This is a genomic window from Bernardetia aquimarina (genome assembly GCF_042180575.1).
In the GTDB taxonomy this organism is placed as follows: Bacteria; Bacteroidota; Bacteroidia; order Cytophagales; family Bernardetiaceae; genus Bernardetia.
In genome coordinates this window covers 3,316,029-3,373,699 of sequence record NZ_CP170094.1, presented here as the reverse complement: position 1 = coordinate 3,373,699, position 57,671 = coordinate 3,316,029, and the positions used below count along the sequence as shown (strand labels likewise).

General features: G+C 31.2%; 36 protein-coding genes (2 of these 36 cut by a window edge). 13 read left to right on the top strand and 23 right to left on the bottom strand.

Annotation, left to right across the window (positions count from 1 at the left end):
• Together ACE193_RS14340 and ACE193_RS14335 are read right to left on the bottom strand one after the other, a co-directional pair.
• Positions 1-821 carry the 5' portion of a two-component regulator propeller domain-containing protein gene (locus tag ACE193_RS14340; protein WP_375558908.1) on the bottom strand. The gene continues 3,169 nt to the left of window position 1, outside the view, so the window shows 821 of its 3,990 coding nt (coding positions 1-821); it begins with the start codon at positions 819-821; its stop codon lies off the left edge, out of view.
• 276 nt (positions 822-1,097) lie between these two features.
• On the bottom strand, positions 1,098-5,546 hold the full coding sequence (locus ACE193_RS14335; protein ID WP_375558907.1) for an Ig-like domain-containing protein: 4,449 nt from the start codon (positions 5,544-5,546) through the stop codon (positions 1,098-1,100).
• Between the two features lie 390 nt (positions 5,547-5,936).
• Between ACE193_RS14335 and ACE193_RS14330 the strand changes: the two genes are divergently transcribed.
• On the top strand, positions 5,937-6,392 hold the full coding sequence (locus tag ACE193_RS14330) for a hypothetical protein (RefSeq protein ID WP_375558906.1): 456 nt from the start codon (positions 5,937-5,939) through the stop codon (positions 6,390-6,392).
• A 173-nt stretch (positions 6,393-6,565) separates the two neighbouring features.
• Here the strand turns inward: ACE193_RS14330 and ACE193_RS14325 are convergent, their stop codons facing one another.
• The gene (locus ACE193_RS14325; protein ID WP_375558905.1) at positions 6,566-7,738 is read right to left on the bottom strand and encodes a hypothetical protein; all 1,173 of its coding nucleotides are present in this window, start codon (positions 7,736-7,738) and stop codon (positions 6,566-6,568) included.
• A gap of 446 nt (positions 7,739-8,184) precedes the next feature.
• Positions 8,185-11,736, bottom strand: coding sequence for a CHAT domain-containing protein (locus ACE193_RS14320; protein ID WP_375558904.1), 3,552 nt, complete (start codon positions 11,734-11,736; stop codon positions 8,185-8,187).
• 453 nt (positions 11,737-12,189) lie between these two features.
• Here ACE193_RS14320 and hutU point away from each other — a divergent pair, with 453 nt between their 5' ends.
• Entirely contained in the window at positions 12,190-13,860 is a 1,671-nt protein-coding gene (gene hutU, locus ACE193_RS14315; RefSeq protein ID WP_375558903.1) for a urocanate hydratase, read from the top strand.
• A gap of 208 nt (positions 13,861-14,068) precedes the next feature.
• Positions 14,069-17,296, top strand: a complete 3,228-nt coding sequence (locus tag ACE193_RS14310; protein WP_375558902.1) for an RNA-binding domain-containing protein — start codon at positions 14,069-14,071, stop codon at positions 17,294-17,296.
• 140 nt (positions 17,297-17,436) lie between these two features.
• On the opposite strand, the gene ACE193_RS14305 is transcribed toward ACE193_RS14310, so the two are convergent.
• The 3 genes from ACE193_RS14305 to ACE193_RS14295 form a co-directional block, all read right to left on the bottom strand.
• A complete protein-coding gene (locus ACE193_RS14305; RefSeq protein WP_375558901.1) occupies positions 17,437-18,663 on the bottom strand; it encodes a BamA/TamA family outer membrane protein in 1,227 nt (408 codons plus the stop codon).
• A gap of 165 nt (positions 18,664-18,828) precedes the next feature.
• Positions 18,829-20,349 carry a S41 family peptidase gene (locus ACE193_RS14300; RefSeq protein WP_375558900.1) on the bottom strand — a complete coding sequence of 507 codons (1,521 nt, stop codon included), beginning with the start codon at positions 20,347-20,349 and terminating at the stop codon, positions 18,829-18,831.
• A gap of 83 nt (positions 20,350-20,432) precedes the next feature.
• Positions 20,433-21,218 (bottom strand): AraC family transcriptional regulator, encoded by a 786-nt coding sequence (locus ACE193_RS14295; RefSeq protein WP_375558899.1) that lies wholly within the window; start codon positions 21,216-21,218, stop codon positions 20,433-20,435.
• A gap of 188 nt (positions 21,219-21,406) precedes the next feature.
• On the opposite strand from ACE193_RS14295, the gene ACE193_RS14290 reads away from it, so the two are divergent.
• From ACE193_RS14290 to ACE193_RS14280, 3 genes are all read left to right on the top strand, one after another.
• Positions 21,407-22,129, top strand: a complete 723-nt coding sequence (locus tag ACE193_RS14290) for a restriction endonuclease (protein WP_375558898.1) — start codon at positions 21,407-21,409, stop codon at positions 22,127-22,129.
• A gap of 109 nt (positions 22,130-22,238) precedes the next feature.
• Positions 22,239-23,144 carry an IS982 family transposase gene (locus ACE193_RS14285; protein ID WP_375558897.1) on the top strand — a complete coding sequence of 302 codons (906 nt, stop codon included), beginning with the start codon at positions 22,239-22,241 and terminating at the stop codon, positions 23,142-23,144.
• A gap of 75 nt (positions 23,145-23,219) precedes the next feature.
• Entirely contained in the window at positions 23,220-23,738 is a 519-nt protein-coding gene (locus ACE193_RS14280) for a hypothetical protein (RefSeq protein ID WP_375558896.1), read from the top strand.
• Positions 23,739-23,804: 66 nt separating this feature from the next.
• Here the strand turns inward: ACE193_RS14280 and ileS are convergent, their stop codons facing one another.
• Entirely contained in the window at positions 23,805-27,185 is a 3,381-nt protein-coding gene (gene ileS / locus ACE193_RS14275) for an isoleucine--tRNA ligase (RefSeq protein WP_375558895.1), read from the bottom strand.
• 207 nt (positions 27,186-27,392) lie between these two features.
• Entirely contained in the window at positions 27,393-28,421 is a 1,029-nt protein-coding gene (locus ACE193_RS14270) for a M28 family peptidase (protein ID WP_375558894.1), read from the bottom strand.
• Between the two features lie 501 nt (positions 28,422-28,922).
• Between ACE193_RS14270 and ACE193_RS14265 the strand changes: the two genes are divergently transcribed.
• From ACE193_RS14265 to ACE193_RS14250, 4 genes are all read left to right on the top strand, one after another.
• On the top strand, positions 28,923-33,716 hold the full coding sequence (locus ACE193_RS14265) for a PKD domain-containing protein (protein ID WP_375558893.1): 4,794 nt from the start codon (positions 28,923-28,925) through the stop codon (positions 33,714-33,716).
• Between the two features lie 192 nt (positions 33,717-33,908).
• Complete coding sequence (locus tag ACE193_RS14260; protein ID WP_375558892.1) at positions 33,909-34,748, top strand: head GIN domain-containing protein; 840 nt, start codon at positions 33,909-33,911, stop codon at positions 34,746-34,748.
• A gap of 130 nt (positions 34,749-34,878) precedes the next feature.
• A complete protein-coding gene (locus ACE193_RS14255; RefSeq protein WP_375558891.1) occupies positions 34,879-36,255 on the top strand; it encodes a hypothetical protein in 1,377 nt (458 codons plus the stop codon).
• Between the two features lie 113 nt (positions 36,256-36,368).
• A complete protein-coding gene (locus tag ACE193_RS14250) occupies positions 36,369-38,786 on the top strand; it encodes a 7TM diverse intracellular signaling domain-containing protein (protein ID WP_375558890.1) in 2,418 nt (805 codons plus the stop codon).
• A gap of 49 nt (positions 38,787-38,835) precedes the next feature.
• On the opposite strand, the gene ACE193_RS14245 is transcribed toward ACE193_RS14250, so the two are convergent.
• The 5 genes from ACE193_RS14245 to ACE193_RS14225 all read right to left on the bottom strand — a co-directional run bounded on the left by ACE193_RS14245 (position 38,836) and on the right by ACE193_RS14225 (position 43,437).
• Complete coding sequence (locus tag ACE193_RS14245) at positions 38,836-39,849, bottom strand: carboxypeptidase-like regulatory domain-containing protein (protein ID WP_375558889.1); 1,014 nt, start codon at positions 39,847-39,849, stop codon at positions 38,836-38,838.
• 45 nt (positions 39,850-39,894) lie between these two features.
• Positions 39,895-40,854, bottom strand: a complete 960-nt coding sequence (locus tag ACE193_RS14240; RefSeq protein ID WP_375558888.1) for a carboxypeptidase-like regulatory domain-containing protein — start codon at positions 40,852-40,854, stop codon at positions 39,895-39,897.
• Positions 40,855-41,053: 199 nt separating this feature from the next.
• The gene (locus ACE193_RS14235) at positions 41,054-41,761 is read right to left on the bottom strand and encodes a hypothetical protein (protein ID WP_375558887.1); all 708 of its coding nucleotides are present in this window, start codon (positions 41,759-41,761) and stop codon (positions 41,054-41,056) included.
• 83 nt (positions 41,762-41,844) lie between these two features.
• The gene (locus ACE193_RS14230; protein WP_375558886.1) at positions 41,845-42,384 is read right to left on the bottom strand and encodes a YcxB family protein; all 540 of its coding nucleotides are present in this window, start codon (positions 42,382-42,384) and stop codon (positions 41,845-41,847) included.
• Positions 42,385-42,387: 3 nt separating this feature from the next.
• Positions 42,388-43,437: an acyltransferase family protein gene (locus ACE193_RS14225; RefSeq protein WP_375558885.1), complete on the bottom strand. Its 1,050-nt coding sequence runs from the start codon at positions 43,435-43,437 to the stop codon at positions 42,388-42,390.
• A 151-nt stretch (positions 43,438-43,588) separates the two neighbouring features.
• Between ACE193_RS14225 and ACE193_RS14220 the strand changes: the two genes are divergently transcribed.
• The 3 genes from ACE193_RS14220 to ACE193_RS14210 all read left to right on the top strand — a co-directional run bounded on the left by ACE193_RS14220 (position 43,589) and on the right by ACE193_RS14210 (position 47,902).
• Positions 43,589-44,566: a polyprenyl synthetase family protein gene (locus ACE193_RS14220; RefSeq protein WP_375558884.1), complete on the top strand. Its 978-nt coding sequence runs from the start codon at positions 43,589-43,591 to the stop codon at positions 44,564-44,566.
• A 274-nt stretch (positions 44,567-44,840) separates the two neighbouring features.
• Positions 44,841-45,599, top strand: coding sequence for an RluA family pseudouridine synthase (locus tag ACE193_RS14215; protein WP_375558883.1), 759 nt, complete (start codon positions 44,841-44,843; stop codon positions 45,597-45,599).
• Between the two features lie 212 nt (positions 45,600-45,811).
• Positions 45,812-47,902 (top strand): M13 family metallopeptidase, encoded by a 2,091-nt coding sequence (locus ACE193_RS14210; protein WP_375558882.1) that lies wholly within the window; start codon positions 45,812-45,814, stop codon positions 47,900-47,902.
• Positions 47,903-48,182: 280 nt separating this feature from the next.
• Here ACE193_RS14210 and rffA read toward each other — a convergent pair whose 3' ends face one another.
• The 9 genes in view from rffA to ACE193_RS14165 are tightly spaced (at most 49 nt apart) and all read right to left on the bottom strand, a layout consistent with a single transcriptional unit that may run on beyond the window.
• Positions 48,183-49,313: a dTDP-4-amino-4,6-dideoxygalactose transaminase gene (gene rffA, locus ACE193_RS14205; protein ID WP_375558881.1), complete on the bottom strand. Its 1,131-nt coding sequence runs from the start codon at positions 49,311-49,313 to the stop codon at positions 48,183-48,185.
• A gap of 49 nt (positions 49,314-49,362) precedes the next feature.
• The gene (locus tag ACE193_RS14200; protein WP_375558880.1) at positions 49,363-50,541 is read right to left on the bottom strand and encodes an acyltransferase family protein; all 1,179 of its coding nucleotides are present in this window, start codon (positions 50,539-50,541) and stop codon (positions 49,363-49,365) included.
• Positions 50,542-50,566: 25 nt separating this feature from the next.
• The gene (locus ACE193_RS14195; RefSeq protein ID WP_375558879.1) at positions 50,567-51,202 is read right to left on the bottom strand and encodes an acetyltransferase; all 636 of its coding nucleotides are present in this window, start codon (positions 51,200-51,202) and stop codon (positions 50,567-50,569) included.
• The gene (locus ACE193_RS14190) at positions 51,199-52,140 is read right to left on the bottom strand and encodes a glycosyltransferase family 2 protein (RefSeq protein ID WP_375558878.1); all 942 of its coding nucleotides are present in this window, start codon (positions 52,138-52,140) and stop codon (positions 51,199-51,201) included. The genes ACE193_RS14195 and ACE193_RS14190 overlap by 4 nt, the downstream gene beginning before the upstream one ends.
• A 15-nt stretch (positions 52,141-52,155) precedes the next feature.
• Positions 52,156-52,800, bottom strand: coding sequence for an HAD family hydrolase (locus ACE193_RS14185; protein WP_375558877.1), 645 nt, complete (start codon positions 52,798-52,800; stop codon positions 52,156-52,158).
• 3 nt (positions 52,801-52,803) lie between these two features.
• The gene (locus ACE193_RS14180; protein WP_375558876.1) at positions 52,804-53,796 is read right to left on the bottom strand and encodes an ATP-grasp domain-containing protein; all 993 of its coding nucleotides are present in this window, start codon (positions 53,794-53,796) and stop codon (positions 52,804-52,806) included.
• On the bottom strand, positions 53,780-54,622 hold the full coding sequence (locus ACE193_RS14175) for an NAD-dependent epimerase/dehydratase family protein (protein WP_375558875.1): 843 nt from the start codon (positions 54,620-54,622) through the stop codon (positions 53,780-53,782). Before ACE193_RS14175 ends, ACE193_RS14180 begins: the two co-directional genes overlap by 17 nt.
• A 14-nt stretch (positions 54,623-54,636) precedes the next feature.
• Positions 54,637-56,433 carry an HTTM domain-containing protein gene (locus ACE193_RS14170; protein WP_375558874.1) on the bottom strand — a complete coding sequence of 599 codons (1,797 nt, stop codon included), beginning with the start codon at positions 56,431-56,433 and terminating at the stop codon, positions 54,637-54,639.
• 19 nt (positions 56,434-56,452) lie between these two features.
• Positions 56,453-57,671, bottom strand: the 3' portion of a protein-coding gene (locus tag ACE193_RS14165; protein ID WP_375558873.1) for an HTTM domain-containing protein. Its footprint extends 305 nt past the window's final position; 1,219 of the gene's 1,524 nt are visible here — the last part of the coding sequence; its start codon lies beyond the right edge, outside the window; it ends in the stop codon at positions 56,453-56,455.

Sequence of the window (57,671 nt, the reverse complement as noted above, 5' to 3'; positions counted from 1 at the left end):
ATAGGAAAAGGGGATGCTTTATATTCTGAAATATTATCTCCTAATCTATTGTACCTACCAATTCCATCTTTTGTACCTATCCAAAGAGCCTTAAAACGGTCTTCAAAAAAACAGGTAACTTGTCCATTAGGTAAAGTAGAAAAAGTAGAATCAGCTAAAAATACTCTAAAATTATTTGTTTTGGGTTGATAACGAGCTACTCCATTTTCAGTCCCTATCCAAACATTTCCCTTTTTATCAGTGTGAAGTGCTGTAATGGCATTATGTGGAATAGAATTAGGTTTTCCGTCAGCATAAAATCGTTCAAATGTTTTGTTTTTTCTATCAAATTTATTGAGTCCATTTTGAGTTCCTACCCAAATAATTCCCGTTGTGTCTTCTGTAATTGCGTTTACATCATCATGAGAAAGACTTTTATTATTCTTAGCTTGATAGGCATAATTTGTAAAATTATCAAAATCAAGATTGTACTTTGAAACCCCTGCTTCTGTTCCTACCCAAATTGTTCCATCTTTAGATTGAAAAAGCGTTTGTATATTGTTATTAGGAAGAGAGGTAGTATCTCCTCGTTGTAATTTGAATACTTTAAATTTATAGGCATCGTATCTATTTAATCCGTCTTGCGTTCCAAACCACATAAAACCTTTTTGGTCTTGTAAAATAGAAAGCACCGTCGACTGGGACAATCCTTGATCGATACTTAGATGCTCTGCCTCTAAAGGCGTATTTCCAAAATCGGTAAATTGTGCAAAAGAAAAATTAGAATAGGCAGAAAAGCTATATATAATTAGAATACAGAAAAGTAGGCGAATGTACCTCATGTATTTCACTGGGGCTAAAATTTTAATAGAATCAATTAAATTTATTTATTATTATGGAAAAATACGCAAAAATTGATGCAAAATGAAACAAAATGACTTTTTAAATACTCTCTTTCGGTAAAATTGTTTTTTTATTAGGTAGAAAAATATTGTAAAACTTTACAACTACACCTTTTCAAAATAAAAAAGGCTATATATTTCTAATTAATTAGAAATATATAGCCTTTACTTTTATACAAAATCAATGCTGAATTTATTGATTTTGTTTAGAAAGAATTATTCACGAATAATCTTACGAGTAACTACTTTATCATCAGAAGCAATGGTAAGCATATAGTTACCATTTGCCACATTAGAAAGGTCAATCGTTGCAGCTTCAGTAGCTTTTACTTTCACTACTTGAATAGTACGACCAATTGCATCAGTAAGTGTAAGAGTAATCTCTCCTTTGAAAGCATCTCCAAATGTTAAGTTTACTTTACTTGCAGTTGGGTTAGGGAAAAGCATAAAGCCAAGAGCTTCTACATCTTCTTCACCTACTACTACTGGTGGCTCTGGTGGTTTGATATAACTAACACCTGAAGCAACTACTTGACAACCTGTTTCATACGTAACTGTTGCTACATAAAGACCAGATTCGGTTGGTGCAAATGCTTGTGTAGTTGCAGCAAATGCAACACTATCTTTCGTCCAAGAAACACTAGAAATAGCTACATTTCCAACATAAACGACTTTGATGCTATCTCCATATACTCTAACACTTGCAGCAGGAGCAGCATTACGAGTAACTGTAACTGGGTCAGAAGTTCTTGAACAATTTCCATTTAATATCACACGAACTCTATATTCTGCACCTACATTTACTTGTAGAGAAGGAGTAGAAGTAGTACGGATTCTACGTCCATTTCTCAACCATTCATAAGTAGCACCACTCACAGAGTTTACAGATAGTTCTACACCTTCTGTACCTTCACAGAAATCAAGAGCAGAAGACTGTAAATCTAGTTGAGGTACTGTAATAACTGTTACATTTACAGGAGTAGAAGTAAGCACACAACCTAAGATACTTGTTACTGTTACAGTATAAGTTCCAGATTCTGTTACCTCTAAAGTACTTCCCGTTCCTACAACAGCATTATTACGTTGCCATTCATAAGAAGCTGAATCTGTTTGTATAGCTTCAAGTGTTCCTACTTCACAGAACTCACGATTAGCAAAACCTCTAATTTCAGCAGGAGATACTCTGTTTACACGCACACGAATTGTATTAGAACGAGCTACACAACCGTCTTTATTTACAAGAACTGAATATACTCCATCACGATTAGTAGTGTACATAGGAGTAGAAGTAGTAGCTACTGGAGAATTAGCAGAGTACCACGTATAAGTTGCACCCTCAACAGCTTCAGCCATAATAGTAAGACTATCTGTACAAGATTCTTGCAAATCAGCTCCTAACATAGTAGCAGTTGGTAATGGTCTTGTAATTACATTTACAGCTACACGAGGTGTACTTTCATAACGACTACCCACAGCAGAAATATAATACGTGGTAGAGTCTGCAAAAGTAGGAGTAGTTATTACACCTGTCGAATCGCCTGTTGCTACGGCAGTTCCACCTGTTGCAGCAGAATATACAGTATATAATCCTGTGCTTCCACGAACTGTAAATTGTGCTCCAGTTCCTATACACGCATTTTGGAAACTTGCTACCGTAGGAGCAGAAGGATAGGTAAAGTCAGATACTCTATTGGAGTTTTCAAACAATGAACCTCTTGTTGCTTGTACATAATAATAATATTGAGTATTTGGCATTAGCATAGAATCCAAATAAGTTGCAACAGCAGAACCTACTTGCCCTAAACGAGTAAAATTATTTCCAAAAGAAGACGTAGAACGATAAATAGTATAACTTTCAGCATCTCCACCTGTCCAATTTAAACGCAATGAAGTTGAGTTTACACTTGTAATGCTCAAAGAAGGAGCAGTAACAGTAGTGTTTCCACCACCTCCACCGCCTCCAGAAGAAGCAATAGTTATATCAAAATCGTCTGTTTTGACACAGCCTGTACCTGCATCAGTTACTGTAAGTGTGTAAGTAGCAGGTGTAGTAAATCCTGTAAGAACAGGGTTTAGTATCGTTGGATCGCTCAAACCAGTAGTAGGAGTCCAAGCATACGTTAAAGCACCTGTTGCACCTGTTACAGTACCAGCAAAAGTAACATCTGTACCAAAAGTAATACTTTGATCTGTTCCTGCACTTACTACTAAAGCATCACAAGAACTTGTCAGAATAATATTATCTGTTGCTTCACAACCATTTGGATTGGTTACCTTAACTGTATAAGTAGTCGTTGTAGTAAGATTGGCAATAGTTGGATTGGCAATAGTTGCATTACTAAGACCTGTTGTAGGTATCCAAGAATACGTTGCGCCAGCAACTGCCCCAGTAGCAACTGCGTTTAAATTTATCGTTGTATTTGGATTAGCCGTTTGGTCTGCACCTGCATTAATAGTAAGCGAAGAACAATTTACTGTATTAAAGTTCCAAGTTGTGTTATCTGTAATTCCTACTACATTGAGGTTATTACAAGACTGAAATGTTCCAGTAGGAAACTGTACTGCAATAGAAGTATTACTTGGTAGGTTAATAGTAGGGTTGATTGTTACCTGTCCACCACTAAAAGTTACTCGTGCATCTCCTACTGGGATAGTTTCCAAAACTACACTTGTTGAAGCATTACGAACAGTAATATCACCTGTTCCTGCACTTACAGGATAAGGAAAATCAATTACTAAGTTTGAGTTAGGTGCTACGTTTGTTGCATTGTCAGCAGGAGAGAAGGTAAAGGTTGCATTGACATCTACTGAAGGTGGAACATACAATAACTTCCAGTTATTTAAAGTTCCATCATCTCCACCAGCATCATCAACTATTGTCAAAGTCCAATCACTATCTAAAGTTAATCCATTAAATGTACTTAAAGGCTCTTCTGGTCTTACACTTCCTGTAAAAGGAGCAGTACCTCCAACTACAGAAGTTACTGCAGCATCATCAAAGGTAGTAAGCATATTATCACCTAAACCTCCATTATCTGTAGAAAGATCTATAGTAGTTCCTGATGCAACATGAGTAAGGGTCATATCTATATCTCCCATAAAAGTATGTGTGATATCCACAAATACCCTAAGGCTATTAGTAGCTATTGTATTAGTCGCAGTAATAGTTTGTGTACTTACTGGGTCAGAAGCATCATTTATGAGCAATGGAGTAGTGATATTAGCATCATATTCTATTGGGGTTATAGGTATTCCAGTAGGATCATTAGTAGTAAAAGACCAAGCTGTAGCAGAAGTAATTCCAGTAAAACCTACACCATTCACAGAAGTAGCAGGCATAGTTATATAGTATTCAGTATTACAATCTAATACACTCGTTGGATTAATAGTTACTGTATTTCCAGCAATAGACAAACGTGGAGAAGGTAAGACAAAACTTTCTACTAATACTGCTCCTGTTGTTTTTCTTAGCTCAATAGTTCCTGTACCATTCGTTGGAGTTCCAAATAAAAATGTCATTGCAGGACTAGCATCAGTTGCTACACCAGTCGTATTATCAGCAGGTGCAAGTGTGAAACAAGCATTTGTAGTAGTAAATGACCAGTCTGTCATCGTGGTAATACCTGTAAAGCCAGTTACACCAGTAATAGCAGAAGCAGGAACATTTACATAGTATTCAGTATTACAATCTAAAACAGTATTTGGATTAATAGTTACTGTTTGTCCTGTAACTGTAACTTGAGCAGAAGGTAAAGTAATGGTTTCAACCACACTATTATCACTTGCTTTCTTTATTTCTATATTTCCTGTTCCGATAGCAGGGATACCACTAGAAAAGACAATATCTAAATTGGCATCTAGATCTATTCCAGTAGTATTATCAGAAGGAGTAAGACCAAATAATGCTGGTGTCCAACGATAGATTTGCCCGTTTGCTGGCTTTGTATTAATGTTAGCTGTTTCAGTTACAGTACTTGTTGTCGGAGCAGCACTAGCATCACTTAAAGATATAAAGCCTACTGTTGTTCCTGTATGAACTGATGTTAAACCAATAGAAGCACTAGCACTACTTACAGCAGCAGCTTCTTGATTATATACATATTCTATAACTCCAGTAGATTCGTATAATTTTACTTGAAAGGAGATGACAGGATTAGACGCAAGCCAACTCCATTGCCAATTAAGCCACTCCATTGTAAGCACTCTATTTGGAGCAGTACCAGTTAAAACATAAGCTGCTTTAGCTCCAGCTGCATCACCACCATCCAAATCATCCCAAAGAGGAGCAAGGACAGGATACATACTATTTGTGCTAAAACTGCCATCATCTAAATCATTAGTTGTTCCTGAAGAAGTAGTCGCAACTCCAAAAGTAATAAATCCATTTGAAGATGCCTTGAACTCTGTATATGGTATTCCATCATAAGTAAAAGTAAAGCCAATAGGAAGAACACCTGATAGACCTGTATCAACCTCTATACTGTTTACATCAGTTCCTCCAGTAATAGGCGTAAAAGTTCCACTAACAGGAGTCATATTATATTGAGGCTGCGCCCAGACACTAAGCGAAATGCCTAGCCATAACGCAATAAATAAAATAGCAGACCACCCTACCTTTAGAGCATTCTGTATCCGAGTTTTCGGATTTTGTAAAGTTAAATACATATTAATTGTTAAAGATTAAGAATAAATTGAATAGATTAAATTGAAAGTTATTATATGTAACAGAGTTTTGATTAGTTTAAATGTGTCAAAACTTCTGTGTAGTAGTGAGCATTATCTGAACTAGACATTAAATTGTAGATTTTTTTTTAGAATTCCAATATTTTATCAAAACATTTTTAAATAAAAATATCCTTAAAAACCCCTTTTTCAAATTATAATTCTATAAAAAACATTTTTTTCAAAACAAACTACTAATTATTAAAGAAAAAGTGCAATTAAGCAAACTAACCATTCTTCCAAAAACTGAATTGTAAAAACTCTAAAAAAAGTGTATATTTAATTTATCAAATAACCATACTAAAATTAACACCAAATTAAGCTATCATTATTATGCAAACACTTAAATATCAACTTGGAAAAATAATTGGAATGACCTTTATAGTATTAGGAAGCATCTTTTTTGTTGTTATGTTAGGTAACATAAATAATGGAAGAAATGAACTAATTGATGGCTTATTAGGTGGATTTGCATTAGGTGGAATTCCAGCTCTAGCAGGTTTTTTTCTATGGAGAGCTTCACGTATAGGACAACGTAAGTTTTTGATGAATAAATACGAACGCCAAATCCTAGAAGCAGCCTCTCAAAATGGAGGACATCTCACACCTACCGAACTTGCCATGAAAACAGACCTTAGTCTTAAAGAATCCAAAAAGATACTAGAAACCATGCAAATAGAAGGCTATTCAGAACTCAAAATTTCTGCTAATGGAGCAATCGTTTTTTATTTTAGAGAACTAGATAAAGGAGATAATTATACTGAAACTGAAAGCGAACTTTTAAACTAAAAAACTCATTTATTTTCTTGAGAAAATAAATGAGTTTCAAAATTATTTGGTTGTTGGTGTCGCTTCGCTAAAACACTAACAGTGGCATTGTGGGTCGTTTTTAGTTACATAATTTTGCTATTCTAAAACGCTTTAAAAAAATCATACTTTGTGTAACACCACCCATAATTCTTTTAATAATTATTATAAAATCTTTTAATATTTCCTGTCAGTTGGTCATAAATAGGTTTAAATAATTCTACAAACAAATCCTGTGGAGGAGGTGGAGAAACAGGACGAACTTTAGTTGCTTTTTCTTGGTCATTATCTAATGCACGTTTGTCGCCTTGATAAGTTCCCCATTCATTTCTCCAAACAAACTCCCCTGGATATTTGTCTTGCATCAAAATTCGGTTTGTTTTAGCATCAATTACTCGTACATCTAAAAGTCCATTCGAAACTACATACTGTTCATGATGTGTATAATCAGCTTTTACAGCATCTGTAATTGTTTTTGAAGAACCATCATCCAAACGAATAGTACGTCTGACACTATCTATTGCAGTTGTTGTTTTTTCTTTCAAAAAGACTTGTCCGACCGTAAATTCATCAAAACTCATCATCAAAAGCTGGTCAGCACAACAATAATTAGGGTTTTCCCAAGACAAATAGAATACTACAAATTCATTCATTCTACGATTTGTATTCAGATATTCCATGACTTGACTTTGTACAAAATCTCTTCCCAAACTAAACGAATTTGGTACTTGAATTGGCTGAACTAATACTTTCAAGGTAGCTGCTTCTTTAGCATTTGGTATTTTAGTAGCGACATCTTTATAGCCTTTCACCCACTCATCAGCTTTTACAAAATGATAATAGGCTTTTTTTGCATCTTCTCTAGTATTCAATGCCATGGCTTTTACTCCTTCATTATAGCGAGCTTCGGCAGCTTTATCTTTTGCTTTGATTTCTTCAGACAAATAACTTGTCGGATTTTTTACAATTTGTAAAGCAGCAGGGCTACGACGAATTTCGTTACCCATTTCATTAATCCTTCCATAACTTTGAGCTATTTTTTCCCAGTTGAGAGGATTTACCTTTGTATCTAATGTACGTGTTGTTCTTAAATTTTCTTCTACGGCTCTATAATAGGCTTCTCCAAGTGTATGACGTGCCTTTTTATTGGTTGGACTTTGGCGCAATCTATCGACAGCCTTTAATGTTGCTTCATAATAATTACCTTTTTGTAAGGCTTTTTTACCAGAAGAACAAGCAGAAACGATAAGCAATAAAACAACAAAAATGGATAAAGAAGAGCGATAAAATAAATAATTTATGGTAGATTTAGGTAGATGAAGTTTCATAATTTTGAATAGATTAAGTGATAGTTAAATTTAGTGATTATAATGAATATTCTACAGCACAAAACATAAGAAGCAATTATGACCTGCCAAAGCAGCGAAGCTAATTAAAAATTACGAATGTAAATATCTAAATTATCAGTTATTTAATACTGCGTAACATAAGTTTTGCAATGTTTTTTTTATATTAAAAATAACGGTGCTTGTAGGTTAAAGGCTTGCCTTTGACTATATTTTAGTGCGTTTGAACCGTCATTGAGGAAAAAAACAAAATGTAAAGTAATTTACGTTACACGGTATTTAAAGACATGTATTTTCGAAAATCATTTTTAATTGAGTATAATAAATTTCTTTTCCTAAGATTAAACATTTGCAAAACCTAGTCAAAAATCTATGCCAAAATGTACTTTTAAATGACTTAAAAAATATTTTTAACAAAAAAATCTTTTTTATTCTCCAATTAGTAAAATTCCTGACCAATAAAAAGGATTTTTAAAAGTATCTGATTTAGATAATCTTTGTTTGGCTAATTGTAAAGATTCTGAATAGGTTTTGTCCTCAGCTACAAAGCCATAGAAGAGTGTTATAAGTTCTTTTGTAGCCAAATCATCTATCTGCCAAAGCGAAAAAATAATATTTTTTGTTCCTGTATTTAGAAACGAACGAGTAAGCGTAATTACACCTTCTCCTTCCACCATTTGTCCTACTCCAGAACGACAACTACTCAAAACAACCAACTCATTAGGAAACGACATTCCATATAAATCGCTTGCATAGATTTGCTGCACAGTTTCTTTAGCATGTTGAGTAGAATCTTTACCAAATAACCAAATATGAGAATTAAAGGGTGTTTTTGTAAAGGTCTGACTATGTGTAGCTAGATGCAATCTTCGTGTTTTGGTTGCATAGCTTTTCAGATTTTCTTGATTTGCTTGAAAATGTGTAAATGCCAATGCCTTTTTGCCTTGATTGATAAATACATTTGCTACTTCTTCTACCTCTTGTTTGCTGTACGGAAGAGGACTCAAATTACCTCTATTACTTGCTAAAAGAGATTCATTTTCAAGATTTTTAAAAACAGGAGCAAATCCTATAAATTCATATTCATAATTTACATCTTTCTTTTGCCTTGTCAAAACCCAAAGCGAGGACGAATAATGAAAGGAAATTTGATAATTTAATAATGGATAATTAATATTTTGATACGATAAATTACTCTCTTGCTTGGGGGTACTGACCAAAGTAGAAAAAGGAATTTGTTGTAAAATTGCATCAGGAATAATAATGAGCTTTTTACTTACCTTGATATGCGATTCGATAGGTTGAATAAGAATTTTATAAAGCGCATTACTTTGAGTTACAAATTTTTCTGCATTACAATCTTTTGCTAAACAATTCCGATATTCTTTTAACGTATTTTCAAAATTAATTGGCTTTATTCTATAAAACAACTGCTTATTTTTACTAATTATCTGAACAAACAAATAAGGCTCAAACCATTGATAAACAATCATTTGCTCATCTTCTTTCAAGTTTTTTTTGATGGTTTGTGTAGTAACTAACTCCGTAGATTTTTGAAGATTTTGATAACTCTTAAATTTCTCTGAGAGTTCTTTTTTGAGTACTTGATGTTTGTTCCTAGTTTCCAAAATTTGCTGATTGTAATAAGCTAATTTCGTCATTTGACTTTCTGTTTTATCTTGACTTTCCAGTTCTAAAACTTCACGTTGATAATAATCTAATAAAGAACTATAATTTATATCTAATTTTCGCAGATTTTCAGGCACTTGAGCCAAAACAAGCGATTCTTGTGTCTGTTTTCGGAGTAAAGAAGCACGATTTTTTTCTGCAAAATAAAAAGCATCTTCATAAATTTGTTCTTCTACATTTTTTGTTTTGGTTGCTTCAAAACAAGTAGAAAGAGCTTTTCCATAAATTTCGGCTGTCAGTTTGCTGATAATTAACTGGTCAGTATCAGTATGTAATTGCGCTCGCATTTTATCAATTACCTCATCTGCTTTTCTATAATAATTTAGTCGTTCGGAAAAAGTAAAACTACTCAAATCAGCCAAACCTTTGTGAGACTCTAAAGCTACTTCCAAATCTGCAAAATCTTTTCCTAATATATTTATCTCAAGTGATTTTTGATAATTATACTCTGCTTTTTTGAAATCTGAAATGGCTGCAAAACAGTTTCCTAAATTATTCAATACATTTGCACTATTCCAATTTTGCTTACTATTTTCTTTTTCTAGTAATGCTTTATTATAATAAATAATAGCAGAATCATAATTTTGCTGCATTTCGAAGGCGTAACCCAAATTATTATAGATTCTTCCAATACTTACTTTATTTCTATTTTTTTCTGGTAATGAGTTTTCAGCAGCTAAAGACAAATGATAATACTGATAAGCAGAATCATAGTTATCAAGATTTCTATACACCATTCCCAAGCTACTATAAGTTTGAGCAAGAACATAAAACCTATTCTTTAAAAATAATTCTTCAAGTATTTTTTTTGCTTCTAGGGTATGAAAAAGAGCTTTTTCATTTTCTCCTAATTTGAGATAAGCTGTTGAGATAACTTGATGAGAACGAGAAATAGATGTCGGAAAACTCTCTTCTTTTTGAGCTTCATATATTTCGATAGAACGTTTTGCGTATTCTACTGACTGCTGCAAATTTCCTTGTTCCCTATAAATACTAGCCAACAAAGAATAGACATTTGCTACTTGTACATGATTTTCGCCTAATGCTTTTTTTGTTAATTTTAAATATTTTTCTGCATAATAAAATGATTTATCATAATTATTTAATTTTGAATATGCAATAGCATTAATTTTATAAATATCTATCTTTAAATTGACAGAAGCAACAGGATTGTCTAGTATTTTAGCTGAATAATCAAGCGATTTTTGATATAGATTTTGATAAAAATAAAGTAGCGATTTATGAGCATACAGTTGAGCTACTTGAAGCGATTTTTCAGAGTATAAATTTGTAAAAATTTCTATATTTTTGTCTAACCACTCTTCCGATTCGTCCCACTTACGAGCTTGCAAAAGCAAAACACTTCTCATTTTGATATGGTCGTAAACGATAGCATTTGTAACTGGAAAATTCTGACAGATTGCCCACACCGAATCACTTTCTATCAAACTATTTTTTGTCTTTCGTTCGATAAAAGACTTACTCATCGAAAGCCAAAACCAACGCAATTCTAACTCTGTTTGAGTTGCATATTTAGTTACTGTTTCTTCAATTTTATCTAAAAAAATTTGACTTTCTTTTATTTGAAACAAATCTAATAACAAAATATCTACATACTGAATTTGAGCATTTATTTTTTCAATTTTATTGGCAGTTGAGGGAAGATAATCAATCGTTTTTTGAGCATAAGAAAGAGCTTCATTAGGCATTCCGTACAACGTAAAAAGCTGGCTAAGAATTTCGGTTTGTTCAGATGCCGTTTCAAAATTTGAATCTTCAAATTTTTCTATCTTCAAAAAATCTAAATTTATATCTGCTACACTAGCATAACGATTGGCTAAATGATAGCTTTTGAGTTCTTTGTAATTAGGAATTTCTTCGAATAAATCTACTGCTTTTTGATAAAACCCTTTCCAATACTCATATTTTGCCCCTTGAAAGATAACTTGATGTATTAAATCAGCTTCTTTTTTTTGATTTAATTTTAGTTCTTTTAATTCTTGAATTGACTTTTCAATGACTTCTGTATCTCCAACTAAATATCCTATTTTAAGTCTTTGTACTTGAACACGAATATACTTTTCTGTATCTTTTTTTTGATTTAATTCTGCTAAATATTCATTGTAAGCTACTAAAGTGCTATCTGTTTGATTATTCTGCCAAAAAGAATTTATTTTATTCTGATAAAAAATATCATTTTCATTCTTATTTTGAGCATTCGATAAAAATGTACAAGCGAAAAAAAAGAATACGGATAAAAAAAATAAAATATAATTAATTTTAATTTTCATAGTAAAGTAGTTGTTTTGTTGGAATATTTCTCAAAATCTGAATAAAACAAATCTAATAAAATTTGTAGTAAAATAGAATGCAAATTTATCTCTACCTTGCTATTTTCAACAACTGTCACTAAGATTTCTCCATCCACAAAGCTTTATTGAAAAGTAAATAACTGTATTAACTTCAATTTCTTTCCATTATTTTGTAAATTTAGAGTTTTAGATAAATAGCAAACACACCAAATAGATTTAGATAGAAAAAGGTAAGTCATTAATTATAAATTCATTTTATTCCTCTGTGTTCTTTGTGAACTTTGGATTTAAACTGTACTTTACTTTGTATGGAATAAAAATTAAATAAATTACTATTTTCGAATTTGTAATTAATTGATAATTAGTAATTTACATTCGTAATTAATCCTATTTACTTCATACTTCTAAAATCTGATTTCTAATTTTATTTATATGACCATTACCAATGCAACCGAAAAAGGCGCAACGCCAACAGGAACAAAACTAAACACACACGGCTGGCAACAAGAAGCCGTTTTGAGAATGCTCTACAATAATCTTGACCCAGATGTAGCCGAAAGACCAGAAGACTTAGTTGTTTATGGTGGAATTGGAAAAGCTGCTAGAAATTGGGAATCCTTTGATTTGATTGTAAAAGCTCTCAAAAATATGTCTGATGAACAAACACTTTTGATTCAGTCTGGAAAACCGATTGCCATTTTGCCCACTCACAAAGACGCTCCTCGTGTCTTGATTTCGAATTCTATGCTTGTTCCTCGTTGGGCAACTTGGGATCACTTCAACGAGTTAGACAAAAAAGGACTTATGATGTACGGACAAATGACAGCAGGTTCGTGGATTTATATCGGAACACAAGGAATCGTACAAGGAACGTATGAAACCTACGCCGAACTAGCAAGACAACATTACAACGGAACACTAAAAGGAACATTGAACGTAACAGCAGGACTTGGTGGAATGGGTGGAGCGCAGCCACTCGCAATCACAATGAATGAAGGCGTTTGTTTGGCTGCTGAAATGGAAGAATGGAGAATCGACAAACGCTTAGAAACTCGTTATTTAGATGAAAAATATTTTGATATTGATAAGGCTATTGATGCAGCATTAGAATATAAAAAAGAAGGCAAAAACAAATCTATCGGTGTAGTTTGTAATATCATTGATTTACTTCAAAGATTGATTGATAGAAATATTACGCCTGATACTTTGACTGACCAAACTTCTGCTCACGATGCTTTAAATGGTTATTTTCCTGAAAATATGAGTGTAGAAGAAGCAAATACACTTAGAGAAGCCAATCCGAAAGATTATACTGAACGCTCACTAGATACAATGGCGCACCACGTAAAACAAATGTTAGAACTTCAAAAACGAGGTGCAATTACGTTTGATTATGGAAATAACCTAAGAGGACAAGCATTAGACCAACGAGATGTAAAAAATGCCTTTGATTTCCCTGGATTTGTTCCTGCTTATATTCGTCCTTTGTTTTGTGAAGGAAAAGGTCCTTTTCGTTTTGTGGCACTTTCGGGCGATGAGCAAGATATTTTTGAGTGTGATAAAGTTTTGTTAGAATTATTCCCTGAAAATGAATCGCTGCACCGTTGGATAAAAATGGCGCAAGAACGCATTGCTTTTCAAGGTTTGCCTGCTCGTATTTGTTGGTTGAGTTTGGGAGAAAGACAAAAAGCAGCTTTAGCATTTAATGAACTTGTCAAAAATGGAACTTTGAAAGCCCCTATCGTAATTGGAAGAGACCATTTGGATAGTGGTTCGGTGGCTTCTCCAAACCGAGAAACCGAAGCGATGCTAGACGGTTCGGATGCTGTGGCAGACTGGCCTGTTTTGAATGCACTTATCAATACGGCTGGTGGTGCGACGTGGGTTTCGATACATCACGGAGGAGGCGTAGGAATGGGTTATTCTATCCACGCAGGAATGGTAATTTTGGCAGACGGAACAAAAGAAGCACACGAAAAACTCAAACGAGTGTTGCACAACGACCCTGCTATGGGCGTACTTCGTCATGCCGATGCAGGTTATCAAAAAGCCTTAGACTGGGCAGAAGAATTTAATCTGAATTTGAAGAAGAATTTGGGGTAAGGGATTTTAGAATAAAATTTTCAAGAAAAAGCAGCTATCAAAAAGTAGCTGCTTTTTTTATATTAAGAAATTATTTTTTACTACAAACTGTAAAGTTATCAATATTACTTAATTTAGTACAATTAAATCAATACGAAAATTGCAAATATTCATTTTACTTTGTATTATTGTAATGATACAAATATTATAACACTATATCTATAAAGCCATGAATAGAAAAAAATACGAACTAAATAAAATTTATAAATTTGATATAAAAGGGTTTGGTAGTTTTACAGATAAGAGAGGTAACTTAATAGACTCAATAATATTAGATATAGATAATAATTCTATACAAGTAAGAGCATTACCTTGGCAAAACAATGAGTTATGGAATTATAACAATATATATTGTGAAATTATAGGTTACACAAAAAATGGATATTTTAAGTTAAGAACAAAAGATGATAGACATCCCCTATATGAAAAAGGTGAAATATATGATTTTAAATTTCAAAGAGTCGTTAATAAAATTAACAACAAAACAGGTGGAAAACTTTTGGTAATTAAAATGTTAGACTCATTAGGTTACGAATATGATGTTACAGCTTTGCCTAATCAAGAGAACACTTTACAAAAAGACGACATTATAAAATGTCGAGTAATAGATATTAATACTAAACTAAACTTAAGTCAAGAAAAATCTAAAGATCCTTACTTCTATTCTTTTGAAGAAATAATAAGAGATAAAAAAATGCGAAATAATTATTTCTTATGTTATTTAGATAACATCATTGAAGTAGACTACCCTGATTTATATGCTCAGTATAAATCTAAGAGTGCTTTTTGGGTTTTTACTTATTGTAATATTTTTTTACCAAAATATTTCTATAACTCCATAAAAGAAAATAGATATAAAGAGGCTTTAGAAATTGCAATGCTTTGGTTAGAAATTGAAGAGTGGATTATCAATAGTCCAATTTTAAATGCTTTTAACAATGATGATAGAAAATTAGATACAGAAATCAAGATAAAAGATGTAATAGAAAAATTATCAATAAGGATAGATATACTAAATTTTCTAATAAAAAATGATAATGATTATTTATTAACATTTACAGAGGTAGATACTTTAAAATTATTAGAGTATATATCTTTATGTAATTTTGAAAACACTAATGAGTTACTTTTTATAGAGAAGATACTGAGTTTATCTGAAATCGATGAAATTCAAAAATATCATCTTAATAAAATAGGAAATATAATTGAATCTAATAAAAAAACTTATGTTTTTGAAAATCTTAATGAGGACTATTTTATAGAGTCTACAGAATTATCCCAAGAAAAAGAGAGTAAGATAAGTGTATTTCTAAACTGGTCATATTGTCAATATTTAATATATTCTCTTACTGGTGAAATTTTACAAAGCAACCTTATAGCTGCACAAATAATGCGCTTTTTTTCTCAAAAAGTTCAGCAAATACAAAAAAAAGAAATTTTACTATATTACGCTTTTTATATTCTTTCAAATAAGAATACAAAATATTTACTACCTATTTCCTTTGAAAATAATAGAGTTAGTTTAAATGATGAGAGTTTACAAAAAAATCCAAATTTACACTATACATCAGATTATTGGCAGGATATAAAGCAAAAAAAGGAAAGAATACATAAAGTAAATATTGTAGAAAAATATTATAAAGGATATAAAGTTGAAATCAAAAATACTAAAGGATTTTTATTAGATCAAAATATATATGACCTAGATTTAAAAAGATATCCAAGCGAAAATATTGAATGGGAAACCAATGTTTTAATTCATTTATACAGTGAAGAATTTAATTTTTTCATAGCCAAACAATTAAACTTAGATGATCCAAATTTTTACTCTCAAAATTTAATACGATTGTTAGAAGTAGGTGAGGTGGTACATGCTTCAGTAATTTCTATAGTAGAATATGGAGTTTTTGTCTCAACACCTTATGGAGATGGTTTGCTACATAGGAGTAATTTAGCTGATGGGCATTGGGATAAATATCATTTAGAAAAGTTTTTTAAAATCGGAGAAAAAATTTATGTAATTAATCTAAAAACTGAAGAATATAAAAGAAGATATGAGTTTGGATTTGAACAATTGATAGATACACCTTATAAAGAGTACTATCAAAAATTCATGTCCCATGATAGAACATATTACCATAGAATAGACGAAGAAAACTTATATGATAGAAGAGAAGACATAAATAAGACTATAGAGATAGAAAAAGGACGAATTTTAGAGCAATTTGCGATGACACAAGAGAATTTTGAAAATAAAATAAACTCTATAAAAATAGCTAAACACTTCTATGCTAATATAAATAATGCTCGTTCTTATCTTCATAACATATACATACAATATTTTACAGCATTAAATGACTTAGATATTTTAATAGAGAATTATTCTTTTGAAGGTTATGATATTTTTAGAGAGACTATTAAAGCAATTAATATACAGGAACAGACACTTGAGGTATTTTCAGAGGGAGAAAAACTTATTTTCTTTGTGAAGGTATTGAGTTTATTTAATAGTGATGATGAAGATCAAAATTATAGTTTAATGGATTACGCTAAAAAGCATTCCAATGCTGGAAAATCACATGCAATATTCAAAATCTTAGCCAAAACAACCTTAGCAAATAACTTACTTCTGTCAGAAGTACAGAAGACAGATAATAAAAATGAAGCTCTAGACTTCTCGCTTAAGAATTTGAAAAGAATTAGAGATTATATAAAGAATGGTGTTTTTTCATTAGCTGAAAATCAAGAAGATAAGCTAGAAAGAGAAACAAGGGAAAAAATTAAGGAATGGAAAGATAAAATTAACTTAGAAGAAGGAGAAAATATGGAATTCAAATCTACATTCAAAACTCCTGTTCCTAATGGAGATTCCAAAAAAAGATTAGAAATACTTCAAGACAAACTAAAGAACAATCCAAATGACAAAGCAAAAATGGGCATTAATGCTCAAATTGATGAAATAAATGGTTCGAAAGCTATGAAAAGAATAATTCATAGTGCATTTAAGTCTATAGCAGCTTTTGCTAATACTAGTGGTGGCGTTCTATTATTAGGTGTTTCAGATGATAAAAAAATATTTGGATTAGAGAAAGACTATGCTAGTTTCAAAGATGAACAAAATAGAGATGGCTTTGGTAAGTTTTTTGACGCAAAAATCAAAGAATATTTTGGAGATAGTTTTTCCTCTACACATTTAGAAAAAGAATTTCTAAAGTTTACAGAAGGAGATATATTAATAGTTAAGGTAAAAAAATCAATAGAGGAAATATTCTTATTGAAAGACGATGAAGGTAAACCTACTGAAGATATATATGTAAGAAACTTATCTTCTACTGATAAATTACTAGGTAAGGAGTTAGCAAAATTTATACGTAAAAAATCTAGTGAAAGAATTTAACTTTCCTATTGTTAGCATATTCTGAAAAACAAAAAAGCATTGTTCAATACAAACAATGCTTTTAAGTGTAATTTCAAATTGATTTTGATTTAATACTTTGTTTTTTAAGTACACTCAGAAAGTTTAAATAGGTTCATTAATTAAAATGCTTCTGCAATTCCAAAATAGAAATTAATCTTTTCGCCTTTTGCTATATCAAAACGAAGATTTAGGTTTTCAGATTTTACAATTTTTAGTCTGAGTCCTGCACCATAACCAACTTTTATATCCTCAAAACGCAAATCTGAAATTTGATGATAGACTTCTCCAGCACCAGCAAAAAGAACCATTCCGATAGGAGCAAAAACAGAAAAGCGATATTCAGCTTGTGCAGCTAACATATTATTATCCAAAAAACGACCTTTGTAATAACCACGCATTAGTTCACTTCCACCAAGAGCAGCCAGTTCTCCCAAAGGCGCACGTCCATCACTAAAATAACCATAGCCTTGAAAAGCCAAAACATCATTGCGATGAGATAATTTGAAATACTGACGCAAATCTACTTTTGTTAGCTGAAAAGGAACTCCACCAACTCTTTTTCCATAAAAAGCGTGTCTAAACTCATATAAAGCACCATTAAAAGCATTCAAAACATTATCTCTATCATCATAGGTAGCTGCAAGTTCTAGCCCTGCCGAAATAGAACCATCATAACCAAGAGGTTTTTCTAGTTCTAATAATTTATCTTTTTCGTATTCCATATCCCAAATATTATTGTATCGAATACCACCACCTATAAAAAACTTTCCTACAATTCGTTTTAAAAGTAATGGTTCAATTAATATATTTTGATACTCAAAAAGTTCTTCATTTTTGCTAGAAGTATTGTTTCCAATTCCATAATATTGCTGTGGAAATTTAGAATACCCAATATTTCCTTTTAGCATCCAGTTTTCGTGATTGAAAAAGATAGTATAACCAGAAGAAATGACTACTTGCTTTCGAAGTGTATAAAGAGCTGAAATAGGCATATTCGAAGTGCGTGTATCTTCTGTTGCATGTTTGAATTTGAAAAGCCATTTTGCACCTATTCCAAAACCCCAACTTGTTTCAGGTTTGTAAGACACCACAGGAGAAATAACGAATTTGCTACGAAAACGAGTAGAATCGTGCTGTCTATCAGCTTCATTTCTAAACTCTACATAATCAATTATTTTTTCAAAAAAAGTTTCTGTTTTGTGTTTGTTGCCTTCTGAATCTAATTTTGTAGAATCTTGTACATTTTCTTGATTTTCTGGTTGATTTTGAGCTTGTAATTGATTTTGAGTGAAAAATAAAATAATCAAAAATAAAGCTACAAGAAATTTGTAAGTAGTAATTTTCATTAAGCAATGATTGTAAAATAAAAGATAAAAAATAGACTTCCTACAACTTTTTTTTGAGTTGTCAAGAAGTCTAATTATAGAACGAAATTTTTGAGAGTTTTGTTAATTCTTTTAGAAATAAAAAAAGTTCCATGTCTTTTAGAAATGGAACTTTTACTGTTCAAATTACTTTTTCTCTATCAATTCCAAAACATAATTGAGTTGTGTATCTTCATTTTTAATAAAATCTTCATAGGATTGAGATATTTCATAATCTGGTCTTATACCACTTCCAACAGGTTGATTTGCTTTTTTAGGTACATCTTGTTCTAAATTTACAATAGAAAAAAATGTTTCTAATTTAGACTTTGGTAATGTATAACTCACAGATGTATGTCCGTTATGTCCATAATATCCTCCTTGTGTTTCTTCTCCTACCACAATCGTATTTTTTTCTGATGCACTCATAGCAGCAAAAAGACTTCCAGCAGAAGCTACTCTAGGCGTAATCATTAAATATACTTGTCCTGTAAAAGCATTTTTGTTTGGTGTCCAAATTTGGTGGTCGCTACTAGCAGAATCTTGATAATATTTACCATCTTTTCCGATAGGAAACTCTTCTCTTAATTGTTTTGTATAAATAATTTTAGCGATTGGCTTCAAATAGAAAGGCACTATTCCTTTGATGTATCTCAAATATGGAATTTTATTGAAAGATACCCAAGCCTGTTTGTTTTCCATAAAATTTCTAGAAGATAGATAAGAATAAGTTACCAAATCATTTGGGTCTGTTCCTCCTCCATTATTTCTAACATCGACAATTAAATTTTTCACATCTTTTTCTTTCAATAATGTAAATACACTATCCAAAAATTCAGTATAGCGAATATGAATAGGGTCTTTAGCATGACCTCCTATTAAAAAAGTATTTATGGTAAGTTTGGCAATATCATTTTCTAACCACTCAAAGTAATAAGATTCATCTTCTTTTATATTAGAATATGAGTTTTTATCATAAAAAAAAGAATGACGTTTTTCTACAAAATTTCTTCTGCGTTTCTTATAGCTTACACTTTGAATCGTTTGAGTTAAAATCTCATCTGATTTTGCTGTTTTGTAAGTAACTAAAAATTGCTTTTGTTTGCCATAATAAAGACGATAATAATAGCTAAAACTTCCGTTTATACCAATAACTTTTCCTGTTTTGTTAAATCCATCAGTTGTATAATATTTATATAAGTTAGGTAAAATATCTTCTATTGACATTTGATTTATGGAAATAATTTCTGCTCCTAAAGGAATTTTTGCAGAATCCATGTTCATTCTAAGTTTTCCTTCAATGAGCTTTACAGGAAAAGGAAAATATCCTGTTGTTTCTGCTGTAATAGAAGCATATATTTTTTCTGGTAAGCTCAGACCATTATGAAGACTTCCTTCAAAATCTGTTAGTTCCCAAATGATATTATAAAAATCTCGGTAAGTAGAGGATTTTTCTATTTGATTTTCTGCCCATCTGTATATGCTATCAATTTCGTTTTTGCTTCGATATTTATAAAGCCCTGAATTCGCTTTTTCACGAATATTTTTGAATAACTTCAAATCTTTCTGCATTTTCTTTTGAGAAAATGAATCATCTATACTTTTTTGAGCATACAGAGAAAAAGATAATAGAAAGAAAGTAAAAATAGTGAGGAGTATGTTTTTCATGGTTCTGGTTGTTTGAATTTGAGAACTTATTTACTATTCACAAATTTCGGTAGAACGAATGAGCTACACTTGTACAATCTTGACTATTTCAAAGTTTTTCTGTACTCATTAGGAGCAATTCCCACAAATCGTTTGAAAGTTTTAGAAAAATGAGCTTGGTCTGCAAAGCCAAATTGATATGCCAAAGCAGTCAGTTCAGAGTGATAATTAATTTGTTTTTTAGCTGCAAAGACTTTCTTCATCAATACATAATTTATGGGCGACATTCCAAATTTAGAACGAAACTGCCGAGCAAAACCAAACTTTTCCATATTCATAAAATATGCTAGTCCATCGACAGATAACTTTTCTTCTAAGTTATGTTCGATAAATAAAACTATCTCCTCCCACTTAGAAAAGTTATTTTTAAATATATTTCTAGTATCAGTATCAGATGTTTTTTTTAGTAAATTGAATAGATTACCTAGATTTTTTTGTATTAGGTTTGAATTATTACTATCTAATGACTTTTTGATTTCATAAAATAAAGGTATCAATGAAGGTTGGAATAATTGACTATTTTGAAACTTGACATTCTTTTCTTTTAGGCAAAAATTTACCACATCTTGAGATACATATAAAGTTGTAAAAGAGATAGGAGTATCTTTATTCAAAAGTGGATTTGCATGAACTTCATACGGATTGGTAATAGAAATACTTCCTTTTTCACTATACAAAACAGAATCATTTGTAGCAGTAACTTCTACTCCTTGTTCAATTAAGGAAATACAAAACGTTTCATGAAAGTGTTTTGGAAAATCTTTTTTCTGATTATGGATTGATAATATTTCAAAATTATCTAGGCTATCTATTTTTTTTATACTCATCATTTTGTGTTGTCTTATTCTCTCTTAAAACTACAAAAGTTCTGTTTCTTTTGAAAACGGAAAGTATTATAATCAAATAATAAATATCAATTTATAAAGCCAAAAATCTAATTAAATTAGCTTTCTGTTGTTTTATTTAGACAAAATTATTATTTTACATGAAAATTACACTTTACTTTAACTATTGAAAAATGAAAACATTACAAGATATTAATTTCCTATCTCAAATATTTGACTTTAAACAAATCGATAAATTTATAAATACTCTAGGAGTAATTGATGTTGATACCATTAATCATTCTAAATATATTGAGGATTTTTATAAAAGTGTAATTGATAAAAAAATATTGATAAAACAAACGATAGAAGAATTGCAAACAAATGATTTAGAAAATATTTACAATAACTTACAAGAAAGACAAAAAATTATTTTAAATGAACGTTTGAAAGTTTTAAAAAATTTGGGTGAAGGAGTTTTTACAAATCATTTCTTAATGAATTCTACAATGGACTCCATTAATAAATCTCTTAACACCATAACACTTATGATATTCTATGAATTACAAAAAAGAGAAAATATTAAGAATAGAGCTACAATAATGATGAAAAGTTCTCCTGTCAAAGATTGGAAAGATTATGAACAAAGAGTTTACAAAAAATTTAAGTTAGAATATCCTAATATAGACATCTTCTATAATGTAGAAACTTTAGGGAAATCTAGTAAAACTTTAAGACAAGTAGATACATTAGTTAATAGTACAGTAGCAGGAATTAATGTTAGAATAGCTATAGAATGCAAGGCATATAGCAGAAAAATAGATGTTGATAAAATAGAAAGTTTTGCAAATCGTTTGAAACAAATAGGAGCTAATCATGGTGTTGTCATTACTAATGAACGTGAACTCGGTATTTAACTACTTGATATTTAGCGTTTTATACTGTTTTTTAAGAGTTTTTTATCAAAAAAGGCTCAAAAAGGTTATTTTTGAATAGCATTAATCAACTTTAACCCTTTTTCGCCTTATGAATGACAAAAATATAAAATTTGATGAAGACCAACTAATCGGTATTTTTTATTTAGTAGATGAGTTCTGTTTACAAGCTCAATCCTATGTTTCTAGCCATTGGGTAGGTAGCAAAAGTCAATCTTCTTCTCATTCTCCAACTCGTATTCCTGAATTAAGCGCAAGTGAAATGATGACTATTTTGATTTATTATAACTACTCTGGTTACAAGAATTTTCAATACTATTATCAACGTCTTGTTAGTACAGATTTACTACCTTATTTTCCTAAACTTTGCTCCTACAATCGTTTTTTAGAACTCATAGAAAGAGTGAGCCTTCCCATGTATGTGTTAGCTAAATTACTCTGTGCTAAAAGTCAAAAAACAGGAACTTATTTTGTAGATTCTAAGAAAATAGTAGTTTCTGATAATCGTCGTATTCACTCGCATAAAGTGTTTAAAGACCTTGCAAAACGAGGAAAAGGCTCAATGGGCTGGTTTTTTGGTTTTAAACTTCATTTAGTTATCAATCAATTAGGAGAGGTGATGGCATTTGAAATCACAGCAGCTAACAAGGCTGACAATAACCACAATCTATTGAAAAAATTACTCAATAACTTAGAAGGAAGTTGCTTCGGAGACAAAGGCTACTTGACAAAATTATGGCAAGAACTCTATGAAAATGGACTTAAATTAATTACTAAAGTCAAAAAGAACATGAAGAATCAACTTATTACGTTGAAAGAAAAATACACCCTCAGAAAAAGAGCAGTTATTGAATCTGTAAATGACATTCTGACTTCTGTTTTTGACATAGAACACTCTAGACACAGAAAACCAATAAATGCTTTTACACATATGTCGGCTACCATAGTTGCATATCATTTATATCCAGAAAAACCTAGAATTTTTGTACCCAACTAATACCGAGTTCACGTTAATGAAGGATTCACAAAAGGAGCAAAGAATACAGCAGAAGATTATGGCAATATAACTTTAATGATTCTCAACTATGAAGATTTAGAAAAATATGAATTTACTTATAATGACGAAGTAGATTACACAATTAGCAAATTAAATTACTTAAAACAAGACTTTATTCAACGTCAAAAACATAATACTGGATATACAGATTTATCTCATACATCTTTTGAAAAGAAATTAATTGTTTTTAAAGAAGAGTACACAAAAACAGAGTATTATTCTTACAAAAAACTATTAGAAAATTCAGCGAGAGTTTTTAGAGATTTTCCAGATATGGGTAATGTTACTTTTGTAAATATAGCTTTTAGAACAAATGACGAATATGAGGAGGAAAAATATTTATACTGGATTAATATAACAAAAGAAGAAGTTGAAAAACTACTAAATATAGACGTAAATTATTTACGTAGAAATATATTGAATTGGAGAGAGTTTTTTGAAAGTATAAATAAGGAAAAGGTTCTAAATTTTGCAAAAGAAAAAATAAAATCTGAACCTTATTCTAAAGCTCTTTTTGATAAATTATGTGAGTAAAATAAAAAAAGTTCCATCTCTTAAAGAAATGGAACTTTCATTTTTAATAAATTGTATATGCTACTTTTAACTCAACTGATGCACACGCATAGCCAATTTAACAGTTGTTTCTTCGGTTTCTAATTCTACTGAATTATCAACTGAATCCAAAACTTCCATTTCTAAAGCCTGCGTTTCATCACAAATATATTTTTTGAAGTTGGATAAAGCACCGTTCAATAGGTCGCTTCCTTTTTCCACTTGCAATAAAATTTTGTCTTGAACGTCCAAACCTTCGTCTTTTCTTAGGTTTTGAATACGGTTTACCAAATCTCTAGCAACTCCTTCTTGACGCAACTCATCAGTCAGATTTACATCTAAAGCTACCGTAATTCCGTTTTCACTCATTACTACCCAACCTGCAATATCTTCTGTTCCGATTTCTACATCGTCTGGAGTAAGTGGAATTACTTCGCCATCAAGATTTAAAGTAAACACGCCTGTTTGTTCTAAAGTAGCAATGTCTGCTTGTGTCATCTTCTTGACTAAACCAGCAATTTTTGGCATTGCTTTTCCATATTGTCCACCTAATTTTTTGAAATTTGGTTTGATAGTTTTGGTAAGTTTATCAGAATCTGGAGCTAAAAACTCTAATTCTTTTACATTTACTTCTGACAAAATAAGTTCAGAAACAGCTTTGATATGTTTTTGAGTAATTTCATCTACCACAGCCACCATTATTTTTTGCAACGGCTGACGAACTCTCATTTGATTTTTCTTACGCAATGCGTGTGTCATTGACGAAATTTGTTGCGCCAAATCCATTTGAGTTTCTAAATCTTTGTTGATTAATTTAGAATCAGAAATAGGAAAATCTGCCAAATGAACCGAAGTTGTAGTATCGCTTTCATCTGCTTTTTTCAAGTTACGATACACAAAATCAGAGTAAAAAGGCGCAATCGGAGAAGCTAGAACTGCAATCGTTTCCAAACACGTATGAAGCGTTTGATAAGCTGCAATTTTGTCTTCCACCAAGTCTGCTTTCCAAAAACGTTTTCTATTCAGACGAACGTACCAGTTTGAAAGGTCGCTAGTAACAAATTTTGACATCGCACGAGCTGCTTTTGTTGGCTCATATTCTGCAAAATTAGCATCTACTTCAGCGATTAATGAATGAAGTTTTGAGATAACCCAACGGTCGCTTTCTGGACGTTTTGAGATTGGAATTAAATTCTTTTGCTCATTCTCTTTTGGAAAATCAAAATCATCTAAATTGGCATACAGCGAAAAGAATGAATACGTATTTTGTAATGTATTAAAGAATTTACGTTGAACTTCTGTAATTCCGTCTTTGCTAAACTTCAAACTATCCCAAGGATTAGAATTTTCGATCAAATACCAACGAGTTGGGTCTGCACCAAAATCAGCTAATGTTTCAAATGGATCAACTACATTTCCTTTAGATTTGGACATTTTATTGCCTTTTTCATCCAAAACAAGTCCGTTCGAAATTACATTTTTATACGCTACCGAATCAAAAAGCATTGTCGAAATGGCATGCAAAGTAAAGAACCAACCACGAGTTTGGTCGACACCTTCTGCAATAAAATCAGCAGGATACGATTTATTGAATGTTTCTTCTTGCTCAAATGGATAATGCCATTGTGCATACGGCATCGCACCCGAATCAAACCAAACATCAATCAAATCTAGTTCTCTAGTCAATTTTGTTTTGCCTTTTACGAGTGTAATATCATCTACATATGGACGGTGCAAATCAGCTTGATTTGCCATAAATTTCTCTAAGAAGCCTTTATTTTTTTTGATTTCTTCTGTACTCAATACTTTTGAATCGTTTGCTTCTTGTATTCCTGCCAAAAGGTCTTTGATAGAACCTATACAAACTTCTTCTGTTCCGTCTTCACTTCTCCAAATTGGAAGAGGCGTTCCCCAATAACGAGAACGAGATAAATTCCAGTCGACTAAGTTTTCAAGCCAGTTTCCAAAACGTCCTTCTCCTGTACTTGCAGGTTTCCAGTTTATCGTTTTGTTTAACTCAACCATTCTTTCTTTATAATCGGTCGTTTTGATAAACCAAGAATCTAATGGATAATACAAAATAGGCTTATCAGTACGCCAACAATGTGGGTAATTATGTTCGTATTTTTCTACCTTGAAAGCACGATTAGATTTTTTGAGCTTGACAGCAATACGCAAATCAACACTTTCATAACCTTCTACTTCTGTTACTTCTTTAGGTTCGTACTCTTCTTTAACAGCTTCTCCAGCAAAATCAGTAACTTCTTTTACAAAACGTCCTCTTTTGTCCACAAGTGGCATCGGATTTCCATTTTCATCAGCTACCAAAATAGCAGGAATATTAGCCAATTTGGCAACACGAGCATCATCAGCACCAAAAGTAGGCGAGATATGAACGATTCCTGTACCATCTTCTGTACTTACAAAATCTCCTAAAATTACTCTAAAAGCAGTTCCGTTTGTTTCATCTGGTTTTACATACGGCATAAGCTGCTCATATTCCAAACCTTCTAATTTCTCCCCTTTGCATTGCTCTAAAATAGTATAAGGGTGTTGGTTTGGGTGTTTTTCCTCATCAAAAATAGCATGATCGACGTATTTTTTCTCATCAAAAACAGTTTTCAATAATGCTTTTGCTACATAAACATTAATTGGCTGTTTTGTATATTGATTATGCGTTTCTACTTTTACGTATTCTATATTTTTTCCAACTGCCAAAGCAGAGTTTGAAGGAAGTGTCCAAGGTGTTGTCGTCCAAGCCAAAAGAAAATCATTTGATGTTCCTTTTATCTTAAACTGCGCTATCATAGACAAATCTTTCACTTCACGATAACATCCCGGTTGATTGATTTCGTGTGAAGAAAGTCCTGTACCAGCAGCAGGAGAATAAGGTTGAATACTATATCCTTTGTATAAAAGTCCTTTTTCGTGGAATTGCTTTAATAAATACCAAAGCGTTTCCATATAATTTTTATCGAAAGTAATATATGGATTACCCAAATCTACCCAGTAACCCATTTTTGTTGTGATGTCGTCCCAAAGTTCTTTGTAACGCATTACAGCTTCTCTACATTTTTGATTATAATCTTCAATCGAAATACTTTTACCTATATCTTCCTTTGTAATTCCTAATTCTTTTTCTACTTGCAATTCGATAGGCAAACCGTGCGTATCCCATCCTCCTTTACGCTTTACTTGAAAGCCTTTCAGCGTTTGGTAACGACAAAAAATATCCTTAATAGTACGAGCCATAACGTGGTGAATGCCTGGTTTTCCGTTGGCAGAAGGAGGTCCTTCATAAAACGTAAAAGTAGGTTTGCCCTCTCTATTTTGGACAGAAGCCTCAAAAATCTTGTTCTCTTTCCAAAAATGGAGAACATCCTTAGCTACACCTGCGTAACTTATATTTTTTGGTTCGGTATATTTCATTTTTATATATGTTCTAGACCCTAAGGGTTTTGAAAACCCTTAGGGTCTTTATTAAATGGCTATTCAATTTTAATCAATTCCACAAAGGTAAGAAATTGTAAGTTAAAAAGATAGTGTAGAAAGAGGTGGATGCATAACAAATTCGTTAGACTACTAACTTGTTACAAATCTCTGTGAAATAGTAGCTTTAAACTTTTCATTTACTTACTATTGCACTTTATTCTCTTCATTATAAATGACATGTGTTACTGTTTGTCCGACTGCTTTTAATGTTTCTTTTCCGATTACATCCATATTATCATCATGTGTATGCCAGTAGCTTCCAAAATACCCTTTTCCTTCTGTCGAATATTCAATAATATCAATCATCGGAATTTGAGCTAATTGATTGACATAAACGTGGTCGTCTGTAATGGCAGGAGCTTCTTCAAAAGGAAAAAACCCACCATAACCAATTCGGTGTGCCATATTCCATACATTTTTTACTACTGAAGGGGCAGTTTGCATTGAATAACCTTCTTGAGCGAATTTTGCATTTTTTGCACCAGCCATATCCAACAAAATTCCATAATAGGCAGTATAATTTTGAGGCATTCTGTTTTTCCCCCAATGCTGCGAACCCAAACAATACGAATTAGGGGTAGAATTATCTCCATAATCCTCCAAATCAAAGAAAATCATATCAATTCCTACTTGTGGCTGTTCTTTCGAAACTGATAAAGTACGAGCTATTTCTAATAAAATACCTACTCCACTTCCTCCATCATTTGCTCCCAAAATAGGCTCATCTGTACGCTCATCATCTTGGTCTGCAAACGGACGAGTATCCCAGTGAGCAGCCAACAAAATACGTTTTTTTAGGTCAGGATTATAGGAAGCTATAATATTACGACCAGAAAGTAGCTTTCCATCAAAAGCAGTTGCTCTAAAATTCTGAACTTGTACATTTATCTTATCAAAACTTTTGAGTTTATTAATAATATAATCTCCTGTTTTTTGGTGGGCATCACTATTTGGAAAACGTGCACCAAAAGCTACTTGTTCTTCTATAAAATGATAAGCTGAATCAGAATTGAAGTTAGGAACAGGCAGAAGTGGCGTTTCTTGGACTGTATTAATTGTTGTGGGTTCGGTAGTAGAGCTTCCATTGCAAGAAACAAAACCTAAAACTACCAATCCAATAATTGATACAATTAGAAGAGAAGAAAACACCAAACGTGAAAAGTTAGAGAACATAAAACTATATTTTTTGATAGAATGAAAAGTCAGAATAAAGAAGAAATAAAAAACTAAAGGTAGCTATTTTTGAGAAATTATTAAGCCAAAAAAGTTTTAATTCCTTTGTTTATCTATATTTGAAAATTACATGGTATTATTCGAACCCTACTAGAAATTGATTATATTTGTTATATACTCTATTAAATTCTGTTTAGTTTATAGAGTGTAATTTACTAGAACAAGCTATTTATTTCTATTAAAATAATAGTTTTGATAGATTTTTGGCTTTTACAGAAAAGAAAATAACTCACTTGCAAAAGGATTGATTAAAGAACAATTTTTTTATAGAAGTATAAAATATTTGTATTTAACAATTTTTATAAAAAATAGTATTTTTACTTGGCTTTACATTGTCTTAAAAAGATAAAATTATTGATTTTTAAAATACAAATTATACTCGTAATTTTTAATTCGTAATTATTTGTTATTCAATGATAAGTCCTTCAATTATTTTAACCAATGAAAAAAAATCTCTTTCTTTTTTATGTTTTGTCTTTCGTTTCTCTCTTGGTTTTTGTGCCATTAGATATTTTCGGACAAGACAATATTACGACTTCTCTTTTACAAAAAACAAGTTCAGATAATCATTTTCATGATGATAATGGTGATGAAAAAATTGTGAAAGCTCCAAAAGTAAAAACACCTCTTACTTTTATAGAAAATAAAAATCAATGGGACAAGGTGGTAAAATATAGAGCTTCTATTCCAGAAGGTTTTTTATTTATTCGCCAAAACTCCTTACAATATTCTTTTTATGATGGAAGTGCTTTAAAACATGGTCATGGACAGGAAGAAACAGAAGAAGAACACAACAAACACAAAGATGGAATAAAAGCACATTCCTTTGAAGTAGAATTCGAAAATGCGAATCCTTCTCCTCAAATTATTTCAGAACAAGAACATGAAACGAAGTTTAATTATTTCTTAGGCAATAATAAAAGTAAATGGGCAGAAAATGCTAAAGGATATTCTGAAATTACTTATCAAGAATTATATCCAAATATAAATCTTCATTTGTATTTACAAGAAGACCACTTAAAATATGATTTTGTTGTTGCTGCTGGTGCTGATGCTTCTCAGATTGCAATGAATTATAAATATACCGACAAGGTAACTTTAGAAAGTGGACATTTGCATATCCAAACTTCGGTAAATAAAATCATCGAACAAGCTCCTTATTGCTATCAAATCATTGACGAAAAAAAAGTAGAAGTACCTTCAAGGTTTGTATTAAAACAAAGGAAAGGAAAAGACAAAACACCACAAGTTACTTTTGATTTTCCGAAAGGTTATGACAAAAACTATGAGCTTATCATTGACCCCATTCTTATATTTTCCACATTTTCGGGAGCTACATCTGATAACTGGGGAAATACAGCAACGTATGATAATGATGGTAATTTATATTCTGGAGGAACTGTTTTTGGCTCTGATTTTCCTGTTACAGCAGGTGCATTTGATGTTAGCTTTGATGGGTTAGTAGATGTAGCTATCTTGAAATATAATGCCCAAGGAACAGGACTTTTTTATGCTACTTTTTTGGGAGGCAATTCTTCTGATGTTCCTTCTAGTATGATTGTAAATAGCAGAAATGAATTAGTTATTTTAGGAATAACAGGTTCTTCTGACTTTCCTACTGCATCAGCTTATGATAACTCTTTTAATGGAGGAAGTAGTGCTGGTGTACTGGGTAATTATGGCTTTGGTGATGGTTCAGATATTTTTATAGCCAAATTAAGTTCTAATGGCAGTACCCTTACAGGAAGTACATTTTTTGGGGGAAGTGGTAATGATGGACTGAATACTATCCAACTAGGTGGAGGAACAGGTGCAATCAATAATCAGTTAGTAAAAAACTATGGAGATGAAGTTCGTAATGAGGTTGTTCTTGATGCAAATGATAATATTTATATTGCTAGTACAACAAATTCGAACGATTTTCCTATGGTTTCGGCTCATCGTACTACTTTTCAAGGAAGACAAGAAGGCATTGTTGCCAAATTTAGTTCTACTCTTAACTCTTTACTTTGGAGTACATATATAGGTGGAAATAGTTTAGATGCTGCTTTTGGTATTCAAGTTTCTTCTGCTGGTGATATTTATGTTGTTGGAGGAACAATGAGTGATGATTTGATTACTCATGGAGGAACAATGCAATCACGATATGCTGGAGAAATAGATGGGTTTATTGTTCGTTATGCTTCTAATTTTGCGTGGCAAGGAGCTAGTTATTTAGGAACGGTTGCTTATGACCAAGCCTATTATGTAGATGTAGATTTGAATGATAATGTATTTGTTTTTGGTCAAACAAAAGGCTCACAACCTGTAACAAATGGAGTTTATTTTAATGATAGAGGTGGTTTGTTTATTCGTAAAATTTCACCAAATCTAAATAATATTCTTATGGCTACAACCATAGGAGGACGACAATTTCAACCTGGTGTTACTCCAACAGCCTTTATGATAAATGATTGTGGAAATATTTACTTAGCAGGTTGGGGTAGTACTAATATCTATGCAGGTTCTCCCAATCATCCTACCTATCTTCCAGGTATAAATGTAGGAGGATTACCTACCACCTCAAATGCGATTCAATCTGTTACAGATTTGGGAGGAAATGATTTTTATACGATGATATTGAGTGAAAATGCGACTGACTTAGTCTATGGTAGTTTTTTTGGAGGAACAAGCTATCAAAGAGAACATGTCGATGGAGGAACAAGTCGTTTTGATAAAAGAACAGGAACTATCTATCAAGCTGTTTGTGCTTGTACTGGAAGTGGATTTACTACTACAGCAGGGGCTTTTTCTAATGTAAATGGAAATGATAACTGTAATAATGCTGCTTTTAAGATAGAATTAGGTGTTTTGAAAGCTGATTTTGTAGTGGCAAATGATATTCGTGGTTGTGTGCCTTTTGATGTTACTTTCTTGAATCAAAGTGTAGAAGGAATTACGTATGAATGGGATTTTGGAGGGTTAGGAACTTCAACCCAAGCAGATAATGTACCGTTCACATTTACACAAGCAGGAACATATAGAGTAAAATTAATTGCTCGTAATCCTTTTTTATGTATCAAAGAAGACAGTGCTTTCCTAACCATTACAGTTGCACCTGCTGATTTTGTAGTTTCTCCTGACACAACTATTTGTAAAGGGCAATCTGTACAACTACGAGCAAGTGGAGGAGTAGATTATCTTTGGACACCAAGTACAGGACTAAGTGACCCAAGAAGTTCAAATCCAATAGCGACACCAACATCTACAACAACTTATACACTCACAACACAAAATGCAGCAGGTTGTCGTAAAGATTTTACTACTACAATAACTGTTTTGCCTGAACTTGTGCCTAGTTTTACCTTTAACATTGACGACCCTTGTTCCGAAAACCCCGTAATTAGTTTTATTAATACAACTCAAAATGGAACGTCTTATTCGTGGGATTTTGGAAATGGAGAAACCTCTACGGCTATCAATCCACCTTCTCAAACCTACACAGCAGGAACTTATACTATAAAACTAGTAGCCGAAAATAATATTTGTAATGATAAAGATTCGGTCATACAACAAATTGTCATTGACCCTGATGTATTTACATTTAATGGAGATACAACAATTTGTTTTGGGCAATCTGTACAATTCAATGTAACAGGAGGAACATCTTATGAATGGACACCAACCACAGGACTAAGTGACCCAACTATCGGAAATCCAATTGCTTCGCCTGCACAAACAACCACTTATACGGTAAAAGTAACAGGTAGAAATGGCTGTGAAGAAGAAAGACAAATTAGAATGGTTGTAGGAGAAGAAATTATTCCAGATTTTGATATTGTACAGTCTAATCTTTGTAATGAATTTCCAACAGTCAGTATTGTAAATAATACAGTAGGTGCAACTTCTTATTTATGGGATTTTGGAAATGGACAAACTTCTACTTCTCAAAACCCTACTAATCTTGTTTATGACTCAGCAGGAAATTATAGAATAAAATTAGTATTAGGCAATGTTGCTTGTTCGGATTCTCTCATAAAAGAATTTGATTATTCTATTAATAATTTCTTTGTTTCGCCTGATAAATCTATTTGTTTGGGACAGTCTTTTCAGCTTGAAGCTGGCGAAGGTATAAGTTTTAGTTGGAGTCCGACAACAGGATTGAGCGACCCTACAATTTCAAATCCGATTGCCTCACCAACAGAAACGACAACTTACACAGTCAGTATCACAACTCAAAATGGTTGTGTAAAAGAAGAAGAAGTAACCATCACAGTTTTGCCAGAACTCAGACCCGATTTTGATGTAAATATTATTGATAGATGTGATAAAATACCAGTTGTAGAAATAATCAATAATACAGTTGGTGCGACTTCTTTCTTTTGGGATTTTGGAGATGGAAGAACCTCAACACTTCGTAATCCTGCGCCATTTCAATATGATAGTGAAGGAATTTATACAATTACACTTCGTATCGAAAATTCATTGTGTCAAGATTCCCTTTCAAAAGATGCAAATTCTGTTATTGATGATAATAATATCTTTTTATCGACAATAAGAATGCCTGAAAGCCCTACAATTTGTAGAGGACAAAGCGCACAACTTGATGTAGTAGGTGGAGATGAGTTTGAATGGACACCAACCACAGGACTAAGCGACCCAACAATCAGAAATCCAATCGCATCACCAGACCAAACAACTATTTATAATGTCCGAATTTCTAATATGGATGGTGGATGTTTTACAGATAGCACAGTTACGGTTACGGTGGTGGATAAATTGGTTCTTGATTTTGATGTTACTCACTCTCCTGAATGTGGCGCACCTGCAACAATTCTTTTTAATAGTAAGAATACAGGAAATGGAGATTGGATGTGGGATTTAGGAAATGGAGATTCAATCAATGTTTCTAATCCAACAGAATATACCTACACACAAGCAGGAACTTATACCATAAAAGTAAAAGCTTCGAATGGAGTTTGTGATGAAGAGCAAACAGCAACAGTTACGGTAGATAATGTTTTGCCTCCTAATGTAATTACACCAAATGGCGACGGACTGAATGAAACTTTTGTGTTGGATAAAGCAAATGAAGGCTGGAAACTCAAAATTTACAATCGTTGGGGAACAGAAGTATTTTCTGCTGATGATTATAATAATGACTGGGGAAATAAAGCCGAACCAGCCATGTATTACTATTATTTGACTTCGCCTGATGGAGATACATGTAGAGGTTGGATTCACGTTTTACAATAAAATACTCTTTAGTGAAATAACACAATAAAAATCCCTTCAAAACCATTTTGAAGGGATTTTTTGAAGTTAATAATTTTTAAAATAATCATTTTCTACCTTTGTAGAATAGGGCATAGACAACAAAAAAACGTCTGTAAGACAAATCAATTTATCAATAGCAATTATTACCACTAAAAAGTCTAATATTAAATAATGAAAAATCATTTCAAAACACATATTTTATCTTTCCTTATTTTACTTCTATTTTCCACTTCGTGTAGCCTAACAGATAGCGTTTGCAAAGATGGACAAGGAGATGTAATTAGCCAAGAAAGAACAATATCAGGATTTACAGCCATAGAATCACGAGGAAGCTTTATAGTAAATATTTTTCAAGATTCTAGTATAAAAGAACAATCCATAACTATTTCAGCACAAGAAAATATCATTGAGCTTATCCAAACACGCCTCGTAGGACAAAGTCTTGTTATTGATAATGATGAATGTTATAATACAAATGAAGAGGTAACCATTACTGTCCGAACACCTGCACTTTCTCAAATTGTTTTGACAGGTTCTGGGGATATTATTTTGCAAGATACTATTCGAAAAAGTGAAATAGAATTTATTTTAGATGGCTCTGGAAGTATTCAAACTACACCTAGTTTTCCTATTATTGCTTCTACAAATTGTATTGCAAGAATAAAAGGCTCAGGAACTATGGAGTTAGATTTTAATTCTACAACTATCGTAAATGCTTCTGTGGATGGCTCAGGAACGATTACTTTGAAAGGTGAAGCAAGAGCAAATAATCTTAATATCAGTGGTTCGGGAAATATAAAAGCCTTTAACATGCCTGTTTTGACAAGCACAGTAGAGCTACTCGGTTCTGGAATCATCGAACTGACTGCCAATGATTCAGATTCTACTCTTATTACTTCACGAGCAACAGTAGATGCACAAATCAGTGGAAGTGGAACAGTTCGTGTAAAAGGAAATGCTGCAATTAGGTGGAATGTATCAGGTTCTGGTAAAATAGAAAGAGTAGAGTAGTTTTTTAGGATTATTTTAAGAATAAAAAAACACTCATATTTTATTATTCAAAATTATTTTGTAAATTATAGCACAATCATTCAAAAGGTTGTGCTTTTTTATTGAACAGAATAATTTTGCTTTTTATAGAATGAACAACTTTACCTCTTCTCAAAACCAGTCTGCTCTTTTTGAAGAATTCGAAAAGCTAAAAAAATCTTTTAGTTTTGAAAGTAAAGTAGATGAGCAAAAGTTCTATAAAAAAAATAGCTATTTATTTGCTACCACTTCAGCAAGTTTATTTCGATTACTTCCTCAAGTTTCTTATTCACAACATAAATCTATTTTTGAAAAACTTCTTTTTAATATTCAATTATTAAATCTTGAAGAAAAATATGCTGAATTATTTATCGAAAAATTTGAGGTTACTGATAAAGAAAATATACTTGTTAAAGCCCAAAATGAACAACCTTTTCTCTTTTGCTGTTTTCATACAGGTGCATATTCTATTTTACCAGGTTTGTTGGCTACTAAAAGTTTAGATTTTGGTTTTTTATCTAATCAAACACTTACAGATAGAAAAGAAAAGTTATATTTTGAACTACATCACAACTATTGCAAAAAACATAAAATCAATTCAACACCAGAGTTTATCAATGTAGAAGAAAGCAAAGGAATTTGGAAGGCTATCCGAATGTTAAAAGAAGGAAAGTCGCTTATTGTTTATGCTGATGGAAATACAGGTTCAAATTATTCTAAAAAAGAAAGTCAGAATACAGTAAAGATTGATTTTTTAGGAGAAGATTTACAAGTCAGAAAAGGAATTGCATTTTTATCTTATATGTGTAATGCTCCGATTATCCCTGTTGTATCTAGTAGAGAATTATCAACAGAAGAACTAAATTTAAAAAGAAAATATACACTTTTGCCTGCTATTTATCCTCCCAATTTTGCTGATGCAAAATCTAAAAAAGATACTAATTTAAAAGAAGAATTTGCAGCACAAACGATGCAAAAACTATATTCTATTTTAGAAAAAGAAATAACTAAAAATGACACAAATAGTCAGCAAATAAGTGAGTGGGAAGGTTGGGTTTTTGTAAACAAATTCTTTACAAAACTTCAAAAATCTATTTTTTTATTAGAAAAAAAGAATGCTGATAAAAGTATAAATAATAAAATTAATCCATATTATATTTTTAATGAAGAGCGTTTTGCACTCATTGAAAGTCAAAAAAACACCCTTTTTGATAAATTTACTTATCGTTTTTTTCCTGTATCTGACCTACTTTATGAAATAATTACTTATTTTTCTGAACCAAAAAAGTTATATTTGTCTAATGAGGATGCGAAACAGCATAATCAAATGAATAAAACAAAAACAGTTAGTAGTTACTCCCCTATTTCTACTAATTCTGATTCAAATTTTATTTATTCTGATTCCAAATTACAACTCTCAAAAACACTTGTTTCTGTAAGTGCATTAGAAAAATTAATTGAAAAACATATTTTGATACAATACGACTAATCAATAACCTTAATTTCAGAATATAAGTATATTAGAATTTTATCCAGTATCCTAAAAAATATTTTTAATGACATAAATTTTACTTAACTTACTTTTTTAACCCCTTTACTACTATGCCGAAAGGCTTTTTACTTTATTTCTTATTTAGTCTAATTGCATTTTTTACTCTTAAAAATGTAAATGGACAACAGGATACAACTAATTCTTTCTATGACTCTCTCCAAACAGAAGATTTTTCTACTTCTGAGTTGGAAAGAGAACTAAAAGGTTTGGTAAGTAAATCACAACTTTCTGCATCAGACTCTGTGCGTCAGTATGCTATTTTAGATACTTTAATTGATTTTTATAAAGAAAAAAATGCAAAGCAGTATAATTATTTCTTATCTCAAAAGAAAAACTTAGACTACAAATATATTATTCCTCTCAAACTTCCAACACAAGAAAATAATTATACAAATATTAGTTCTAGTTTGGGTGTTTGGAAAGATACTACTGACGGAAAAATATCTATTGACAATATTGTAAATAACCCTCAAGTAATATTTTCTCCTAACACAGTTAGTCATAAAAACATGGAAGTAGGAGCGTATTATTGGTTGCGACTAAAATTAGTTGGAAATGGAGTAAGAGATGAATTAGTTGCCTTACAAATAGGTTCAGTTTTTGAAACTTGGTCAGAAATTACATTTTATCAGCCTGTTGAAGATGATGCTTTTCGAATAGAACGTTCAGGTACAGATATAGACCCTGAAAACAAGCCTGTCAAACAATGGCGTAATTATTTTACTATTGATATTCCTGCTCAATCAGAAACTATTATTTATTTACGTGTACACTCAAATGCCTTACGCTTTCATCCAAAACTAATTTATACTTATGTAGGGGATGCTGCAAGTATAAGCCAAGGTTCAGAAGAGTTTACTTATGCACAAGGAATTTTTCAAGGGATTTTGTGGGTAATGGCTTTTTACAACCTTCTCTTGTTTTTTATTATTAGAGATAAATTGTATTTATATTATGTATTAATGATTATAGGAATACAACTAAATGTATTTTATTATTACAGATATATTTACTTTCTTTTTCCAACCTCTCAACGTCTTATTCTTTCTTGTATAGTAATATCACATCTTTTTATGATAGGTGGTGGACTTTTGTTTATGAGAAGTTTTCTAAATGTAAAAGAGTTGTTACCCAAATGGGACAAAGTCATTACTATCATTAACTACATCTTAGTAGCTGCCGTTGTAACCTATATTACAAATCACCTACTTTCTAGTACTCCTACTTGGAATGACCATTCAGGTATAACTGCAATTTCTTTAATTATAATTCTCTCCATTGCTTTGATAGCTAGTATTTTAGCTTTTATAATAGGATTTCTTGTATTAAGAAAAGGATATTCAGCAGCTCGTTATTATCTAATTGCTACTAGTGGATTACTTCTTGGAGGAATTTTTTATGTTCTTTCTTATCTATTCAACGCTTATGGAATAAAAATAGAATCAGACATATTTACCTATTTATTTCAAGGTGGTGTAGTGATTCAACTTGTTTTTTATGCGCTAGGTATTGGTTATCAAGTCAATCGTTTGGAGCGTGAGAAATCTGATGTACTTGCCGAAAATTTAGAATTACAAAAAGAAACGACCACTCTTTTAGAGAAAAAAGTAAAACAAAGAACCGTAGAAATAGAGCAACAAAAAGAAGAAATAGAAGCCATCAACTCATCATTAATGGAACAAAAAGGGTTAATGGAAAAACGAAATCAAGATATTACTTCTAGTATAAATTATGCTCGACGTATTCAAGATGCTGTTTTGCCAGACTTACGTTCTTTCAAACGCAGTGTACCAAATTGTTTTGTCCTTTATACACCTAGAGATATTGTAAGTGGAGATTTTTATTGGTTTTCTCAAAAAGATAATGAAATTGTTTTAGCTGCTGCTGATTGTACAGGACATGGAGTTCCAGGGGCATTTATGTCTATTTTGGGAGATTCTTATCTCAATCAGATTGTTAATTTGCAGGGAATTACAAAGGCTGATTCTATTTTGAGCCGTCTGCACGGACAAATCCGAAGAGCTTTGCGTCAGTCTAGTACAGAAAATAAAGATGGAATGGATATTTCTATTTGTGTAATTGATTTAGAAAACAACCATGTTACGTTTGCAGGTGCAAAACGTCCTCTTCTTTATATTCAGAATGATACTATTTTTGAAATAAAAGGCGACAAACATTCGGTAGGAGGTTTTCAGACCAAAGCAGAAAACTCTTATACTTCACATCAAATAGACTTTAATATTCCAACAGCATTTTATATTTTTTCTGATGGATACGTCGACCAATTTGGAGGACAATACAACAGAAAATTTATGATAAAAAACTTCAAAAACCTTCTTTTAGAAATTCATAAAGAACCTATGGTAAAACAAAGACAAATCCTTGATAAAAGGTTTGAAGATTGGAAAGGAAGCAACAAACAAATTGATGATGTAATTGTGGTAGGGTTTCAAGTTGAACCTAAGTAACCAGTAACCGAAAATCAATTTCTGAATTTATTGTTTTGTTTTTTTACTTTTATCTAAAAAGATTTTTGATTTTGTACCATGCTCCTCTTGGAGAATACCATTTTCTGACAATTACAAGTTCTCCCAAAAAGTGTTCTGTTAAAACTACATCGACTGATTCATTCTTTTTTATTTTTTCTACTGTAATCTCTTGAGAAGCAAAACCAATAAAATGAAAAGTTAGTACAGCATCTTTAGGAACTGTTATCGAATAATTGCCTACTGAATCTGTAAGTACGCCTTGTTGTGTTCCTTTTATTTGAACAGTTGCAGAGGGAAGAAATTGTCCCGTTTCATCTTTTACAGTTCCTGTTATGGTTCTTTCTTGTTCAAAATCCACTACTATCCCTCCCACTCGTCCAGATAATGCTTCTATTATAGCTTCCATATTCACAGCCAAATCTATCTCAATAAACTGATTAGTAGGCGAAGTTGTTACTTCAACCTCTTTACTTTCTAAACCTTCATATTTTACTACTAGAGTTACAGTTTTTTGATTTTGAGCTAATTCAAAAGGAATATACATCGAAAAAAGACCATTTTCTAAAGAAACTGTTTTATGTTCTGTTCCTTTTATTGAAATAGAAGCATTTGATAAAGTTTTCTTTCCATTTACTATTTTTCCATTGATAGCAATTTCTTTTCCTTGATTTTCTATTGCTTTTCGTTCTGCTCTTTGCTGTTTTATTTCTGCTACCTCTTCATCTGTATATATAGCTCCTCCTTGTGCCTTTGCTTCCGTAGAAGCGACAAAGAAAGCAAAACATGCTGCTGCAAGTTCCTTCAAAAATATTTTTTTACGTGGTGTTTCTTGTTCCTTTAGTTTCCTATCAATTTGTGTTTTTTTGAAATGTCCACAAGTGTTTTGTCCTTTGTATTCTTTGAAATAATTTATGATTTCGATATCAGACATCACAGAAAAATCAATGACTAATTTTTGACAAGAACCACAAAAACGACCTTTTTCTTGGGAATCCATTTTGTTCCAATCTTCATGACAAGGCTCTGGTAAGTTTACTTTCATAGCTTTTTTTTGATTTAATAATTGAAAAATAGATTTTTATAAAAATCATCTAAATATTCTTTTTACTTTATACCATAAGTTTCTTGGAGTATACCATCTGTAAGGTCTGCTAGATATTCCTCCAACTATAAACATTCCTTCTAACATACCATTTTCTAGCGACACATCAATAACTGTCTGTTCTTCTACAATAATTTCTTTAGAATCAAGACCTACAAATCTAAAAACTAAAGTACTTCCATAAGGAACAACTAAAGAATAGTTTCCCTCTATATCTGAAACAGTTCCTTGATTTGTTCCTTTTATTTGAATTGTTGCAGAAGGTAATGTTTCTCCTGTATTATCTTTTATAGTTCCTGTTATTATTCTTTCATATCTATATATTTGTTGATTTTCTGAAAAATCCACCTCAACAAACTGATTAGTAGGCGAAGTTGTTACTTCAATCTCTTTACTTTCTAAACCTTCATATTTTACTACTAGAGTTACAGTTTTTTGATTTTGAGCTAATTCAAAAGGAATATACATCGAAAAAAGACCATTTTCTAAAGAAACTGTTTTGTGTTCTGTTCCTTTTATTGAAATAGAAGCATTTGATAAACTTTCCTTTCCATTTACTATTTTTCCATTGATAGCAATTTCTGTTTTTTTATCTTGATTCTTTTTCGTTTGTGCTATTTCTTCTTCCGAAAAATAAGATTCACCTTGTGCTTTTGCCTCCGTAGAAGCGACAAAGAAAGCAAAACATGCTGCTGCAAGTTCTTTCAAAAAGAATTTTCTACGTGGTGTTTCTTGTTTCTTTAGTTTTCTATCAATTTGTGTTTTTTTGAAATGTCCACAGGTATTTTGTCCTTTATATTCTTTGAAATAATTTATGATTTCGGTATCAGACATCACAGAAAAATCAATGACTAATTTTTGACAAGAACCACAATAACGACCTCTTTCTTGGGAATCCATTTTGTTCCAATCTTCATGACAAGGTTCTGGTAAGTTTACTTTCATAACTTTTGTTTGATTTTAAATGATTAACGTTTTTTAAATAACGAGTTTTTTAGATAAAATGCTGCATATAAAATTCATTTTCACCAAATTTAATTTCTATAATCATAAAAAAAACGATACTTCCTTTTTAGAAATATCGTTTTGTCTTTCTCATTAACCGTCGTTGAGGTTCAAATGAAACCGTCAACGAAGTTTTAGGTTATTCTATTCCCCAATCAAAAATGGTAAGTTCGGAAATAATTCCTCGTTCTATAATTTTTTGTCCAAAACATTCGGGTTGATTACAATACAAAAGACTTTCTGTTTTCTTATAAATTAATCCTACTTCATCAGCATAAATCTCATAGCGTAATTCTTTGTCCACCAAACTAGAATCCTGACTTTCAATTACTGTAATGGTATTACTAAAATTACTACTTCCAACCGATTTTGGAGCATTTACATCTTGTGCTAAGTAATCCTTTGCAGGACGAACATTAAAAAGATTTCCATTCCATGTTTTGTCTTCTTCTATCGGAAAATCCATTTTGATATATGGAATATTATGTTCCATTTTTACAACTACATTTTCATCTTTTCGTACAGAAAAAACAGAATCCAAACGAAAAACCTCTAATCCATTCGGACGCACATAACGCAAAACTTCATTTAGCTTTTCGCCATTTTCTCCTAGAAACTCATCTCCAATTACTTCTTTGAGTTGATAAGTAATCGTAACAGGGTCTTCATTCAATGCAAAACGAGTTTGATTGACAAGAAATGTCTGAAATTGTCCTTTTTGAATTGGATAAAAAGATTGTCCAATAGTAATATCATTTGGTTCTTCTGGGTCATCTTGACAAGAAGTAAGATTAAATAAAACCAAAATACTCAAAATAGAAAGAATATATAAAGTTGTCTTTTTCATTGATTTATTTTTTTGTAAAAATGTATCACAGATTTCCTAGTCTGTGTTAATAGTGAATTTAGTTTCACAAAACTTGCCAAAACTTAGTTCCATCTCCAATCAGTTTCATTTAGATAGTCAATATTCAAATCAGCTATTTTTTGTTTGAATGTTTCTGTGTTCAAAACATAGATTTTGGGAATAATAATCGCTCCTCCCTTTTTCATTTGCAGAAAAAAATGATTTTTTAGTTCGATGAGCTTTTCTGCATCAGACGTTTTTATTTTTCCTTCTTTTCCTTGCTCTTTGATATAAAAGTAGTTATTATTTCCTAGTTTTAGTGCATCTACGTGGTCTAATTTGTCTTTATAATTTTTGTTGATGTGATTGAGATACGATTTTTTGTATTTCCATTTTGAATAAATAGGATAAAACACTAGCCACAAAGCAGCCAAAAAAACACAAATCACAACTGCATCTTGATTGTTATTATAAAAATAGAAAAAAACACCTATCAAAATATACATTGTCGGAACGGCAAATCGTGCAATCAATCGTTTTTTGTGAATCGCTTTTGATAGTGAAGTTGTATAGAGTTGATATTCTAAAAAATCTTCTTCTTTGAGTGTATATTCTATTTTCATAATTCATTTGAATTTTTTCTTTAGTTTAAAAAAATATTTTTCCACTACTTCATAAGAAAATACAGATATAATTATTATCACAAAGATAGAATAAGGAAAAACAGTAATAATAGGTTCTTCTTTTCCATAAAACCCTGATGGAACTAATAAAGGTTGTTGCCATAAATATATACTATATGATAATACTCCTATATAAGTTACAAATTTCAGATTCAAAAAATTATAACTCCATCCTTTTGGTTGTAAACTATAAGAAATAATTAGTACCCCTACTGCTATGCTTTGTACTGTTTTATTAAAAGGAACAGTAAAAAAACCAAATAATAAAAGATATTGCATCAAGGAACTAAAAAAAATCAAACCTAGTGCTACAAAACGAACTAGACCTTGAGGTAATTTATTTAAAAAATGTATTATTTTATAATCTTTATAATAAATAAATGCAACTAAACACCCTATCATCAAACAATCCATGTTGGAAAAAAAAGAAAACGTTAGGAAACTTCCCTTCTTAGCAAGATAAAAGTATAACCTAAAAATAGGAGCAAGTATGACTAATGTAACTGCTATTTTGATACGATATTTTTTAGAGCCAAAATAAAATATAAGAGGCCATACCAAATAAAATTGTTCTTCTACTGCTAAAGACCACAAATGCCCGTCTATCCAAGAGCCACAAAAGAAATTTTTTGTATAAGTTAATGAAGAGAGATATTGACACCACGTAATATTGACAATAGTAAAATAATCAATCACAACTAAAACAATTAAAAAAGTATAATAAACAGGCATCAAACGAAGAAAACGACGTATATAGAAGTTTTTTAAATTTATTTTACCCTTACTATCTTCTTCCTTTAGCATTAAAGTAGTAATTAGAAAACCACTAATTGTAAAAAACACTCCTACCCCTAATATCCCATCAAAATAAATATAGCTAGGTAATAATGAAGAAAATAAATCAGAATGCTTTAGATGTGCACCTATAACCAATAAAATGCTTACTGCTCTCATTCCATCTAAAGCTGGAATCCTTTTGTCTTTTTTATCCATTTTTTGATTAATTTGTAAGAATATTTTATTATTACCTCTTTAACAAAGTTAGTCCAGAAGAGTAGAAATACGATTAGTTCATAAAAGTACAAATTCCTACCTTTGTAGTGAGCATAAATAGTAATTTTTTTCAATATTCTATTCTTTTTTTATGAGCCTAAAAAGCATACAAACACCCATTAAATCCGAAATGAAAGTCTTCGAACAAAAGTTCAGAGATTTTATGCGCTCTGATGTGATGCTTTTGGATAAAATTACCAATTATATTGTCAAAAGTAAAGGAAAACAGATGCGTCCCATGTTTGTTTTTTTGTCGGCTGGTATGTGTTCTTCAACTGGAACGATTGGAGAAGTAACCTATCGGGGAGCTTCTTTGGTGGAACTTTTACATACAGCTACACTTGTACATGATGATGTGGTAGATGAATCAAATTATAGAAGAGGTTTTTTTTCAATTAATGCACTTTGGAAAAATAAAGTAGCTGTTTTGGTAGGCGATTATTTGCTTTCTCGTGGTCTTTTACTGTCGATTGATAATGGAGATTTTGAGCTTTTGCGTATCGTTTCAAATGCTGTTAGAGAGATGAGTGAAGGAGAATTATTACAAATCGAAAAATCAAGAAAATTAGATATTACAGAAGACATTTATTTTGAAATAATAAGACAAAAAACGGCTACCCTTATTTCGGCTTGTTGTGGTGTGGGTGCAGCTTCGGCAGGTGCAGACAAAGCAACAGTAGATTTAATGAAGGATTTTGGAGAAAAAATAGGAATTGCTTTTCAGATAAAAGATGATTTGTTTGATTACGGAACTGCCGAAGTAGGAAAGCCTTTAGGAATTGACATCAAAGAACGAAAAATGACTTTGCCTTTGATTTATGCGCTAAAAAATGCCTCTGATAAAGACCGAAAACATATCATTTATTTAGTCAAAAATAAAAATAATAAAGCTGATAAAATAAATGACGTAATAGAATTTGTCAGAAAATCAGGAGGAATAGAATACACCAAAACAGTAATGCAAAACTATTACAAAGAAGCGATGGAAATGCTAACTATTTTTCCAGAATCTGAACACAAAACTTCACTTATGGAACTTGTGAAGTATGCGATTGAGAGGGAGAAATAGGCAGTTATCAGGAAATTCTTTTTTTGCATATATTGTTTGAAAATAATATCATTTGATTTAGTATTTGTTTTCTCTATAATTTTGTATTCAAAAAATCCGTGTTTTCATCTGCATAATCAGTAAAATCTGTGTTCTATAAAAATATAATCTCTTTCAAACCATATATAAAGAAAAACATACCGTCCCACAAAACCTAAAAAAACCCATTCGTCTTCAAGAATATGGAGTAGGTATTTTTGCACTCATTCCTACCAAATCAGCATTAAAAAAGGCGTTGAAGAAAAATTATATTACTGTAAATGATAAACCTGCCACGACGGCTACTTTTATAACTGGTGGAGAAATGATTGTTTTGTCTATTCCAAAAGATGAAAATAAAGGCAAATCAAAAAGAGAATTGATTTTTCCTTTGAAAGTTCTTTTTGAAGATGAATATTTGGCAGTTATTCACAAACCTGCTGGTATTTTGGTAAGTGGAAATGCTTTCAAAACGATTGCAAACGCTTTACCTCAAAACCTAAAACCAAGTACTCTTGAAGATGCGACTATTCCACAACCTGTTCATCGCTTAGATTATGGAACAACAGGAGTTTTGCTTGTCGGAAAAACAGCGAGTAGTATTCGTGCTTTGAACAAACTTTTTGAGGATAAAGAAATAGAAAAAATGTATTATGCTATTACGATTGGGAAAATGAAGGAGTTAGAAGGAATAATAAATACAGAAGTTGATGAAAAAGAATCAAAATCAGATTATAAAATTATTAAATCTGTAAAATCAGAACGGTTTGATTTCTTGAATTTAGTAAAACTAAAACCTCAAACAGGAAGAAGACACCAACTCCGAAAGCACTTAGCAAGCATTGGAAATCCAATTTTGGGAGATAGAGAGTATGGAAAAGAAGGATTAATTTTGAATGGAAAAGGTATTTATCTACACGCTTGTCGTTTAGAATTTGTTCATCCATTTACAAAAGAAACTATTTTTATAAAAAGCGAATTGCCTCACAAATTTTTGAAGCTATTTAATCAATAGAATAGTTATTTGTGATTTATTTCCCTAAAAAAACAAAAGTAGATAAGGTATTTTACTAATATTCTTTAAAAATTCATCTCTATTTTTTTGAGAGTTTCTGAATTATGTATCTTGTTAAGAATAAGTACAACTGACTTCACAGTCTGTTCGAAAAAATACATAAACACTTTATCACAGACTAGAAAGTCTGTACTACATTTATATTCTATTTTATGAAACATTCTATCTACAAAATTGGAGCTGTTACACTTGGTCTGACTTTCGGACTTGGCTTGACTTCTTGCAATGAACCAAAAAAATCTACTGCTACCGAAGCAACCGAAGAAGTAGCAACTGACAACAAACCAACCGATTATTTAGCTATTGATTTGGCTAACTTTGATACAACTATTCGTCCTCAAGACGACTTTTTTATGTATGTAAATGGAAGTTGGCTCAAAAACAATCCTATTCCTGCTTCTGAAACTCGCTGGACAAGTTTTAGCGAAATTTTGGAAAGAAACAGAGAAATATTAAAACGTGTGGCTGAAAATGCTGCAAATAATACCTCTGCTTCTCCAACTTCTGCTGAAGGTCATGTAGCTGCATTTTACAAAAGTGGAATGAATGAAGCAAAACGTGAAGAAATGGGAATGAAGCCTATGGAAATTCATGTAGAGGCAATCAATAAAGCAACTACTTTAGAAGAGCTTTTGAAAGTAACAGCAAATCAAAAAGCTATTGCAGGTTCTTTATTTAGTGTTTATGTAACGGCTGATGAAAAAAACAGTTCTACAAATGCACTTTATATGAATCAAGGAGGAACTTCACTTCCAAAAGCCTATTACGAAACTGCTGACCTTAAAGAAAAATTAGCAGCTTTTGAAAAGCATGTCGCTAATATGTTTGTTTTGATGGGAGAAAATGAAGAAACAGCAGCTAAAAAAGCTCAAAACGTAGTTGCTATCGAAACGGCTCTTGCTAAAGTTTCTCGCACGCCAGCAGAGCGCAGAGATACAGAAAAGAATTATAACAAAATGACATTAGCTGAACTTCAAAAACTTTCTCCAAACATAGATTGGAAACAGCACTTGTCTGACATCGGAATTCAAAATATTGAGAGTGTAGAGAATGTTATTTTAGGAGAACCTGAATTCTTTACAGGGTTGAGTAAAGCCTTAAAAAGCAACTCTTTGGATGCCCTTAAAGATTATCAAAAATATCAACTTGCTAGTAGTTTTGCTAATTTTTTAAATAAAGATTTTGAGAAAGAAGCATTTGATTTCTATAACAAAACAATGCGTGGACAAAATGAAATGCAAGAGCGTTGGAAACTTGTCTTGAATGTAATTGATAGAAGTGTTGGTCACTCTTTAGGTCAGCTTTATGTAAAAGAGGCATTTAGTCCAAAAGCAAAAGAACGTGCTGAAATAATGATACAAGATGTTCGTGCAAGTTTTGAAGACCATATCAAAGGATTAGAATGGATGAGTGAGGACACAAAGAAACAAGCTCTTACCAAACTTTCTGCCATTACTACAAAAATTGGTTATCCTGATGCTTGGAAAGCCTACGAAGGACTTGAGCTTTCAGAAGATAATTATGCTCAAAATTTTATGAATGCAAGTGCTTGGTGGTTAAAAGATAACTTGGCAAAAATAGGAACTCCTGTCGATAAATCAGAATGGCACATGACACCTTCTACTGTAAATGCCTACTACAATCCAACAAGTAACGAAATTGTATTTCCTGCTGGAATACTTCAACCTCCTTTCTTTAGCGAATATGCTGATGATGCCGTAAATTATGGTGGAATTGGTGCAGTTATCGGACACGAAATTTCTCATGGTTTTGATGACCAAGGAAGTCAGTATGACGCAGAAGGAAACATGAATAATTGGTGGACAGATACAGACAAAGAACAATTCAAAGAAAAAACAACTTCGCTTATCAATCAATATAGTGAGTACACAGTTTTGGATGGTATCAATGTAAAAGGTGATGCAACTTTAGGCGAAAATATTGCTGATTTGGGTGGAATGGCTGTGGCTTATGATGCACTTCAAAAAGCGTGGGCTAGAGATGGCAAACCAGAAAATCAAGATGAATTTACGCCAGAGCAGCGTTTCTTTATTAGTTGGGCGCAAATTTGGCGTGTAAACTTCACAGATGAAGAGCTTCGCAACCGAATTGAAGTAGATTATCACTCACCAGGTATGTTTCGTGCAAATGGACCTTTGAGTAATTTTGATCCTTTCTTTACTGCTTTTGAGGTAAAAGAAGGCGACAAAATGCGTAGAGAAAAACAAATTGTTATTTGGTAAACAGATAATAATACCAAAATAAAATCTATGTTTCCCTTTAGATTTCTCGTTCAAGTATTTTGCTTGGACGCTCTTTTTTGTCAGCATATACTGACGAAATAGATAGATAGATACAAGATAGAATCTTGCACCAGTGAAGTTTAATATTTATTTTGGTATAATGTCGTTGGTAGAAATACCAAAAACAGAAAAATTTAGTTTTAATCAAAAAAACCGTTTTATTATTTTATAGAATAATAAAACGGTTTTTTGTGATTTGATAGTAACTTTTGAGATTATGTTAAGAATAAAATTCAGTAATTACTTCAATTATTTTGTCTATTTCTTCTTCTGTAAGTTCGTAATAAAAAGGAAGACGAACTAAACAATTTGCATATTTATCACAATTTAGAAGCTCTCTTCCATCATGTTTATCGTTATAAAAAGGAGATTTATGAAGTGATAAATAATGAAAAACAGCATTTATATCATTTTCTTTTAACTTAGAAATAAGTGCTGAGCGTTCTTCAATAGTATTACAAATCAAATAAAACATGTGTGCATTATTAGTTGCATAGCTAGGTATTTGAGGTGTTTTTACTAATCTTTTCTCATCTAATTCTTTCAATCCTTCTTGATACTTATTCCAAATATTTTTTCTACGGCTTTGTATATCTTCTAAGTTTTCTAATTGAGCATACAAAAAAGCTGCAATAATATCAGAAGGCAAAAAAGAAGAACCAATATCTACCCAACCATATTTATCTATTTCGCCTCTAAAAAAAGCCGAACGATTTGTTCCTTTTTCTCTAATAATTTCAGCACGCTTGACAAATCTATCATCATTAATGACTAACATTCCACCTTCTCCCGAAATAATATTTTTAGTTTCATGAAACGAAAAAGCAGCCAAATGTCCAATACTTCCCAATGGTTTTTCATTATAAAAACTATCAATAGCTTGTGCAGCATCTTCAATTACAAATAAATTATATTTATCAGCAATAGACATAACTTTGTCCATGTCACAAGCCATTCCAGCATAATGAACGACTACAATAGCTTTCGTTTTTGGCGTAATAAGTTCTTCTATTTTATCAGCATCAATATTTGGAGTATTTTGTTCACTATCTGCAAAAACTATTTTTGCACCACGCAAAACAAAGGCATTCGAAGTAGAAACAAAGGTATAAGATGGCATAATTACCTCATCATCTTCCTTCAAATCAATAAGAAGAGCAGCCATTTCAAGTGCATCTGTACAAGAGGTAGTAAGCAAACATTTTTTGAAACCATATTTTTGTTCAAAAAACTGATGACTTTTTTTGGTAAACATGCCATCTCCAGAGATTTTTTTACTCTCAACTGATTGACGAATATACTCCGTTTCTTTTCCTGTTAGATAAGGCTTATTAAAAGTTATAAGATTCATACAGTAGTAATTAAGATAACATGAAAAAATAATGCTCTAAAAATATTTTTTAACTATCTCCACTTTTTACTTTAGAGAATTTGTGCTTGAAATTTAGAAAATATTTTTCAAAATAAGTATAAGATAAATAACTTATTCCAATAGTTAGAGAAATAATTGAGAAATAAACCAAAACATTATATAAAATAATATTTTGAATATCTGATGAGTTTATCAAACCAAAACATAAAAACATTATGATAGGATGATACATATAAATGCCATACGATATTTTGCCTAAAAAATTTAGAATCGTTTTTTGTTTCTCAAAAATCTTTTTTGCTGTGATTACATGAAGAATAATACCTCCAAATAATATAGGTAGTCCTTTATTCAAAATAAGAACTGGATAAAAAAGCAATACACATGTTGAAACATAAAGACCAATTATAATTAATTTATGACTAAATAATCTTATAACAACCTCTTTATAATAAAAAAACAAGTAAGCTGTTAAAGCACCAATACACATATAATGTACAGGAAATTCAACTAAATAGGTATAAAAATAAAATAAGATTTTATAATTCAATATTTCATAATTATTTAGTGCATACTTAAAACCTATCAGAAATAAGGGCTTAAAAAAAATGATAATTAAAGCAACATACACAATATTTTTTTTGAATAATTTGAGTAAAACAGGCCAAAAAATATAAAATTGTTCTTCTACACTTACTGACCAAGTTTGAGCAGCTCCTGCTATAGCAGATTTCGTAGCCAAAGCAATATGAGAAAAAAACATTAAAAAAAGAGCTAATTTTAAGTAGAAAGAATCAGAGATAACATTTATCCTGTTTATATAATTGGTTTCCCCTTTCAAAAAAGGTAATAAATCAGGCAATAGGGGTACAATAAAAAAAGATAAAAAAACTATCAAATAATAAAGAGGCCAAATACGAAGGACTCTTCTCACATAAAAATCTTTTACATTTATCTTATCATATCTTTCTTGTTCTATAAATAATAAATAAGTAATCAAAAACCCACTCAAAACAAAAAATAAATATACTCCATGTTTACCAATACTATTTGTAAAATAAGACAATTCAGAAATGCCTATAAGAGAAGCTTTGCCTCCCATTCTTTTATAAAGTTCAATATGGTGAAAAACAACTGCCAAAGCTGCTATAGCTCTAAGTTCGTTTAGTCCTTTAAAAAAGATTCTTTCTTCCTTACCTTTACTCATTATTATTCTTTTATAAAAATGCTATTTATTTGTTTTTTTTAGCAGGCACTCCTACATAAAGCCCTTTTTCTGTAATAGATTTAGTAACAACTGTCCCTGCACCAATTTGAGTGTCTTGACAAATAGAAATATTATCTATAATAGTGCTATTGATTCCCAAAAAACACCTTTTTTCAACTTTAATAAAGCCTGCTAAAGCTGCTGAAGGAGCAATAAAACAACAGGTTTTTATTTCTGTATCATGGGCAATACAAACAGCCGTATTGAGTAAAACACCATGACCAATCTTACAACCTGCATCTACAGTAGTGTGAGGCAAAATAACAACTCCCTTACCTATTTTTGCACTAGAATCTATATATGCAGAAGGATGAACAATAGAAGCTAACGGAATATTCTGAGATAATAGTTTATGAAGTATTTGTTCTTTAAATTCAAGGTGTTTGTAACCTATGGCAATACTGATTTCATCAAATTTATCTGCTTTAAAGTCTTTTTCTATGTCAGCAATTTTGCCTAAAAGAATAAATTTATTGTCAGCACTTTCAAGTGTTTGAAAATCATCATAAAAACCAACTACTTCAAAGTCACAAGCTTTTGCATGATGTGCTATAAGTTGTCCTAAATCTGCTGCTCCAATAATAGCTAGTTTTTTTTTCATTTTTCTTCTAAATTAGTAACTGTTTTGACTGAATAAAGAGGTCTTTGTTTGACTTGCTTATATATCTTTCCTACATAAACTCCCACAATTCCCATCATTATCAGTTGAATACCAAAACCAATAAGCATAGAAACCATTATAGAAGACCAACCCATTTGAAAATCAATGAGAAGAAGTTTGGCAACAATGATAAAAAAAGCAGCAAAAAAACCAAACATAACCATATAAGAACCTATACGAATAATATTTTTGAGAGGAAGGTCTGAAAAATCTAAAATAGCATCAAAGGCAAGATTGAGTTTTCGACTAAAATTAAATTTACTTACACCAGCAAAACGTTCTCGTTGTTCGATTGTAATAGTAGTTTGTTTCATTCCCACATGCATAAACATTCCTTCTATAAATCTGCTTGATTCATTATACTTCAAAAACTGATTCGTAAAACGACGATTAAAAATACGCATTACAGCCAAGCCTCTAGGCAAATTAAGTCCTGTAAAATGCTCCAAAACCCACCAAAAAAGTTTAGAGAAAAGTACATTTATGATATTATCTTTTTTCTCTTTGCGTACACCAAATACTAAATCATATCCTTCTTCTATTTTTTTTATAAAATTTGGAATTTCTAAAGGAGGGTCTTGTAAATCAGGATCCATCATAAGCAAATAATCTCCGTTGGAATATGTTATTCCTGCTGTAAGTGCTGCTTGTTTGCCATGATTATAAGAAAACTCTATTAATTTCAGATTATTATTTGTTAGAGCCTGTGTTTTTATTAGCTCTACAGTATTATCTTTACTTCCATCATCAATAAAAATAATTTCATAATTAATATCATGGTCTTTTAATACTTTCGTCGTTTCTGCAATAAACTGTTCGATACATTCTTCTTCAAAATATACAGGAACAACCAAAGAAAGTAGTTTGTCTTTTAACATAGTCTATATAATGAATCAATCTAAAAATGTAGAAAGTTGATGTAATGAATTAATTTTGGGTTCTTTATAGTAAGGAAATACATTTTCTCTATCAATCAAAATAGCTTCTATACCTAATTTACGAGCAGGTTCTATATCTAATTTTATAGAATCTCCTACATATAGAATTTGATTTGGAGGACAATCTAAATTTTTGATAGCTCTTTTATAAAAATCTAAAGATGGTTTTTTTACGCCTTCTTTTTGTGAACCATAAATCTCGAAAAAATCATAATCAAAATAAGATTTTAATTTAGTTTCTAAAGATGTATCCCAATTTGAAATAATACCTATTGGAATAGAAATCTGATTGATAAAATCTGTATCGTCAAATGTTTTCCACTCCATATATGTGCAAGCTGAAAAAATCTTTTCTAGTAACATATTAGTAGGCAAAATACCAATAGCATAAAGCAGTTCTGCATTAAATTGCTTATAAAAATCTTTAGATGTTTTATCAGGAAAGATAATAGTCTCACTAAGCAGTTTATGAACCTGTTTTAGATGTTTTATGTCTATTTCATAACCTTGATCTACTAATACTTGATTTATTTTTGTAAATAATTCAGGTTTGTGTAGTAGTGTATTAGCAACATCAAAAAATATATAATTGTAAGGCATTTTTTAATAAATAAAATGGTCTGTTTTAGTATTTTTAGGTTTATCAAGTTCTGAGTTTGGATAAATAACATCCATTAAAATACGTATTGCACTTCCTTTTGTAATTTTTGGAGCAGAAGGTTCTTTATCAAAAACATATTCTTCCAGTATATATTCTATATCTTTAAAGCCAAATTGTGAACGAATAGAGTTTGTTCCTGATATTCTTCCATTTATTTCAAAAGGAATAATTTGCCCTTTTTCTGTTACTATGGCTTGAATGTTACAAGAACCTATAATAGTTAGATGAGTCATCATTTTTTGGATGATTTTTTCTAATTCTAAATCGTATTTTTCTATCACTTCACAAAAGGCTGTTGCTCCACTTTGTAACTCTCGCTCAAAGGTAATAAATCCATGTAGTTTTTGTTGGCGAGTAACATAAAAAGCACAAGTAATTTCTTTTCCTGTCCATAACTCTTGAACCATATAATCATCACTAAATTCTTTTATATTTTTAGGATTAATATGGATTCCTCTTGAACCTCTTCCTTCTTTTGGTTTTAAAATATAAGATAAAAAAGTATTTGGAGGATAAGTAGAAGGCAAATAAGAATGAGCAAATGGAATTTGATGTTGTGAGAAAAACTCCCATGTTTTGTATTTATCCAAAAAAACTTCATTTGTTTCGGTAGGAGAAACAGCCATTTTGGGCAACTTATCACTATTTTTACTCAGATAATAGACTTCATAATCTGTACTTGGAAAGATAACATCTATATTTTCTTTTTCACAAATAGAAATAATTGAAGGAATATAGTTTTTATCATAAGCATATTCTATCTCATAAACTTCATCACAAAGATGATTCCCTGCTGAAATAGGTGTTACATTTATGCCTATGATACGAAAAGTAAACTTTTCATTTTCTTTTGCATAAGTATGTATATTCCTTAATATACCTTGTCCAACATTTCCACCTATTCCAGTAACTAAAATATTAATTGTTCTTTTCATGAAAAATAAGATTCTTTATTTGTGTTTCTAAGTTGTATTTTGGCGTAAAGTTAAGTTTTTCTGATGTAGATTTATTTTGATAAACAAAAGAAGGTGTTTTATCTTCGCCTTCAAAGTTAATTTTCAGATTAGGAATCGCTTTTTTTATAGCTTTTACAACCTCTAAGTTACTAACTGAACTTCCCTGTACACCCAAAAAAGTATCATTTTGAGGATATTCAGACACACTCATACATAACCTTGCTGCATCTGCTACATGAAAGTAATCTTGTAAGCGACTTCCATCTCCAAATACAGTTATTTTATTTTTTATAATTGCAGATTGAATAACTTTTGGCAAAAAAGTCTGTTTATTCATTCCTATTCCATATAAAGACGAAAAACGTATAATTCCGTATTTAGCATGATTTTTTATAATTGTTTCTCCTGCCAATTTAGACAAACCATATAAGTTTGGATTTTTAAATGCTGAATCTATTGATAAAGGAAATTGTTGATTCTCTCCATATACAGATACGCTAGAAGCAAATATAATCTTAGAAGAAGGAAAGTTTTTGCTAACTTGGCTAATTAAATCAATATTAGAAGTTATCAGATTGGGATTTGCCTCATTCATTTTTCCATACGGAATAAAAGAAGCTAAAAGAAATATTTTATCATATTGATAAGTAATATTTTTTAGTTCTTGCACAGAAAACAAATTATTGTAATTACTATTAGTTGGCTTTTGTAGATTAAATATTCCATCTACTACATTTTCTGTATTATTATCCACTATGTATTTAGCCAAAAAACTATTTGCTCCTACTATCAGAATAGAATCCATGATACAATATGTTTTTAGAGAGATTCTATATTAGGTACTTCAATAAAAAATTTACCGTCTTTCCATTTTGCGTCACTAACATCTAGCCAAGGTTTTGCCATTTGTTTTTTCAAGAAATCTTTTTCCCATTTATTAGCAGGAACATCTACTTTCTTTACTTTTATTTTGAAAGTGGCATCTTCTAAACTTATATTTTTTTGCTTATTTATCCAAAAGTACGTATAATTTTCTATACCACGTTTGAGAGCTTGAGAATTCACATAAGAACTATTTACTCTAAAAGTCCAATTTACCCATTGCCTTCCTGTATTATAGTAAGAAGCCTGTCCATTTTTACTAATTATGGGAAGCCAAGTTTCATTTCCATTTTTATCTACATGAGTAATTGCTACAATATGATTGTATCCTTCAAAGTGAACATCCATAAATACAGGATGTGGCACTATTCCAAAAAGAAATCTATTTGCAAGAATAACAAAATCCATTTTTTTAGTTACTAAAAATGGAAATTCTAAATTATATTTTGTGTAATATTTTTTTAATAATAATGATTGATTGGTACATAAGAGTTGACTAAATATCACATATATCAAGAATGTTATTATCAAGTTTAATTTCAATCTATTTATTGTATTTACAGAAAAAAAAGCAACTGATTTAGCCTCTAATTGATAATTTTTATTTTCTGTTGAGTAGATAGTATATATTCTTTTATTAAAAAAAGGAATTAGTAAAAAACTTCTTAAAGGAAGCAAAAATAGAGAGGTATTCATAATTTCTTCCCAAGCTTTCCAACCTTTTAAAGATTCATTCCCTTCTAAAAGTACAGGTTCATTATTTAAGTTAGGAACAAAATTTATTTTCCCAAAAAAATCATAGCTCGTAACTATAGTTTTTAATACATTATCTATGTATAATTGAGGACTATAATAAACAACCAAAACTACTTTTTTGGTCTTTATTTTCTGTGCAATCTTATTCCAAAAAGAAGAGGGAATCAATAAAATATAAAGACTAGCTACCGTTAGAGCAAACCATGGGATAGGATAGGCAAATAAAATCCCTAGATGCAAGCCCAAACCAATGATGATAAGAGGAACTCTTGCCCATCTAAACCAAATAAAGAATAAAAATACGAACTCAAAACATAAAGTAATATACCCTAATGATAAACTTAAAAATTCATTGTTCAATAAAAAAGATAAATCTAAATAGGTAGCCTGAATAATGGAAGCTGGTTTCCAAAATCCAAGTCCACTCATCCACATTGGAGAAACTAATTTATAAAAAATAGAATCAAGATAGACAATTCCTACACCTACACCTACTAAAATATAGTTATTGAGAATACTAACTGTGGTAGTAGTAAGTCTACTGCCTTTACGAATTTGTTTTACTTTATTTACTACACTATCTATAGACCACACACGGGCAACAGGCATAAACATCAACATAAAATTGATTCCTGTATATCCATAATCCACATGGTACTCAAAGTAGTTTGTAATAGAAAATGTAAATAAGTTTAGTATATAAATAAGTACCGTAGCAATACGAGTCTTGAAACCAACTATCAAAAATAGTATTGCAATAATAGCAATCGTAAAAAGTGATAATAAAGCAAAATGGTCAAAGTGATCAAAACGATCAAAATGATTTCTGTTTGTTTCCCAAAAAAGAATACGAAAATAAAATCCTTGCAAAACTTCACCAAGAAGTATCAAACCATAGATTATTCTAAATAAGGCTAACCCAGTAGGGTCTACTTTTTTATCATAAAGTTTTTCAAAAAAATTATATATATATCTCATTTTTATAATAAATTATTTGTTAAAGAGATTCTATATTAGGTACTTCAATAAAAAATTTACCATCTTTCCAAGTAGCTTCTCCAACATCTTGCCAAGGTTTTGCCATTTGATTTTTAAGGAAGTCTTTTTCCCACTCAGTAGGAATATCTACTTTTTTGACTTTTATTTTGAACGTAGCATCAGCTAAATCAATATCCTTTTTCATTGCATAAAACTCTGTAAATCGTTTTATTCCATTAGAAAGAAGTGTAGAATCTACTTGTGGTCCTACTGTTCTGAAACCAATCTTCGCCCAATTCCTACCTGTATTATACCAAGATGCCTGTCCCCTAGGAGTACTTATAGGTAACCAGGTCTCAGTATTATCTTTTTCAAGATACGTAATTCCTACAATATGATTATATCCTGTATAATGAAAATCAAGAAATACACTATGAGGTACTATACCGAAAAAAATGCGTCCTATTGGACTTATTTTTTTAGCTGTATTACTCAAGGCTCTATTAACGAAGGAGTTTTGTAAATTATTTTCTAGCACAACTTTCTGAACAAGTGGGGAGCGATAGGTTGCTCCTAATTGCAGAATAAACATTCCCAAAAGACAAAAAATAATTAGGTAAATATGTAACTTTTTAAAAATTGAGTCTTTATAATTCTCTGATTCTGAATCTATTTCACTGTTTATAATTTTTGCTAACAGCCTCTGATAACGTATATTAATACCTTTGATAAAACCCAAAGGAATCATTAGAATATACAAACATATCATAGTAAGCGCAAACCACGGAATTGGAAAGGCTATTAGAATACCTAAATGCAATCCTAAACCTACAATAAATATTGGAAGTCTAGCTTTCTTATGCCAAAAAATAAATATAAATACTAGCTCTAATAGTAATGTCAAATGACTGGCAAAAATCATAAGATACTTTTGGTTCATTAACCAGTTTAAATCTAAAAAAGTCAATTGAGGTAAAGAAGCAGGTTTCCAAACTCCTAATCCATTAGACCATGTTGTAGAAACTGATTTATGGAAAACAGAATCAAAATACACTAATCCTACTCCCACAAATAAAATAGCAAGATAATTCAATATAGATACTTGATTGATATTAATAGGTTGTTTAGCTACTTTCTCTCTATATGATTTAATAAAACTATCTACCGACAACGTTTCAGATATCGACGTAAAAATTAATAAAAATCCAACACCCATGTAAATATAATCTACATGATAT

Excerpts from the sequence above, each read along its gene's own strand:
- ACE193_RS14335 (WP_375558907.1), bottom strand. The coding sequence starts at position 5,546 with ATGTATTTAACTTTACAAAATCCGAAAACTCGGATACAGAATGCTCTA.
- ACE193_RS14330 (WP_375558906.1), top strand. The coding sequence starts at position 5,937 with ATGCAAACACTTAAATATCAACTTGGAAAAATAATTGGAATGACCTTT.
- ACE193_RS14325 (WP_375558905.1), bottom strand. The coding sequence starts at position 7,738 with ATGAAACTTCATCTACCTAAATCTACCATAAATTATTTATTTTATCGC.
- ACE193_RS14320 (WP_375558904.1), bottom strand. The coding sequence starts at position 11,736 with ATGAAAATTAAAATTAATTATATTTTATTTTTTTTATCCGTATTCTTT.
- hutU (WP_375558903.1), top strand. The coding sequence starts at position 12,190 with ATGACCATTACCAATGCAACCGAAAAAGGCGCAACGCCAACAGGAACA.
- ACE193_RS14310 (WP_375558902.1), top strand. The coding sequence starts at position 14,069 with ATGAATAGAAAAAAATACGAACTAAATAAAATTTATAAATTTGATATA.
- ACE193_RS14305 (WP_375558901.1), bottom strand. The coding sequence starts at position 18,663 with ATGAAAATTACTACTTACAAATTTCTTGTAGCTTTATTTTTGATTATT.
- ACE193_RS14300 (WP_375558900.1), bottom strand. The coding sequence starts at position 20,349 with ATGAAAAACATACTCCTCACTATTTTTACTTTCTTTCTATTATCTTTT.
- ACE193_RS14295 (WP_375558899.1), bottom strand. The coding sequence starts at position 21,218 with ATGATGAGTATAAAAAAAATAGATAGCCTAGATAATTTTGAAATATTA.
- ACE193_RS14290 (WP_375558898.1), top strand. The coding sequence starts at position 21,407 with ATGAAAACATTACAAGATATTAATTTCCTATCTCAAATATTTGACTTT.
- ACE193_RS14285 (WP_375558897.1), top strand. The coding sequence starts at position 22,239 with ATGAATGACAAAAATATAAAATTTGATGAAGACCAACTAATCGGTATT.
- ACE193_RS14280 (WP_375558896.1), top strand. The coding sequence starts at position 23,220 with ATGATTCTCAACTATGAAGATTTAGAAAAATATGAATTTACTTATAAT.
- ileS (WP_375558895.1), bottom strand. The coding sequence starts at position 27,185 with ATGAAATATACCGAACCAAAAAATATAAGTTACGCAGGTGTAGCTAAG.
- ACE193_RS14270 (WP_375558894.1), bottom strand. The coding sequence starts at position 28,421 with ATGTTCTCTAACTTTTCACGTTTGGTGTTTTCTTCTCTTCTAATTGTA.
- ACE193_RS14265 (WP_375558893.1), top strand. The coding sequence starts at position 28,923 with ATGAAAAAAAATCTCTTTCTTTTTTATGTTTTGTCTTTCGTTTCTCTC.
- ACE193_RS14260 (WP_375558892.1), top strand. The coding sequence starts at position 33,909 with ATGAAAAATCATTTCAAAACACATATTTTATCTTTCCTTATTTTACTT.
- ACE193_RS14255 (WP_375558891.1), top strand. The coding sequence starts at position 34,879 with ATGAACAACTTTACCTCTTCTCAAAACCAGTCTGCTCTTTTTGAAGAA.
- ACE193_RS14250 (WP_375558890.1), top strand. The coding sequence starts at position 36,369 with ATGCCGAAAGGCTTTTTACTTTATTTCTTATTTAGTCTAATTGCATTT.
- ACE193_RS14245 (WP_375558889.1), bottom strand. The coding sequence starts at position 39,849 with ATGAAAGTAAACTTACCAGAGCCTTGTCATGAAGATTGGAACAAAATG.
- ACE193_RS14240 (WP_375558888.1), bottom strand. The coding sequence starts at position 40,854 with ATGAAAGTAAACTTACCAGAACCTTGTCATGAAGATTGGAACAAAATG.
- ACE193_RS14235 (WP_375558887.1), bottom strand. The coding sequence starts at position 41,761 with ATGAAAAAGACAACTTTATATATTCTTTCTATTTTGAGTATTTTGGTT.
- ACE193_RS14230 (WP_375558886.1), bottom strand. The coding sequence starts at position 42,384 with ATGAAAATAGAATATACACTCAAAGAAGAAGATTTTTTAGAATATCAA.
- ACE193_RS14225 (WP_375558885.1), bottom strand. The coding sequence starts at position 43,437 with ATGGATAAAAAAGACAAAAGGATTCCAGCTTTAGATGGAATGAGAGCA.
- ACE193_RS14220 (WP_375558884.1), top strand. The coding sequence starts at position 43,589 with ATGAGCCTAAAAAGCATACAAACACCCATTAAATCCGAAATGAAAGTC.
- ACE193_RS14210 (WP_375558882.1), top strand. The coding sequence starts at position 45,812 with ATGAAACATTCTATCTACAAAATTGGAGCTGTTACACTTGGTCTGACT.
- rffA (WP_375558881.1), bottom strand. The coding sequence starts at position 49,313 with ATGAATCTTATAACTTTTAATAAGCCTTATCTAACAGGAAAAGAAACG.
- ACE193_RS14200 (WP_375558880.1), bottom strand. The coding sequence starts at position 50,541 with ATGAGTAAAGGTAAGGAAGAAAGAATCTTTTTTAAAGGACTAAACGAA.
- ACE193_RS14195 (WP_375558879.1), bottom strand. The coding sequence starts at position 51,202 with ATGAAAAAAAAACTAGCTATTATTGGAGCAGCAGATTTAGGACAACTT.
- ACE193_RS14190 (WP_375558878.1), bottom strand. The coding sequence starts at position 52,140 with ATGTTAAAAGACAAACTACTTTCTTTGGTTGTTCCTGTATATTTTGAA.
- ACE193_RS14185 (WP_375558877.1), bottom strand. The coding sequence starts at position 52,800 with ATGCCTTACAATTATATATTTTTTGATGTTGCTAATACACTACTACAC.
- ACE193_RS14180 (WP_375558876.1), bottom strand. The coding sequence starts at position 53,796 with ATGAAAAGAACAATTAATATTTTAGTTACTGGAATAGGTGGAAATGTT.
- ACE193_RS14175 (WP_375558875.1), bottom strand. The coding sequence starts at position 54,622 with ATGGATTCTATTCTGATAGTAGGAGCAAATAGTTTTTTGGCTAAATAC.
- ACE193_RS14170 (WP_375558874.1), bottom strand. The coding sequence starts at position 56,433 with ATGAGATATATATATAATTTTTTTGAAAAACTTTATGATAAAAAAGTA.